The following is a 57,671-nucleotide window of genomic DNA, read 5'->3' on the forward strand; positions in this document are numbered from 1 at the left end:
GAGCGTATCCGCAATCCACGCTATTCAACAGCGATTGGTCTGCTTCAGACGGCCTATGCTGCAGAAGAGGGTGAACAAACCAGCCGAACTGGTGCGATTGCACTGAATGATTCAGGCAAAAAAATGGGTCTGTGGGAAAAAATCCAAAGATTCTTCAGAGACAATTTCTGATAAAAGTTTTCAGGGCAGGTGGTGTAGCAACCGTTTGTCCTGAATATTTAAGTGGAATTAAACGGTTTTAAATAATTGCTAAGTGGATAATTTAAAACTTGTATATTTTCTGTTAAAAAATGTAGTAAAAATATAACGCCGATAGCCGAATGGTGAGAAGATTTTTGCCAGTGTCTGGATACTTCTTATATAATACGGATAATGAGTTATTTTTGAACCGTCCTTAATAAAGCGGGGCGCGGAGGATTATTGAATGGAATTTGTTTACGACGTAGCAGAATCAGCAACGAGCCCTGCTGTTATTAAAGTTATCGGTTTGGGTGGCGGCGGCTGTAATGCCATCAACAACATGGTTGCCAACACTATTCATGGTGTTGAGTTCATCAGTGCCAATACCGATGCGCAATCATTGGCTAAAAACAATGCGGCTAAACGCATTCAATTGGGTACAAACCTGACTCGCGGTTTGGGTGCCGGTGCAAATCCTGAAATCGGCCGCGCCGCTGCCCAAGAAGATCGCGAAGCCATCGAAGATGCCATCCGCGGTGCAAACATGCTGTTCATCACTACCGGTATGGGTGGCGGTACAGGTACCGGCTCTGCTCCTGTTGTGGCTGAAATCGCTAAAGAAATGGGTATCCTGACCGTTGCAGTTGTAACCCGTCCGTTTGCTTACGAAGGTAAACGCGTACATATCGCTCAAGCAGGTTTGGATCAACTCAAAGAGCGTGTCGATTCCCTGATTATTATCCCGAACGATAAATTGATGACTGCCTTGGGCGAAGACGTGACCATGCGTGAAGCTTTCCGTGCAGCCGACAATGTACTGCGTGATGCGGTTGCCGGTATTTCCGAAGTGGTGACTTGCCCTAGCGACATGATCAACTTGGACTTTGCCGACGTGAAAACTGTGATGAGCAATCGTGGTATCGCCATGATGGGTTCAGGTTTTGCACAAGGTATCGACCGTGCCCGTTTGGCTACCGATCAAGCTATCTCCAGCCCGCTCTTGGATAACGTTACTTTGGATGGCGCACGCGGTGTGTTGGTAAACATTACCACTGCCCCTGGCTGCCTGAAAATGTCTGAATTTAACGAGATTATGCGTATCGTCAACCAAAATGCACACCCTGAAGTGGAATGCAAATTTGGTGCTGCCGAAGACGAGAGCATGAGCGAAGATGCTATCCGTATTACCATCATTGCTACCGGCTTGAAAGAAAACGGTACTGACAACCAACTGCGCGCTGCTGCCCGTACCCAACAATTGGTACGCGGTGCGGAAGAAGCGCCTCAAGCTCAAAGCCAAAGCAGTGCTGAAAGCCTGGTTCGTACCAACCGCAATATCCGTTCTATGAATCTGACTGCGGCTGATTTCAGCAACCAGTCTGTACTGGATGACTTTGAAATTCCGGCTATCTTGCGCCGTCAGCAACATACTTCTGAGAAATAATCAGGATCATGTATGAAAAGACCTGCCTTAAAGGCGGGTCTTTTTTATTAGCAAAATAAACTTAAGGCCGTCTGAAAGTTTTCAGACGGCCTTAAGTTTAAATAAAGCAAATAACAAACTTACCCTTTATTTAGGATTTGCTTGTTTTCACCCTCACGACGCAACTCTTTAGGCAAGACAAATACAATGCTTTCTTCTGCACCTTCTCCTTCGCGTATGGTCTCGTGTCCCCAGTTTTGAATGGTTTGCAAGACTTCTCGAACCAAGACTTCGGGCGCAGATGCCCCGGCAGTGACACCGACCTTGGTTTTGTTTTCAAACCATTCTTTCTTCAGATAGGTAGCATTATCGACCATATAGGCATCAACTCCGCGCAATGCAGCTACTTCACGCAAGCGGTTGCTGTTGGAAGAATTGGGCGAGCCGACAACAATTACGAGATCGCATTCTTCGGCTAATTCTTTAACAGCGGTTTGGCGGTTGGTTGTGGCGTAGCAAATGTCTTCTTTATGCGGATTGCGGATATTGGGGAAGCGTTGATTTAAGGCCGCAATAATGTCTTTGGTTTCATCTACCGATAAAGTGGTTTGGCTGACGTAGGCAAGTTTGTCAGGATTTTTGACGTTCAGTCCGGCTACATCTTCCACTGTCTCAACCAGAAACATTTTACCCGGAGGCAATTGTCCCATCGTGCCTTCTACTTCGACGTGGCCTTTGTGGCCGATCATAATGATTTCGTAATCTTGCTCATCGAGGCGGGCTACTTCTTTATGGACTTTGGTTACCAGAGGGCAGGTGGCATCAAAAACGCGGAAACCACGTTGTGCCGCTTCTTCCTGTACAGCTTTGGATACGCCGTGAGCAGAGTAAATCAGCGTTGCGCCCTTTGGGACATCCGCCAAGTCATCGACAAAGACGGCCCCTTTTGCCCGCAGATTGTCCACGACGAATTTGTTGTGAACGACCTCATGGCGGACGTAAATGGGCGCGCCGAACTCTTCGAGTGCACGTTCAACAATGCTGATGGCGCGGTCAACGCCGGCACAGAAGCCGCGGGGATTGGCAAGGATAATGGTTTTTTGAGTCATGTGTGTTCCGTTTTCAGACGGCCTTTGTGTCGTTTGAAGGTGTTTTTTTGTGCAGCAAACCATCTAATACCAAGCAAACTGCGCCAACGCAGATAAAGCTGTCGGCAATGTTAAATGCTGGGTAAAACCAGTTTTGCCAATAGAAAAGCAGAAAATCGACAACGTGGCCGTGAATCAGACGGTCAACCACATTGCCAATCGCGCCGCCGATAATCATGGCCGCCCCCAATTTGCCCCAGCGGCCAAACTCATCACGCCAGATAGCACGGGCCAAATACAGGCTGATGACGACTGCCAGACCTAAAAAGAAGAATTTTTGCCAGCCGCCTTGGTCGGCCAAAAAGCTGAATGCCGCACCTGGATTATAGGCAAGTGTCAGGTCAAAAAAGTCTGGAATGATATTGAGGCGTTCGCCTTCGGTAAAGTGTTTCAAGATTTCCCATTTGCTCAGTTGGTCAAGAATGATGGCAACGAGGGAAAGTAAGAAAAAGGGCGTTTTTGCAGGAGAGGATGAACTCATGTTTTCAGACGGTTTATGTAGTAAAGGGCTTATTTTACCTGAAAGCAGGCTGGAAGTGTTTGCAATGGCAATGATGGGAAGGCCGTCTGAAAATAGAAACGCCGCCACTTGAATGTATCAAAGGGCGGCGTGGTAAGTATGTGCGGGCTTATTGGTTTTTAAGCAATGGGAAGCCCAGTTTCTCGCGGCTTTCAACGAATTTTTGAGCAACGATACGGCTCAGTGCACGAATACGGCCGATGTAGGTTGCGCGTTCGGTAACGGAAATGGCGCCGCGTGCATCCAAGAGGTTGAACGTATGGCCGGCTTTGAGTACAAGCTCGTAAGCAGGCAGGGCAAGACTGGTGTCCTCAACTGCAAGCAGGCGTTTGGCTTGTTCTTCATAGTCGTTGAATTGGCGCAAGAGCCAATCGGCATCGCTGTATTCGAAGTTGTAGGTGGATTGTTCGACTTCGTTTTGATGATAAACATCGCCGTAAGTGACGATGTTGCCATCAAGGGTTTTTGCCCAAACGAGATCGTACACGTTTTCCACGCCTTGAAGATACATAGCGAGACGCTCGATACCGTAGGTGATTTCACCGAGTACGGGAGAGCAGTCGATACCGCCGACTTGTTGGAAATAGGTGAATTGGGTTACTTCCATGCCGTTGAGCCAAACTTCCCAACCCAAGCCCCAAGCACCGAGAGTAGGGTTTTCCCAGTCGTCTTCGACAAAACGGATGTCGTGTACTTTAGGGTCGATACCCAATTCACGCAGGGAGTCGAGGTATAGGTCTTGAATATTGGCGGGAGCTGGTTTGAGCGCAACTTGGAATTGATAGTAGTGTTGCAGGCGGTTGGGGTTGTCGCCATAGCGGCCGTCTTTGGGGCGGCGGCTGGGTTGAACGTAAGCGACAAACCAAGGCTCTGGGCCTAAGGCGCGCAGACAAGTGGCAGGATGGGAAGTACCGGCACCGACTTCCATATCGAAAGGTTGGATAACGGTGCAGCCTTTGTCAGCCCAGTAGTTTTGTAATTTGAAAATAATTTGTTGGAAGGTGAGCATGGTGGATGGAATAGGTTGGAATAAAGAGGGTATTTTACTGTTTTGAGCCTGTTTTGGATAGGCTGAAGGAAGCGACGCAGTTTATTTGCCGTCCAATAGGTCTGAAAAAGGGTCGTCTTCTGAAGAAACAGTGTATTTTTCTTGTGCCCACTCACCTAAATCAATGAGTTTGCACCGTTTGCTGCAGAAAGGGCGGTAGGGGCTGTCAGTGTTCCAAACGACTTCTTTGTGGCAGGTCGGACATTTTACAACAGGAGCGGTCATGCAGTTTCTTTCAGAGTTTGTGCAATGGATTGATAGTATTGATGCAAGCGGGCAACCTTGATTTTTGCTTCTTCCAAGCTATGGGTATTGTCCAATACATCGTTGGCATGAAGCAGTCTGTCAGATCGGGAAGCTTGGGTTGCCATGATTTGACGCGTTTGTTCTTCTGAAAAACCATTGCGTTGGTGTACGCGTTTGATTTGGACGGACTCCGGAACATCTACAACCAAAATGCGGTCGGTCTCCGCTTTAAATGCCGGATTCTCAATCAAAAGCGGTACATCGACAATGCCGTAAGTAGAGGAAGCAAGTTTTTGTTTCTGCTGTTGGATTTTGTTTAAGATTAACGGTAGAAGCAGATTTTCCAGTTGTTTTTTTGATTGAGGCCGTCTGAAAACTTCTTCCCGTAAAGCCATACGATTCAGACGGCCTTCATGATCAAAAACCTCATCGCCGAAAAGCTGGCGGATGGCAGGAAGGGCTTCGCCGTTTTCAGCGGTCAGTGAGCGGCTGATGGCATCGGCATCGATAATGGGTACGCCAAGTTCGGCAAACATTTGGGCGATAGATGATTTGCCGCTACCGATACCGCCGGTCAAGCCTATCCATAATGTCATTATCGGAATCCTGATTGTACGAGCCACCATTGTACCAGTTGGGTAATAGGTGCATTGGCAACCAAAATAATCCATCCTGCCACAGCAAGGCTAGGACCAAAAGCAAAATATTGACCTTTACCGACGCGGGCAATGAGTGCGCCCACCAGTCCGACTAAGGCAGCCATGAAGATCAGAACAGGTAATATCCCTACGCCCAGCCATGCACCGAGTGCGGCCAAAAGTTTGAAGTCGCCATTGCCCATGCCGATTTTACCGGTCAGAAGTTTATAGACGGCGCATAAAGTATAAAGGCTCATATAGCCTGCGATTGCGCCTAAAACGGCTGAATGCAGGGGTACGAATGTATCATTCAGATTAAACAGCAGACCGATCCAAATTAGGGGCTGAGTCAGGCTGTCGGGTAAATATTGAGTATCGGCATCGATAAAGGTCAGCGCAATCAATATGGCAGTCAGAATGAATCCGCCAATAGTTGCCCATGACCAGCCGTATTGCCATGCGACAATACCGAATAAGACACCTGTCAGCAGCTCAATCAGCGGATAGCGTATGCCGATAGCGGTTTTGCAGGAGTGGCATTTCCCGCCCAGGAAAACATAGCTGAGGATGGGGATGTTTTGCCAAAGTTTGACTGGGCTTTTGCATTTGGGGCAGCGTGAATCCGGTTTACGCAGATTAAATGGCTGTTTTTCTTCGTCTGTCAGCTCGATACCCAAATGCTCTTTGGAAAATTGTGTCCATTCGCGTTCCATCATTATCGGCGTGCGATAAATAACAACGTTCAGAAAGCTGCCAATCAGCAATCCCAAAATAACGGCTAAAGGAATAGCGAATGGCGCAAGAACGGAGAGGGCGTCGATGGCAGAGTAAATACTATCAAGCATATCAACCTACGACATTACCCAAGTTAAACAGCGGCAGATACATGGCAATCAGTAAAATACCGATGAGCGAACCCAATACCACCATGATGATAGGTTCCATCAAGGCAGATAAGCGGGAGACGGAGTTATCTACTTCATCTTCGTAGAATTCGGCTGCTTTGTTCAGCATATCATCCAAAGAGCCTGATTCTTCGCCGATGGCCGCCATTTGGATCACCATATTGGGGAACATATCTGTACTTTGCATACTGGATGTCAGCGACAGGCCTTGGGTTACCTTGGCGCGGATGTCTTGAGTGGCTTCTTCATAGAGAATATTGCCGGATGCGCCTGCAACTGAATCTAATACTTCCACCAAAGGAACGCCGGCTGCGAAGAGGGTGGAGGTCGTACGCGCCCAACGGGCGATGGTCGCTTTTCGGACGATGGTGCCAAAAACAGGCAGTCTCAAAATCAAAGCATCGATTCGTTTTTGGAAAGTAGGCGATTTTTCATGGAGTTTGTACAGGCCGAAGGCCGAAACAATCAAAAGGATGATCATAATCCAGCCGTAGTCGACGAATAAATCGGACAAGTTCATGACAAGTTGGGTAAGGCTTGGCAACTCTGCACCCATATTGGCATAAACTTCTTTAAAGGCAGGCAGTACAAACATCATCATGATGAAGATAAGCGCAATCGCCACCACGATAATGGCAATCGGGTAGGTCAGCGCGGTTTTAACCTTTTTCTTAATGGCTTGGGTTTTTTCTTTATAGACAGCCAGTTTGTCCAATAAGCTTTCCAGTACGCCGCCGGACTCGCCTGCGCTGACCAGATTGCAATAGAAGCGGTCGAAATATTTTGGATATTTGGAGAATGATTTACCCAATGCGCTACCTTGTTCGACATCGGAGCGAACCTGCATCAGCATTTCGGTCATGCTCGGATTGGAGTGGCCGCGAGCAACGATTTCAAAAGCCTGCATCAGCGGCAAGCCTGCCTTCATCATCGTTGCCAGTTGGCGCGTAAACACCGTGATGTCTTCTTGTGTAATACGACGTTTGCGTGCGGTTTTGACTTTGCTGATACGTAAAGGACGAATGCCTCTGCGTTGGAGTTTTTTGCGTGCTTCTTCTTCGTCTTTGGCAACTACTTCACCACGGACAAGACGTTCGGTCTCGATGTTTTTTCCTTCAAATGTAAAACGCTTGCCTTTGCTTCTTGAACCGAACAGACTTCTTTTTTGCTCTGCTTGAGCCATGAGTTATCCCTTGTTAGTAAGAAATAAAGCGGACTGTTTCCCCGTGCCGCTTTATTTTAATTTTCGAAAATATGGCAGTTTAGTCATTGGTATGAGCAGTCACTTCTTCCAACGAGGTCAGGCCTTGCATGACTTTCATGAGGCCGGCACGACGCAAATCTACCATGCCTTCCTGATAGGCCATGTTCATGATATCAACTTCCGTACCGTTGTTCATAATGACTTTTTGCATTTCATCGCTGACCGGCATGACTTCATAAATACCGACGCGGCCTTTAAAGCCTTTGCCGCGGCAGCTGTCGCAGCCAACCGGGCGGTAGAGCTTCCAATCTTGAGCCAAGTCCGCATCGGTAAAGCCGGCTTTTTTCAATGCCGGAACCGGCGGGCGCTCAACTTCGCGTTTGCAGTTCGGGCACAGTCTGCGCAACAGCCTTTGCGCCATAATCAGGCTGACCGAGCTGGCGATGTTGAAAGGCGCGACCCCCATGTTTAAAAGGCGGGACAGCGTGGCCGGTGCATTATTGGTATGCAGGGTAGAGAAAACCATGTGGCCGGTTTGGGCGGCTTTAATGGCGATGTCGGCGGTTTCCAAGTCACGAATCTCACCGACCATAATAATATCAGGATCTTGACGTAAGAAGGATCGGAGTGCGGTGGCAAACGTCAGGCCTTGTTTTTCATTGACGTTGACTTGGTTGACGCCCGGCAAGTTAATCTCGGCCGGATCTTCTGCCGTTGAAATGTTCACATCTTCCGTGTTCAAAATACTCAGGCAGGTATAGAGCGAAACGGTTTTGCCCGAACCTGTCGGGCCGGTAACCAACACCATGCCGTAAGGGCGGTTGATAGCTTCAAGCAGCATTTCTTTTTGGAAAGGCTCTAAACCGAGCTGGTCGATATTGAGCGATGTACCATCGGAATTTAGGATACGCATTACCACTTTTTCGCCGAACAATGTCGGCAACGTGCTGACGCGGAAGTCAATCGGACGGCCGTGTTTATGGAAGGCAATTTGAATTCTGCCGTCTTGCGGAATACGTTTTTCGGAAATATCCAAACGCGCCATCACTTTGATGCGCGATGCTAACTGGCCGCGCACGGCGACAGGCGGCTGTACGACTTCGCGCAATTGTCCGTCCACGCGGAAACGGACGCGTGCCATTTGCTCGTAGAATTCAAAGTGGATGTCTGATGCGCCCGCATTCAGGGCATCGGATAAGGTTTTATGGATGAAGCGGGGGATAGGGCCGTCTTCAGCTTCTTCGTTATCGATATAAAGCGATTGAGATTGCTGCGTTGCTTCATGTTCGTCGTTGATTTCTTTCAGAATGGTGGTCGAGCGTTGGCCCAGCCATTCCAGCAATGAGCTGAGCTGGTCGTCGGGAACCACTACCAAGTCGACACTTAAACCTGAAGCAAAAGCGATTTTTTGAAAGTTTTGGATTTGGGTCGGATCGGATACGGCGAAATAAACCTTGCGTCCGCGTTTGAAAATCGGAATGCAACGGTTTTGCACCATTTGCTCTTCCGTCAGAATGTCGCTGACTACATTATTGCGTGGGTAGTAGTGCAAATCCAAAAGGGGATAGCTGAATACGCGCGCGACTAACTCTCCCAAAGCTTTAGGGGAGATGACGCCGTCTGAAAACAGGTTGGGCAGGATTTCTTTGCCTGATTGTAAAAGGTTGTTGTAATGTTCCGCTTGTTGATTTGAAATGGTCTGGCTTTGAACCAAAACACGCAATAATCCGACACTCATTTTATTTTCCGTTTCTTGTGCAGTTTTCCCTTTAATTTAGAGGAAAGCCGTATTATTTTATCATTATTATGATTAAAGCATATATTCAATTATGCAAATCTGCTTAAGTTGCAAAGACATGCTTCTGCTTTAATTGTATTTTTATTTCAGACGGCCATTATAAAGCAAGGAGAATAGGCGTTAAACTCGATATTTTGAGATTATGATGAAAAAACAACAATTTTGTCATATGAATCCAATCAATAACGAAATTATATTTCATGTTGTTATTGCTTGTTTGGAGATGGCAGAAAAGGTTGTTTTGATGGACAGACGGTTGGAATTTGAAATATGAAAAGGCCGTCTGAAACTGAGCAATCAGGTTTCAGACGGCCTTTTAACTATTTAAATCCGATAGGATTGATTAGGCTTTGTTTTTCAGACGGCCATGCAATTCCTGTACGCTGTACACGCCCAAGTGTTCGCGGCTTTTTGCGCCTTCGCTCATGGCTTCGCCGCCGGCGATGGTGGTGTATTGCGGTACGCGTTGGGTGAGGGAGGTGCGGCGGATGCTGTGGCTGTCGGTAACAGATTGTACTGTGCTGCCGACGGTGTTGACCACCAGTGCGATTTCGCCGTTTTTAATTGCGTCCACGATGTGTGGGCGGCCTTCCTGCACTTTGTTGACCGCTTGCACGATGATGCCGTGTTCTTTCAAGTATTCGGCGGTACCGCGAGTGGCGCAGACACCGTAGCCGAGTGCTTGGAAGTTTTGTGCGGTTTTGACGATGAGCGGTTTGTCTTCGTCGCGTACGGCGAGGAACACTTTGCCTGTTGTGCTCAAGCGTTCGCCTGCGCCGAGTTGGGCTTTGAAGTAGGCTTCGCCGAAGCTTGCACCTACGCCCATGACTTCGCCGGTAGAGCGCATTTCAGGGCCGAGAATGGTGTCCACACCCGGGAATTTGATGAATGGGAACACGGCTTCTTTAACGGCGTAGAAGTCTGGAATGACTTCTTTTTCTACGCCTTGCTCTTTCAGCGAAATACCTGCCATCACGCGTGCGCCGACTTTGGCGAGCGGTACACCGGTGGCTTTGGATACGAACGGTACGGTACGGCTGGCGCGTGGGTTCACTTCCAGTACGAAGACCACGCCGTCTTGTACGGCAAACTGTACGTTCATCAAGCCGACCACGCCCAGTGCGTATGCCATGGCTTTGGTTTGACGGCGGATTTCGTCTTGAATTTCTTCGTCCAATGAGTATGGAGGCAATGAACAGCCGGAGTCGCCGGAGTGGATACCTGCTTGTTCGACGTGTTGCATGATGCCGCCGATCACGACATCTTGGCCGTCTGAAACGCAGTCTACGTCCACTTCGATGGCGTTATTCAAGAAGAAGTCGAGCAATACAGGGCTGTCTTCGGAAACTTGTACGGCTTCGCGCATGTATTTTTGCAACTCTTCGGCAGAGTGAACAATCTGCATGGCGCGGCCGCCGAGTACGTAAGAAGGACGGACAACCAACGGATAACCGATTTCTTCGGCTTTAACGAGGGCTTCTTCTTCGTTGTGGGCGATGCGGTTAGGCGGTTGACGCAGGCCGAGGTCGTTCAACACTTTTTGGAAGCGTTCGCGGTCTTCGGCGGCGTCGATGCTGTCGGCAGATGTGCCGATGATGTTCACGCCGTTTGCCACCAAGGCATTGGCCAGTTTGAGCGGAGTTTGGCCGCCGTAATGAACAATCACGCCCCATGGGTTTTCGGTGCGGACGATTTCCAATACGTCTTCCAATGTCAGCGGCTCGAAGTACAGGCGGTCGCTGGTGTCGAAGTCGGTGGACACGGTTTCGGGGTTGCAGTTGACCATGATGGTTTCAAAGCCGGATTCGCGCAGGGCGAGTGCGGCATGAACGCAGCAGTAGTCAAATTCAATACCTTGGCCGATACGGTTTGGACCGCCGCCGAGAATCATCACTTTTTTACGGTCGGAAGGACGGGATTCGCATTCTTCTTCGTAAGTGGAGTAGAGGTAGGCGGTTTCAGTTGCAAACTCGGCGGCGCAGGTATCGACGCGTTTGTAAACCGGATGCAGGTTCAGTGCGTAGCGGTGTTCGCGAACTTCTTTTTCGCTTACGTTCAACAATTGTGCCAAACGTTTGTCAGAGAAGCCTTTGCGTTTCAGACGGCGTAAAGCGGCATAATCCAAGTCTTGTAATTGGCCGTCTGAAACCGATTTTTCTTCTTTCACCAAGTCTTCGATTTGAGCTAAAAACCAAGGATCGATGGCACAGATTTCGTGGATTTCTTCCAGTGTGAAGCCTGCGCGGAACGCATCGGCTACAAACAGCATACGCTCAGGGCCCGGGTTGGCCAGTTCGCGGCGGATTTCCGCTTTGTCTTCGCTGCGTGGGTTGAAGCCGCACAAGCCGGTTTCCAAGCCGCGCAAGGCTTTTTGGAAGCTTTCTTGAATGGTACGGCCCATTGCCATTACTTCGCCCACAGATTTCATTTGCGTGGTCAGGCGGTCGTCTGCGGCAGGGAATTTTTCAAAGGCGAAACGTGGAATTTTGGTCACGACATAGTCGATGGAAGGCTCGAATGATGCAGGAGTGCGACCGCCGGTAATGTCGTTGCGCAACTCGTCCAGCGTAAAGCCGACAGCCAGTTTGGCCGCTACTTTGGCAATCGGGAAGCCCGTTGCTTTAGAGGCCAACGCGGAAGAACGGCTCACGCGCGGGTTCATCTCAATGACAATCATCTCGCCGTTTTCAGGGTTCACCGCAAACTGAACGTTTGAGCCGCCCGTGTCCACGCCGATTTCGCGCAATACTGCCAACGAAGCATTACGCATGATTTGGTATTCTTTGTCCGTGAGCGTTTGCGCCGGGGCAACCGTAATCGAGTCGCCCGTATGCACGCCCATCGGGTCGAAGTTTTCAATCGAGCAGATAATGATACAGTTGTCGTTTTTATCGCGTACAACTTCCATCTCGTACTCTTTCCAACCGAGAACGGACTGCTCAATCAGCAACTCATGCGTAGGAGAAGCATCAAAACCGCGTTCGCAAATTGCCAAGAATTCATCTTTGTTGTAGGCAATACCGCCGCCCGAACCGCCCATCGTGAAAGAAGGACGAATCAGGGTAGGGAAGCCGACCTGTTCTTGCGCTGCCAAAGCTTCGTTCATGGTGTGGCAGACAAAAGATTTCGGGCAAGACAAACCGATTTTTTCCATCGCTTCTTTAAAGCGGCCGCGGTCTTCCGCCTTGTCAATCGCGTCTTCGGTCGCGCCAATCAGCTCGACGTTGTATTTCGCCAATACGCCGTTACGCGCCAAATCCAGAGCACAGTTCAGCGCAGTCTGACCGCCCATGGTAGGTAGAATCGCGTCAGGACGCTCTTTGGCGATAATCTTCTCTACTGTCTGCCACATAATCGGCTCGATGTAGGTAACATCCGCCATTTCAGGGTCGGTCATGATCGTGGCAGGGTTGGAATTCACCAGAATGACTTTATAGCCTTCTTCACGCAAGGCTTTGCAGGCCTGTGCGCCCGAATAGTCAAATTCGCAGGCCTGACCGATAACGATAGGGCCGGCGCCGATGATAAGGATGGATTTTAGGTCGGTACGTTTAGGCATTTTTACTTTCTCACAAGATATTCAGGTTTTTAAATTTCATTATTGAGCAACTATTTCATAACCAAGAGTCTGCTTAACATGTTCAATAAAATTGTCAATACTATCTTTTCTCCATTGGGAACAAACTGATATTTGTTCACCATTTTTTAATTGGATGATTTCTTTATCCTTAATATAAAATCTACCTTCTTTTTGATAATCCTTAAGCTCACTAAATATATTTAATACACCATTTGAGCCTTGTAATTTTTTAGGGAAAATTTGACTCAATTTGGCAAAGTCGGCTTCTGGGTTGTCTTTGCAATATTTTCTAACAACTTCCAAAACCAAACGGCCTTTTGTTAGGTCAGATTTGTCGTTAAATGTGTATTTTGTATAATCTCTGCTGTTAATTTCACGTTTTATTTCTTGGTCTGAATTTTTCTTTTCTTTGATTTTTAGCTGGTATTCTTCGGTCTCTTTGACGGGAATAATAGTATCTACATCCCAAATCAGATCGTTGTTTATTTCATACTGAGTAATCTTGATACATTTGATATCTAAGCCCTGCTCATTTAACCATAATACAGAATTGGTTAATTCTCTAGAGAAATCTTGATTAACCAGAATAATTCTAATGTTATCAAAATCTAATTTGTCGATTTCTTGGTCTAAGAAATCGGTAAAATCTTCCTCTGCATTTCCCTGTGTGTAATCTTGGTAATGCCTTATAACGTCTTGGATACTGAATAGCCTAATCATTGAGGCATAGCGGATGGCTTGTAAGTCCATGTGAAAACCATCGTCATTCCGCTTTAGTTCTATTACAACCAGTTTCCCAGATTTATCCAGTGCTAATAAATCTAACCTTTTTTTAGAATCTTCACATGGAGACAGTTCTTCGCTGATAATAAGTAAATCTTCGCCTAAAATTTTAGGATTGGATTTAATAATATTCTGTACATCCCGCTCTTTTGTGTGATTGTCTTTGAATGCTGTTAAATTCGGTACAGTAGCAGTTTGATCAATTTTATTAATTTGGAAGATGCTCATATCGCTATTTTCGTTTCCCTGTTTTTATGACTTCTATCACGGTAGATGCCCTTTGTTTTTCAATTATTACTTTATTGGCTTGTTTTAGACATATGGTCAAGCATTGCTCTATTATCAGTATTGAAGCATTTATTTTTCAAATATTTGGCTTCAAAGGCCGTCTGAAAATATCGTTGAGCATTTCATATCGAAGCAGGTTGGGTATAAATACCCAACCATACTTTTTTGGGTGTTAAAAACTAGTAATAAACGTAATCAAGCCCAAAATGATGCCTGGGGCGTTTGCCAGCATGACGGGGTAGTCGCGTTTTTCTTTCAAAAAGCCGTAGGCAACCCATAATGTGCAGTTGATGGCGGCGACGAGGGGTTGCAGCGGCGAGCCGGGGTTGCCGGCAAGGTTGTTTTGGATTTGTGGGATATAGGAAACGTACATACCGACGGCGGTTAGGGTGGCGACGACGGAAAGAATGCGCATTTGCTTTTCTGTCATGGTTTTTCCTTTCTGATTAGAGGGTTGGGTTTCAGACTGTGTAGATGTTGAGAGAGTGTGTACCTGAATTTATATTTTTTGAGGTTTGGTTTTCAGACGGCCTGTTGTTGAGTTGAGTGTGGCCGTCTGAAAAAATCAGCTTTATTGTTTTGCTGCTTTGATATTGTCAATGAATTTGTCGAACAGATAACCGACGTCTTGCGGACCCGGGCTGGCTTCGGGGTGGCCTTGGAAGCAGAACACGGGTTTGTCTGTCAGTTCGATGCCTTGCAAAGTGTTGTCGAACAAGGATTTGTGGGTAATGCGTGCGTTGGCGGGCAGGGTGTCGGCATCGACGGCGAAACCGTGGTTTTGGCTGGTAATGACGACTTTGCCGCTGTCCAAATCTTGTACCGGGTGGTTAGCACCGTGATGGCTGAAGCGCATTTTCAGGGTTTTTGCGCCGATGGCGAGGCTGATCAGCTGGTGTCCCAAACAAATGCCGAAAATCGGTTTGCCGCTTTCCATCAGTTTTTGTACGGCTTTGATGGCGTAGTCGCAAGGCTCGGGGTCGCCGGGGCCGTTGGACAGGAATACGCCGTCAGGATTGAGTGCCAACACGTCTTCCGCGCTGGTTTGCGCCGGAACGACAGTCAGGCGGCAGCCGCGTGAGGCAAGCATGCGCAGGATGTTGGTTTTAACGCCGAAATCGTAGGCGACAACGTGGTAAGGCTGTTCGGAAGGGGTAACGAAACCTTTGCCCAATTCCCATTCGCCTTCGGTCCATTCGTAAGTTTCTGTGCAGGAAACTTCTTTTGCTAAGTCTTTGCCGACCATGCTGCCGAATGCAGCAATCAGTTCTTGTGCTTTTTCAACCGTGGCATCTGCACCGGTCAAAATTGCACCGCCTTGTGAGCCTTTTTCACGCAACAGGGTGGTCAGACGGCGGGTATCGATATCGGCGATGGCGACGGTTTGGTTGCGTACCAAATAGTCGTGCAGGCTTTCGGATGCGCGGAAGTTGCTGTACAAGAGCGGCAGGTCGCGGATAATCAGGCCTGCGGCGTAAACGCTGCGGCTTTCTTCATCTTCGGCGTTGGTGCCGGTGTTGCCGATGTGTGGATAGGTGAGGGTAACAATTTGTTTGCAGTAGGAAGGGTCGGTCAGGATTTCCTGATAGCCGGTCATGGAAGTGTTGAACACGACTTCGCCGGAAGTCGAACCTTCGTAACCGATTGATGTGCCGTGAAATACGCTGCCGTCAGCGAGAACGAGAAGAGCCGGAGTGGTCATGATGGAATCCTGTTTGCCTGATGATGGTCGGTTCGAAAAAAATGGGTCAGGCCGTCTGAAAAATAAAAATTGTTTACAAAAAAGACAGCCTTCGGAAATCTCGGCTAAAAAAAAACACGCTCCGCAGCTTTGATTTTGCTGTGTAACGTGCTTTTTCAGACATAGCGGTCTATGCCGTAGAAGCAGTGTATTTTAAGTCAAAGTAATAGGAATTTCAAGCGTAGAGCAAATAATCGATAATTTAAAAACGTTTTATCTTTACGGTACAGTCCCTTGCTTTTGGAATGCTTGATGAATAAGGTTGAACTAAATAATCAGTTAGGCCGTCTGAAAACTGAGCAGGCAGATTGTTTCATTTTTGTTGTGTTTGAAATGCAGGTGTAGGGAAATTCAGCTGAATCAAACATGAAACAGGCTGTTTATGCTAGAATCGTAACCTTATAAAAAATAAAAACAACGTCATTTTTAACTGAGATTATCCGATGAAAAAAGAACACATTATGCAAAACGCTCCATCAGGCCGCCATCGCCTCATTCATGCAAGCGTCGCTTCCGCTTTAGCGCTCATCAGCATTTCCGTTCAGGCAAATACGCAGCAATTTGCCCAAACTCCTTTTTACCTGCAAAACAAAACCGATGTCAGCGGCCAACCCAAAGTCAAACACAATATTATGTTTTTGATTGATGACTCGGGCAGTATGTTGGCTGATGCTAAGGGTGATTATCATGTTCGAGATGAGCATAAAAAAATCAATATTGCAAAATCGGCATTAAAGCAGGTTTTAGCGCAATATAAAGATCAGTTTAACTGGGGTTTGCAGACTTTGCACAATAATCCTCGGTATTGGAAATGGGATGAGAAAAAAAGGAAAGAGAATAATGCTATTTACGCATATGCAGAACTGCCTAGCCCTGACGATACCAAAGGCGATATGAAGGATACTGAAGGCTTTACGGATGGTTCCGCAGGTCGCAACTGGGAATATGTCAGTAAGAAGGTAGACGAGATGTTGGCTTATCAAGGTACGCCGACAACGCGCCGTTATTATGAAGTCGTCAAAAATTTCGTCATCCCCAATATCAAATATCGCTGCCAGAAATCTTATGTTGTTGTGGTATCTGATGGTGATGCCAATATGAGTTGTAGCAATCAGGGTGCCGGTGAGGATCCTCGCTTATCGCGCAATACCAGCTTCAACTACGATCGAGATTATTACTATTCAAACTACTACCGCGCCATCGAACATAGCGCGGATACACCTGCATACCAATATTTCGGGCCGTCTGCAGCGAAGGCTTATGACGATAAATATGGAAAAGGTGAATTTTTCAACGATGGTCGTGGTTTTAGTGGATATTTTGACCTGCCACTTTATCAATATGATGCCCATATCCCACCGCATGAAAAAAAAGTGATGTGCCAATATACCGATTATAAATTCGGGTATAGCAATTATTATCGTAGGAATATGTGGATAGGTAGTGGCGAAATCATTGTTCCTATTTGGGATAGAAACTATGGTAATGAGAAACGCGGTATGCGTTTCTTCAGTCAGACTTTGGCGGAAAAAGATATTAAAACTGCGGCAAAAGATGGTGTAGATGCTGCGGGTAAAAGCTGGGATGGTGATCCAAGCGATCCTAAAGGTGCGGATTATAGTAAGCAATTGGTTCAGACTTTTACTGTGGGCTTTGGTGAGGGAATCTCTAAAGTCGGGAGAGAGTATCTGGAAAAGGGTGCCAGTCGCCCAGACTGGTATTTTAATGCCGCAAAACCTGAAAAGTTGCTCGATGCTTTCAAAACTATCGTCGATAATATTGAAAATGACAGCAAGAATACGAAATTTGAAGGAGTATCCTCTACTGCGCCGGCAACGACCAGTATGGGTATTCCCGATATGGCGGCAACGGTTCATTTGAATACCGGCTCTTGGAGCAGTCAGTTACGGTTTTATAAATTAAACCGCGATGGTACGCCTATCAATACGACAAAGTTTGACCAGCCATCATTTAATAACCGTCTTACTTTGGTTAATGATGGCAGTAAGACCTATTTCATCGATAGAGCTGCAGATAATGCTTCAAACGCCGATTTTGGCATTTCAGACGGCAGTGCGAAAGATAAGTTGGAATGGAAAAATGCATTGCTGAAATGGACTGGCCGAGCAAGTAGTGATGAAACCATCAAAGCGGATGCAGAGACAAAAGGTTATAGCCAGTCTTATCGAATTCGTCCGACAGATTCTGCTGACGCAAGTAAAGATGAGCGCAATTTGGGCGATATTTTGGACGGTTCAGTTGCTTCGATTGGCGATAAGCGCGATAACCGTCAAGAGTTTTTGGTCGCTGCTGCCAATGACGGCATGGTACATATTTTCCGTAATGGTACGCCTAGCAATCCTTATGACTTGAAACTCAGCTATATTCCGGCAGGCATGGAGCGCGAGGACGATCAAGGTCAAGCGACAACTTTGGGCAAGGTTCTGAAAGATATTGCACGCGATGGTTACGGCTCTGGCACGCCGCACCGCTATATGGTCAATGGTGGTTTTGTTCTCCGTCAAACACCTGATAAACAAACCTTTATGTTTGGTGCGATGGGTCAGGGTGGACGCGGTGCGTATGCGTTGAATATTGGTGCTGTGGCGAACAGTGATCGTAGTGGTTGGAATACAACTGTACCTTTGTTTGAAACAGAAAAAGGCTCTGGCAATAAGCTGGGTTATACCATTGGTTCGACACAAATTGGCCGTGTCTCCATTAAACGCAATGCTACTCCGGTTAATCTGGAATCTGACGTGCGTTATGCAGGCTTCTTGGCCAGCGGCTACCGTACTGAAGATGTGAACAGTGCCGATAATGAAACGGCTTTGTATGTCTATGATATGACGGGTAAAGAGGCTGGGACGAAAGGTACGGGAAGCAATGTTTCCGACGCCGGTAAGCTCTTGGCTAAAATTCCTGCGCCGAATGGCAAAGGCGGCCTCTCTACTCCTACTTTGGTAGATACCGATTTTGACGGTATTGTTGATATTGCTTATGCAGGCGACCGTTACGGCAATATGTTCCGCTTTGACTTGAGTGGTGAAATTCCGTCCAAATGGTCTGTGCAAATGATTTTCCAAGGGTCGGGTAATCAACCGATTACGTCTGCGCCTGCGGTATCACGCCGCAGTAAAGATAAGTATGTCGTCATTTTTGGTACGGGTAGCGAGATTTATCAGAATGAATTGACCAATACCAATGGCCAAATTAATGCCGTTTACGGTATTTACGATGATGTATCTACTGATGCAGTTTTGGCGAAAAGTAGTGAGTTGGAACAGCAAACCAGAGAAATTGACGGCGAACACATTTACGTCAGCGACAATAAGGTTGGCGAAGGCAAAAAAGGCTGGAGTCTGAGTTTAGATCCGAATGAACGTGTGACTGTCAAACCGACGATGATTTTGCGTACAGCCGTTGTGACCATCCGCAAGTATGAAACCAAAACAATTCATACTGACTCTTCCAGTACCGATGTTTGTTTGCCGGACAGTACATCCACACAAACGACAGCGAAAACGATTATTCTGGGTGTAAATGCTGAAAATGGCGGTCGTTTGGGCTTGCGTGATGCGCGTATCTCCAGCAAGGATCGTACATTTATCAAACGTGAAAATAATGGTCAGATTTATTACGCCAACGGTATGACTTTTGATGGCGTTATCAACTTTACTTATATGAATTCCAGCAAAGCCGACGATTCTCCGGTAACTGCCGATGGCGATAGCGGCGGCACGGGTACGGATAAGGAGTTGAACGCTACGCCGAGCGTGCCAAACAATAAATGTTTTGCAACCAAAGGCGATCGCAGTCTCTTGTCTAACCAGCTGGTCAGCCTGGAAGTACAAGGCCGTACATGCGGACTCAAACGCATCAGCTGGCGTGAATTGTTCTTTTAATCGGTAAGGCTTGAATATCGAGGCCGTCTGAATTTTTCAGACGGCCTTTTCTGTTGAGTAGTCATAATTGAGAGATGCTGGATTAAAAAATGGAAAATCTTGTTTGTGGACAAAACAAGGTTTGATCAAATTGAAAGCTTGGATAGAGCCAAACGGCAAGCTTGGATAGAGCCAAACGGCAAGCTCTGGCCATTTCTTTTTCTGCTTTCTGTTATTGGGCTGAGAAGTTAAAAGGCCGTCTGAAAATATCTTTTCAGACGGCCTTTGATTTAAAGAGAACGAGTTAAGGAGCGCATTGTTAGATGCTGTTTTTAATGATTTTCCGCAGGGTGGACAGTTGTCGGCGGCTGACGGGCAACGGGGTCGGAATATCGAGAATTTTAGCGCCCCATGTGGATGCATATTCGTCGTTTTCGTCATCGTCCAGTCGAATCAGGCTGTCGAGGGTGTGGCGGAAGACGAGGGCATTGCGATGGATGCGGATGACTTTGTCGCCAAGCAACTCTTCCCAGTAAACTAGGGTCTTCGGTAATTCGTAGCTATGGCCGTCGCCGGTAAACAGATAGACGGTTTTGTGTTCCGCCATCAGGTAACGCGCCTGTTGCCATGGGATTTCAACCATGCGTTCGCGGTTGTACACTTTGAAATGGGTGAAGCTGTCTGCTTTTTCGCGGTTTTTCTCGATGATGCGGTCAAGCGCGGTTTGCAGGCGGGTCATTTTGATCGGTTTGAGCAGATAGTCTGCGGCAGCCAGCTCAAACGCGCGCAGGGCGTGTTCTTCGTAGGCTGTGGTGAATACAATTTCCGGCTGGCGTTTGGCGGTACGCTTAATGCGTTCGACAAACTCGAGACCGTCAATTTCCGGCATGCCGATGTCGGCAAATACGATGTCGACTTCGTGGACACTCAGCCACTCCAATGCTGGCATGGCATGGTGAAAGACGTTGAGCAGTACGACATTGCACTCTTCCAATAATACACGTAAGCGTTCTGCTGCTAATACTTCGTCTTCTACAATAATGGCACTTGGCATAGCGGTATTCTTTTTGTTGTATCGTGGGAGATCTGCCGCGCTTTGTCATCCTCAATAACGCGTCAGCCGTATGTTGTTACAACCTTGAAATTATCAGTTTGTGACAATTTTAGGAAATTTTTGAAATATACATGATTTTTTGCTTCTTGGGCATGGTTTGGGATGAATCGGAAGATTACTTACATAATTTTATGAAATATTGTAATACCTGGAGTAATTTTGTTGTAATCGTGCTAATTCAGTCCGTGATAATGGACGATTTTGGGATTTTGTCTATTTGCCAGTGCGCTACCGCCCAATCGAGCAATTCTTGCGGACGGTTCACAGCAGGTGCATTGGGTAGGTCGAGGTAGGTTAGGACTTGGCGGAGAAGCTGTTCTTTTTGATTCAAATTCAAAGCCGGGGCAAGGGTTTGTTTCGACCATTTTTGCCCTTGATTGTTGGTCAATAGGGGAAGGTGGGCGTAGGCCGGTGTGGGAATGCCGAGGCATTGTTGCAGATAGATTTGGCGTGGCGTGGAAACGAGCAAGTCCTGACCGCGGACAATATGCGTTATTCCTTGGTCGGCATCGTCGGCAACCACGGCAAGCTGATATGCCCAATAGCCGTCGGCACGAAGCAGGACGAAATCGCCGATATCGTGTGCTAGGTTTTGTGCGTAATGTCCGACAATGCCGTCTGAAAAACCGATTACGCGATCGGGCACTTGAATGCGCCATGCCGGCGTTTTGTTTTGCGTGTCGGGTCTTTGCTGAGGATTGCGGCAACGGCCGTTATACACAAATCCGTCTGCGCCATGTGTTGCCTCCGCCTGCCAGTCTTTGCGGCTGCAATAGCAGGGATACACCAGCCCGGCTGCTTTGAGGCGGTCGAGGGTGTCTTGATATAGGTCGTAACGGCGGCTTTGATAGGCGACTTCGCCATCCCACTCAAAGCCGAAAGCTTCAAGCGTGCGCAAAATGTCGGCAGCGGCGCCGGGCATTTCGCGCGGGGGGTCAAGGTCTTCAATGCGGACCAGCCATTTGCCCTGATGAGCGCGCGCATCGGCATAGGAGGCGACGGCGGTCAGTAGGGAGCCGATATGAAGCAGGCCGGTAGGGCTGGGGGCGAAACGTCCTATATACATGGCAGGGTGGTTTTTGTAGGGCAGGGGCAGTATGGCCTGCACGGTATTTAAATCGTGATAGAAAAGGGCGTGCCGTACACGCCCGAATTTGGGTTTCAGACGGCCTGAGACTTTTCAAAATGATTTAAGTTTCAATCGGCCGTCCGTTCAATCCGCTTAAGCCAAGGGAGCAAGCAGTTTGGCGAAAGCGTCTTCAAATTGTTTCAAACCGTCTTCCTGCAAACGAGTTGCCAAAGTTTCGACATCAATGCCGAGTTTCGCGGTTTCGGCAAGCTGCGCTTGGGCTTCGTCCGTGCCTTCGGTCAAAGTGGCTTTGGCGGTGCCGTGGTCGATAAAGGCTTTGAGTGTGGCATCGGGAACGGTGTTGACGGTATGGGCGCCAATCAGGCTGTCAACGTACAACGTGTCAGGATAGGCAGGGTTTTTCACGCCGGTAGATGCCCACAAAAGTTGTACGCGGTTGGCACCTTTTTCGGCAAGTGAGGCAAATTCGCTGCTGCCGAAGTATTGCGCCCAATCTTGATAGGCGGCTTTGGCAAGCGCAATGGCGACTTTGCCTTTGAGGTGGTCGGGCAGGGTAGCGTCCAACGCGGCATCGACACGGGAAATAAAGAAGCTGGCGACAACTTGGATATGGAAAACGTCGTGTCCTGCTTCCAAACGTTTGGCAATGCCGCGCGCGTAGGCCGCATAGGCTTTGAGGGTTTGGGCACGGGAGAAAAGCAGGGTCAGGTTGACGCTGATGCCGTCTGAAACGAGGGTTTCGAGTGCTTCGATGCCTTCGTCGGTTGCCGGTACTTTAATCATGGTATTTTTACGGCCGATGGCGGCGTGCAGGCGGCGCGCTTCTTCAACCGTGCCTTGTGCGTCTTTGGACAATTCAGGCGAAACTTCGAGGCTGACGAAGCCGGTTTTACCGCCGGTAGATTCGTGTTCGGCAAGACACACGTCGCAGGCGGCTTGCACATCGGCAACCGCCATGGTTTCGTAGCGTTGTTTCGGGGTCAGGTCTTGCTGTTTAAGCGCAGCTACTTCATCGGCGTACAGGGCATCTCCGGCAAAGGCTTTTTGGAAAATGGCGGGATTGGAAGTTACGCCACACACACCTTGTTTCAGCATTTCTGCCAATTCGCCGCTTTGTACCAGCGAACGGGAGAGATTGTCCAACCAGATTTGTTGTCCTAATGCTTTAACGTCCGATAAAATAGTCATCTCTGATTCCTTTTACATAATAGGTTTGTTTGTGAAGTGGCGGTAATGCTACGCCGATTCGATGAATTTGAACAGTTTACAGCCGATTAATTTGGGCAAAACAAACCTAAATTCAAGCACGAAAGGTGGCTTTGATGGCGGAAAACACACTTTATCTCGACTGGGCGCGCGATGTATTAGATACGGAAGCCGAAGGTTTGCGTGAAATTGCGGCGGCTTTGGACCATGATTTTGTCCGTGCGGCAGAAGCGTTGTTGCACTGCAAGGGCAGGGTCGTCATTACCGGCATGGGCAAGTCCGGACACATCGGCCGCAAAATGGCGGCGACCATGGCTTCCACCGGCACGCCTGCGTTTTTTGTTCATCCTGCCGAAGCGGCGCACGGCGATTTGGGCATGATTGTGGACCACGATGTCGTGGTTGCTATTTCCAATTCCGGCGAAAGCGATGAAATTGCGGCGATTATTCCGGCGTTGAAACGTAAAAACATCACGCTTATTTGTATTACTGCCCATCCGACTTCGACCATGGCGCGTCATGCCGATATTCATATTACCGCGGCGGTTTCCAAAGAGGCGTGCCCGCTCGGCCTTGCGCCGACTTCCAGTACGACTGCCGTAATGGCCTTGGGCGATGCGTTGGCGGTTGTCCTGCTGCGCGCACGCGCGTTTACGCCCGACGATTTTGCTTTAAGCCATCCGGCCGGTAGCCTGGGCAAACGCCTGCTTCTGCGCGTGGCGGATATTATGCACAAAGACGAAGCTCTGCCTGCCGTTTTGTTGGGTACGCCGTTGAAAGAAGCCATTGTCCGCATGAGTGAAAAAGGCTTGGGCATGTTGGCGGTAACCGATGCCGAAGGCCGTCTGAAAGGCGTATTTACTGATGGCGACTTGCGCCGTCTGTTTCAAGAACGCGACAGCTTTGCCGGGTTGAAAGTGGACGACATCATGCACGCTTCGCCGAAAACCATTTCAGCCGACCGCCTTGCCACCGAAGCTTTGAAAGCCATGCAAAGCGGCCATGTGAACGGTTTGCTGGTGGTCGAAGAAAACGGCGTACTGATTGGCGCGCTGAACATGCACGATTTATTGATGGCACGAATTGTCTGAATCGACGGCAAAAACGTTTTCAGACGGCCTTATGCTAGAATAGGCCGTCTGAAATAAGGAAACCTTATGCAAAACCTCTCTTCCGACCTGCAACAACGCGCTTTAGGTATCAAACTGCTGATACTGGATGTGGACGGCGTTTTGACCGACGGCCGCATTTTTATCCGTGACAACGGCGAAGAAATCAAATCGTTCCACACTTTGGACGGACACGGTTTGAAAATGCTTCAGGCCGGCGGTGTGCAAACTGCAATTATTACCGGCCGCGATGCGCCTTCCGTCGGTATCCGCGTGAAGCAGCTCGGTATCAACTATTACTTCAAAGGCATTCACGATAAACGTGCCGCCTACGCCCAATTGCGCGAACAGGCCGGTGTGGAGGAACATGAGTGCGCCTTTGTCGGCGACGATGTTGTCGATTTGCCTGTGATGGTGCGTTGCGGATTGGCGGTTGCCGTCCCTGAAGCGCATTGGTTTACTTTGCAATACGCCCATTATGTAACCCGACGTTCCGGCGGCGCAGGCGCAGTGCGTGAAGTGTGCGATTTGATTATGCAGGCGCAAGGTACGCTTGAACCTGCTTTGAAAGAGTATGTACGATGAAAATCAGATGGCGTTACGGAATCGCCTTTCCGCTGGTGTTGGCCGTTTCACTCGGCGCATTGGCGGCGTGGCTCGGCCGCATCAGCGAAGTGCAGGTCGAAGAAGTCGTCCTCAATCCGAATGAGCCTCAATATTCGATGAAAGGCATCAACGGCAAACGTTTTGACCAAGAAGGCCGTCTGAAAGAAAACCTGAGCGCGGCCGATGCCGTCCAATATCCGAATAGCGCGGACGTGCATTTGGACAAACCGCATCTTTCGTTTTACCGCGACGGCAGCCTGCTGTACGAAGTCGGCAGCGATAAGGCCGCGTACAATATTCAAAACAAAAAAGTCGTTTTTGAACAAAATGTCGTCTTAAACAAAGCGGCAGATGCCAAGCGTTTGGCCGGCATCGTCAAAACCGAACGTTTGAATGTCGATACCGAAGCGCAATACGCCCATACCGACAGCCCCGTTACTTTCCAATACGGACAGTCTAGCGGTCAGGCAAACGGCATGACTTATGATCACAAAACCGGTTTGCTGAATTTCCCTTCCAAAGTGAAAGCCACAATTTATGATACAAAAAATTTGTAAAACCTTAGCCCTTGTTGCCGTTTTTGCCGCCAGCCCGGCCTTTGCCCTGCAAAGCGACAGCAAGCAGCCGATTCAAATCGAAGCCGACCAAGGCTCGCTTGACCAAAACAACCAAAGCACCACCTTTTCCGGCAATGTCATCATCAAACAAGGCACGCTCAATATCCGTGCTGGCAGCGTAACCGTTTCACGTAACGACAAAAGCGAGCAGTTGATGAAAGCCACCGGCTCGCCCGTCAAATTCAGCCAAGAGTTGGACGGCGGCAAAGGCGTAGTCAACGGCCAAGCCAATACCGTCATGTATTCTTCCGCAGCCAACCTCGTTACTCTGTCCGGCAATGCCAAAGTACAGCGCGGCGGCGATGTGGCCGAAGGTGCGGTCATCACTTACAACACCAAAACCGAGGTTTACACCATCAACGGCAGCGCCAAATCCGGTGTGAAATCCGCCGCCAAATCCGGCCGCGTCAGCGTTGTTATCCAGCCGTCCAGTACGCAGAAAAACAAATAAGAAAACACACAAAAAGGCCGTCTGAAAAAGGTTCAGACGGCCTGAGGTCAATATCGAAAGTCAACAGAATATGAGCGCAAACAACAGCCGTCTTGTGGTTCAAAACCTGCAAAAAAGTTTCAAAAAACGCCAAGTCGTCAAAAGCTTCTCCCTTGAAATCGAAAGCGGCGAAGTCATCGGCCTGCTCGGCCCCAACGGCGCGGGTAAGACCACCAGCTTTTACATGATAGTCGGCCTGATTGCCGCCGATGCAGGCAGCGTAATGTTGGACGGCCAAGAGTTGCGCCACCTGCCCATTCACGAACGCGCCCGCCTCGGCGTCGGCTATCTGCCGCAGGAGGCCTCGATTTTCCGCAAAATGACCGTGGAACAAAATATCCGCGCCATTTTGGAAATCAGCATGAAAGACAAAAGCCGCATTGATGCCGAACTTGAAAAACTGTTGGCCGATTTGAACATTGAACGCCTGCGCAACAACCCTGCGCCGTCTTTGTCCGGTGGCGAACGCCGCCGTGTCGAAATCGCGCGCGTGTTGGCCATGCAGCCGCGTTTCATTTTGTTGGACGAACCTTTTGCCGGCGTTGACCCGATTGCCGTCATCGATATTCAGAAAATCATCGAGTTCCTCAAATCACGCGGTATCGGCGTATTGATTACCGACCACAACGTGCGCGAAACCCTCAGCATCTGCGACCGTGCCTACATCATCAGTGATGGTACGGTATTGGCTTCAGGCAAGCCGGATGATTTGGTCAACAATGAACAAGTCCGTTCGGTTTATTTGGGTGAAAACTTCAAATATTGAGTTTAGGCCGTCTGAAAAGGTGTATCTGTGTTGAAACGAATTTTTTTGTCTTCCTTTGCCGTTTTGGCAGCTACTGCCGTGCATGCCATGCCCGAACAGTCATGGCAGGATATGGGTGTGCGCTAAGGCGTGATAGATAAAAATGGCAAGCCGATAACCGGTATCGTAACGGCGACAGCTATCGTGGATAAAGAAGGTAAGCTGGGAAAAAGCCTCCATTGGGAAGTGGATGCGCTGGAATTGTTGAAACTTGCTCAAGAAGTAGGTTTGCCAAAACAAGTCGAGCCTTATAAAGAGTGTACTTATAATCAGAAAACCCAACAAACGGATTGTAAGACACTGGAAAGCCTTAAAAAATTCAGATTCTTTTATACTGTGCCAAATGGATTCAAAGAAGAGATAAAGACGAAACCTGTCCAAGTTGCTCCCCCACCTTATCCACAGCTTTCTACAGAGAATGGCGAGGAAGGGACTGTAGTATTAAATGTCTTTATCAATATAGATGGCAAAGCATTTGTATGGATACAAAAGAGTAGTGGGTCCCCGCGTTTAGATGCGGCAGGACGAAAAGCAGTTTTGAAGACAAAATTTCAACCCGCTACCTATCGCGGGAAGCCTGTTGCCATGGTTTTTGTTCTGCCTATTACGTTTGCTTTACCGTTAGAAACCATCTCTACTGTTGAATAATTCATTTATCGGTTGATAAAAGAATAATATATTGAAATAATCATCCAATATATAAACAATATATTTGATACTTTCAGACGGCCTGTATCTGACGGGCCGTCTGAAATCCATAAAGCACATTTACTATCAAACATTATGTCTTCACTCGTCCTTAAACTCAAACAGACCCAGCAGCTCAACCAGCGGCTGCAGCAGTCTTTGCGCATCTTGCAGATGTCGGGTCTTGAGCTTGAGCGCGAAGTGGAAGACTGGTTGTTGGACAATCCTCTGCTTGAGCGTCCGGAAACCGATGAGTTTGCCGATAGCGGGCTCAACCGTGCCGTCACCATGCCGCGTGCAGGTCAGCAGTTGAGCGGCGACGATGCCGAAGATATTTGGAGCAACATCGCCGAAGAAGAGGATTTCAAACACTATCTGCATGCCCAAGTGTGCGAGCATCCGCTCTCGCAAGTGGAAGCGGCCTATGTTCACGTCTTGATTGATTTTCTGAACGAACAAGGCTACCTCACCGACAGTCTCGAAGAAATCATCGACCACACGCCGTTAGAATGGATGCTGGACGAAGAGGTCCTGCAAAACGCGCTGGATGTATTGCAAACCTTTGATCCGCCCGGCGTGGCTGCGGCCGACTTGACCGAGTCGCTCATGCTGCAATTAATGCGTTTGCCGGCTTCTCCGGCTAGACAAATGGCCGCGCATTTGGTGCAAAGTTCGCTTCAAGACTTAGGCAAAAACCGCAAACAAAACGTTTTGCGTTTCCGCAAACTCTATCCCGATACCGACAGCGAAACCATAGAAGCCGCGCTCGATATGATTGCCGGGCTCAATCCCTATCCGGCCTACGGCTTTGCCTCCGCTACGCCCACGCCTTATATTCAGCCTGACGTTTGGGTCAAAGAGGGCAAGGACGGCTGGGAAGTCATCAGCAATGAGGCGGCTTGGCCGAAGCTGCGGCTGAATCAGGAGTATTGCGATCTGATGAAATCAGCGGAAGAGGGCGCACCGGAGTGGAAGGAAAAAATCAACGAGGCTAAGCAGCGCATTGATTCTTTGGAGCTGCGCAAAAGCACAGTCCTCCGCCTTGCCGAGTATATTGTCAAAAATCAGGAAGATTTTTTCATCTTCGGCGAAATTGGCCTGTCGCCCATGCTGATGAAAGATGCCGCCGCCGAATTGGGTTTGGCGGAAAGCACCATTTCGCGCGCCGCCAACCAGAAATATTTGTCTTGCCCGCGCGGCCTGTTTGCGTTACGCTATTTCTTCACACAGGCAGTCAATGCCGACGATGATGGCGAAGGGTTCAGCCAAGGCGCAATCAAAGCCGTATTAAGCCAGCTGATTGAAAGTGAAGACAGCAGCAAACCCTATTCGGACGAGGCCCTCGTCAAATTATTAAAACAACGCGGCATTGAAATTGCCAGACGTACAGTTGCTAAATATAGAGAATCATTAGACATCCCGCCGGCACACAAACGAAAATTTACCGAGTAGATATATTCCGATCCGTTTTGACGGACTAATCAACCGAAGGAGCTGTATCATGAATCTGAAAATCACCGGTCTGAATTTTGATGTTACCGAAGCCATCAAAAACTACGTTTCCGACAAGTTGGCACGAATCAGTCGCCACGCCGACAACATCATTTCCGTGACCATCACGCTCTCGGTGGAAAAAGTCAGCCAGAAAGCTGAAGCCGATGTGCATTTGGCAGGCAAAGATTTGCACGTTGAAGCGATTGAACAGGATATGTATGCCGCGATTGATGTTTTGATGGACAAGCTCGACCGTGCTGTTTTGAAACATAAAGAAAAAAGCGGCGATGTCCGCAGTACTGTCAAACCTGCTGCCGAATAAAGCTTTTGTATGATAAAGGCCGTCTGAACATTCAGACGGCCTTTTGTTTTTAAGGATTTAAAGAAGAGTTTAATTGTTTGCTTTTTCGCCACTCCACGGTGCCACTTTAAACAGCAACAACATACCCGGTATGCCCAAAGCGAAACACAGCCAGTAGAAATTGAAGTAACCCATCGCTTCAATCAGATAGCCTGCCGAAGCATTGATAAATGTACGGGGAACAGCTGACAGGCTGGTAAAGAGGGCCAATTGTGTGGCCGTGAAAGCAGGATTGGTTTCACGGGCCATATAGGCGACAAATGCCGCCGTACCCAAGCCTACACCTGCTGCTTCCGCACCAATCACGGCGGCAAGCATCATTTGTTCCGTCAGGGTAATGGTTTCAAATTTACCGAAACCCGCCAGCCAGGCAAAGCCTAGAATCGTTACCCATTGGGCTACGCCGAAAACCCACAAAGCCCTGTTGATACCGAGCTTTATCATCCAAATACCGCCTACAATACCGGCAATGACAGCAGGCCACAGGCCGGCATTTTTGGCAATGAGGCCGATGTCGGTTTTGCTGAAGCCCATGTCCAGATAAAACGGCGTTGCCAGGGAAGTCGCCATGCTGTCGCCCAGTTTGTAGAGAAAGATAAACAGCAATACCAATATGGCCTGTTTGATTCCTTTGCGGGAGAAGAACTCACTAAAAGGGTCGGAAACCGTTTGGGCAAATGTACGCGACACAGATGGTGGAATGTCAGGCTCTTTAGCTAAAAACAGGGTCATCAGCAGACCGGGCAGCATAAATAGTGCAGTAATGATGAATACGTTGTGCCAAGGCATCAAGTCGGCCAAAATCAAGCTGAGCGAACCAGGTACCAAAGCGGCGATACGGTAGGCATTGACGTGGATAGAGTTGCCCAAGCCTAATTCTTCATCTGACAAAATTTCGCGGCGAAATGCATCCAATACAATATCTTGGCTGGCAGAAAAAAAGGCGACCACCAACGATAAGCCCATAATTACATATAAATGCTGAGCAGGATTTAGGAAGGCGTAAATGAGCAAGGTCAGCAGCAAACCAATTTGCGTAACCAGCATCCAACCGCGTCGCCGTCCTAAAAAAGGTAATCTGACCAAATCAATGACGGGAGACCAGATAAATTTCCAAGTGAAAGGCAGCCCGATAAGTGCCATCAGGCCGATGGTTTTCAAATCAACATGTTCGCTGCGTAACCATGCTGGAATCAGGTTGATCAGAAAATAAAGCGGCAACCCCGAAGTGAAGCCTGTGAAAATGCAGATCAGCATTTTGCGCGAGAAAATTCGCTGCATAGTGCTGGTTTGGGGTGCGGTGGTCATAGTGGAATCAATAAAAAAGAAAAGGGATATTGTAGCAAAGATGGGGGATATGGCGAATGAACTTCTGTTATTTTTATAGAATAACAAGAGGCCGTCTGAAACTGAATGGATAAAGTTTCAGACGGCCTTTTGTTGGAACAAGCTGATAGGTTTTTGAAATGTCCGTAAGACAGGCAGATATGTTTGTTTTACGGATATTTTATTTTCGGACTGCCTTCGATGCTGCGTTGCAGTTGCGGTAGAAGGCAATCAGACCGTTGGTGGAGCTGTCGTGTGCCGGCGTGCCGCGTTCGAGTTCGGGTTCGATGGTTTTGGCCAGCTCTTTACCGTATTCCACGCCCCATTGGTCGAAGGGATTGATACGCCAAATCACACCCTGAACGAAGGTGCGATGTTCGTAGGCCGCCATCAGCATGCCGAGGTTGAAAGGCGTCAGGCTGTCGATAAGCAGGCTGTTGCTCGGGCGGTTGCCTGGGAATTCTTTTTGCGGTGCAAGACGGTCGCGTTCGTCTTGGGGCAGGGTGGCCAATTCGATTTGTACTTCGTCTAAGGTCTTGCCTTTCATCAGCGCTTCGGCTTGGGCGAAGGCATTGGCAACGGTAAAGCGGTGTTGGCGGTGGTTGCCGTAGATTGTGGTCATGGGGACGATGAAATCAACGGGAATCAGACGCGTACCTTGGTGTAGAAGCTGGAAGTAGGCATGTTGGCAGTTGACACCTTCATCACCAAAGACAATGCCGCCGGTGGTGCAGGAAACGGGTTGGCCGTCTGAAGTACGCTGTTTGCCGAGGCTTTCCATATCGAGCTGGTTGAGCCACGGGGTAAAGAGGCGCATGTTGTGGCTGTATGGGACAACGGTTTGGCCGTCTGAATGTTGGAAGTTGTTGTACCAAACGTTGATGAGCGCCATCAGGACGGGAATGTTGCGGCGGAATGGTGTCTCGAAGAAATGGGTATCCATCGCGTGCGCGCCGGCCAGCATTTTGCGGAACGCTTTTTCGCCGACGGCAACCATCAGTGGCAGGCCGATGGGCGACCAGACGGAATAGCGGCCGCCGACCCAGTCGGACATGGCGAAAACTTTGTCGGGGGAGATACCGAAGTTTTGGGCTGCGGCCACATCGGCGGAAATGGCGCAGAAGTGGCGGTAGATGCCGGAATCAGGCAAACCTGCATCACGGTACCAAGTACGCGCCGCATAGGCATTGAGCAGGGTTTCCGGTGTGCGGAATGATTTACTGGCAATGCTGAATACGGTGGTTTCGGGGTTGAGGCCGAGAAGGGTTTGGGTCAGGTCGGCATCATCGGAGTTGCTGACAAAGTGGACGCGGATGTTTTGCCAATAAGGCTGCAGCGCCTGTGTGGCCATGCGCGGGCCTAAATCGGAGCCGCCGATGCCGATGTGAACCAAATCGGTAATGGGTTTGCCGGTAATGCCTGCGTGGGTGCCGTCTAAAAGTTGGCGTGCGAATTCGAGGGTGCGGTTGAGTTCGTGATGAACTTTGGACACGATGTTTTCGCCGTCGACGTAAACAGGTTTGGCATTGGCAGGCAGACGTAGGGCAGTGTGGAGGACAGCACGGTGTTCGCTGGTGTTGATTTTTTCACCGCTGCTCATGGCCTGCATATATTGTGGCAAATCGGCCGCTTCGGCCAGTTGGCACAATAAATCAAGGGTGTTTTCATCTAGGCGGTTTTTGCTGTAATCAAATAACAAACCGTGCAGAATTTCGTGCATATTGTTGAAACGTTCGGCATCTGCGGCGAAGCGTTCGCGCAGGGTAACGTGTTGAGTATCGGCATGATGGGCTTCCAAAGCCTGCCATGCGTCTGAGTATATGGACATCTCGTTTCCTTAGTATGTAACGGTAAAATAAGCAGGATAGATAGGTATTTCCTGCTTTTTTGTAGTGGCTTGTAGTTTAACAAATTTGAACAGGTTTTGGGAGATGGCGTGGGCGGTTTTGTTTAAGAAATGTATGCAAAATGCAATAGAAACGGTTGATTATCATCAAGTTTCTGTAAAAAAGGGGGTATGACACCGATGTCTGCTGTGTTATCCTATGTAACATTATTGAAATCTTGTCGGGACGGTTCCGTAAGATGGCTACAATTTATGATGTCGCTGCTTATGCCGGGGTATCTCCCAAGACGGTCAGCCGGGTGATTAACGGCGATGCGCCGGTCAGTGATAAAACCCGTTCCAAAGTAGAAACAGCGATTGCTGCTTTGGGCTATATCCCGTCTTCTGCGGCGCGGATTATGCGGTCACACCGTTCCGGATTGGTCGGTCTGATTACCGGCGCTATTTCGCGGACGGGCGAGAATACGGGCGGGCACGGCATACCGGATATGTTCTTGATTAAGGGCATTCAGCAGAAGATTCGCGCACAAGGCAAGATTTTGATGATTGCTGACATCGACAATAAGCCAGGTCAGCCCGGTCAGATGGAGCCGCTGATCCGTACCTTTATGGAGCATCGTGCCGAGGGGATTTTATATGTGGCAGGTTTCCATCAGGAAGTATTGCTGCCGGAAGTGCCCAACCGTTGCCCGATGGTGTTGGTCAACTGTTTTGATTTGGCAGGTACGCCGTCGGTTTTGCCGGATGACGAAGCAGGGCAGTATGGCTTGGTGCGCCGGATTATCCAAAGCGGACACAAACGGATTGCTTATGTGACTTTGCAGCCGGGCGTGGAAGCGACGAGATTGAGATTGGCCGGATACCGCCGTGCTTTGGCTGATGCGGATATTGTCTTCGATCCTGATTTGGTGCAAACTGGCTATCCTGACTTCAGCAACGACAGCGGGTCTTTGATTTCGGCTATTTTGAAGCTGCTGTCTTTGCCGCTTCCGCCGACGGTAATTTGTTGCGGTAATGATGAAATGGCAGTGCGCGTGTACGGGATTTTGAGGACGCGCGGCGTACGGGTTCCCGAGCAAGTCTCCGTTGCCGGCTACGATAATCACAGTGCGATTGCGGAAACGCTGTTTCCGCCGTTGACCAGCACCGAGCTGCCGTATCTGCGTATGGGTGCGATGGCGGCGGATTTGCTGTTTCGACATATTGAACACCCGGCCGGTGCGGTTCAGCCAGTCAAGGTCGTTGGGGAAACCATCTGGCGTCAGTCTGTGATTAATAAATAGTTTCAGACGGCCTGAAAATAATAAGCTTTAAACAACACAAACACACATCAAAATAAGATTCATGTAAACGGTCAAAATAAAGGCCGTCTGAAAACGGAGTTGCTTCAGTAAAAAGGGCAGCCCAAATACAATAAAAGCGTCATACCGCTGAAATTGGAGTTTGTTGTTTCCATAGTTTATTACCCAGGAGTAGCCTTCCTATGAAAATCTCCCCACAAGTGGCGATGACACTTCGCCAGATTATGCTGATGAACTTCGGTTTCTTCGGTATTCAATATAGCTTCGGGTTGCAGCAAACTGCGATTAATCCGATTTTCAGCTTTCTTCATGCCGACCCGAGCCAGTTGCCGATTTTGAATATGGCAGGTCCGATTACCGGTTTGCTGGTGCAGCCGATGATTGGTGCGATGAGTGACCGCACTTGGGTGCCGGGATTAGGTCGCCGCCGCCCGTATTTCTTGATTGGCGCCATCGGTTGCAGCCTCTGTCTCTTTATCTATCCGCACGTTACCGCATTATGGGTGGCTGTATTGCTGCTGTGGCTCTTGGACATCAGCAACAACACGGCAATGGAACCTTTCCGTGCCTTTATTGCCGATACCGTTCCTGAACACCAGCAATCCACCGGTTTCTTGATGCAGTCTGTGTTTACCGGTTTGGGTATTACCCTGGCCAACGTTTCCCTCTACATCTTCCAACAAATCGGCTGGTTGCAACAAACTTCCGAAGCGGGCATTCCGTATTGGGTATTCGGTTCGTTTTATATTGGTGCGGTCTGCTCCATCGGTTCGGTTTTGGTTACCGTTTTATCAACGGCCGAACGCGAGCCCAGCCCTGAAGAAATGGCGGCCATTAAAGCCCAGCCGAGCGGTCCGGCCCATGCCGTTAAAGATATTATCGTTGCTGTCCGCGAAATGCCGACTGCCCTATGGCAACTGGCCTTGGTGTATCTCTTCCAATGGTACGCACTCTTCATCTACTGGCAATATATTTCCCACAGTATCGTCCAATCCGTTTGGGATTCGACTGTTGAAAATACCGAAGCATATAGTCAAGCGGTTGCATGGACCGGTTTGGTAAACGGTTTTTACAACGTGGTAACCTTTATCTCCGCCTTCGGCCTGATGTGGATGGCGCGCAAATACGCCGCCAAATATGTTCACGCCTTTGCCGTAACCCTTGCCGCGCTGGCCTTGCTCACCATTCCTCATATCGGCAATAAATACCTGATGTTTGCGCCGATGATTGGTTTCGGTGTCGGTTGGGCAAGTATGATGGGCGTGCCGTTTATGATTGTGGTCGGTTCTATTCCGAAAGAACGTTACGGCGTGTACATGGGTATTGTGAACATGATGATTGTGATTCCAATGTTGATTGAAACCGTATCTTTCGGCTGGGTGTACAAAACCTTCTTGAGTTCAAACCCTGCCAACGCGATGACTTTTGCCGGTGTTTCCCTGGCCATTGCCGCCGCGTTGACCTTAACCATTAAAACTGCGGCCAAACCGGCTACTGCAGAATAACGAAGTTTTGATTTAAAACCAAAATGAAAAGGCCGTCTGAAACATGAAATGGTTTCAGATGGCCTTTTTTGTCGAAACGGATTTCATTTGCAGACCTGATTCGGTAAGCCTTATTGTCGTTGCACTACCGTTCATCACTCAAATTGGCTATGACTACCGATTTTGCTTTACAATATCCTTCTTTAATTTATTTCGTTTTACCATCCTGATGACAGAACACATTTCCGCTCCAAGCCCATCTCCTGTCGGCGAAGACTACCTGCTGTTAGGTCAATATGCCGAACGCGCCTATCTCGAATACGCCATGAGCGTGGTCAAAGGCCGCGCGCTGCCTGAAGTTTCAGACGGCCAAAAGCCTGTACAACGACGTATTTTGTTTGCCATGCGCGATATGGGTTTGACGGCGGGAGCGAAGCCGGTGAAATCGGCGCGCGTGGTTGGCGAGATTTTGGGTAAATACCACCCGCATGGCGACAGTTCTGCCTATGAAGCGATGGTCCGCATGGCGCAGGATTTTACCTTGCGCTATCCCTTAATCGACGGCATCGGCAACTTTGGTTCGCGTGACGGCGACGGGGCGGCGGCGATGCGTTACACCGAAGCGCGGCTGACGCCGATTGCGGAATTGCTGTTGTCCGAAATCAATCAGGGGACGGTGGATTTCGTTCCTAACTACGACGGCGCGTTTGACGAACCGCTGCACCTGCCCGCCCGCCTGCCTATGGTGTTGCTCAACGGCGCGTCGGGCATCGCGGTGGGTATGGCGACCGAGATTCCGTCGCACAATTTGAACGAAGTCACGCAGGCGGCGATTGCACTGTTGAAGAAACCGACGCTGGAAACCGCCGACCTGATGCAATATATTCCCGCCCCCGACTTTGCAGGTGGTGGTCAAATCATCACGCCGGCGGACGAATTGCGCCGGATTTACGAAACCGGCAAGGGCAGCGTGCGCGTGCGTGCGCGTTATGAAATCGAGAAATTGGCGCGCGGACAATGGCGCGTGATTGTGACCGAGCTGCCGCCGAACGCCAACTCCGCCAAAATCCTTGCCGAAATCGAAGAACAAACCAACCCGAAACCGAAAGCGGGCAAAAAGCAGCTCAACCAAGACCAGCTCAATACCAAAAAGCTGATGTTGGATTTAATCGACCGCGTGCGCGACGAGTCCGACGGCGAACATCCCGTGCGTCTGGTGTTCGAGCCGAAATCCAGCCGCATCGATACCGATACCTTCATCAACACGCTGATGGCGCAGACTTCTCTGGAAGGCAATGTGTCCATGAACTTGGTAATGATGGGTTTGGACAACCGCCCTGCGCAGAAAAACCTGAAAACGATTTTGCAGGAATGGTTGGATTTCCGCGTCGTGACCGTAACACGCCGTCTGAAATTCCGTTTGAACCAAGTGGAAAAACGTCTGCACATCCTTGAAGGCCGTCTGAAAGTCTTTCTGCACATTGACGAAGTGATTAAAGTCATTCGTGAATCAGACGACCCGAAGGCCGATTTGATGGCGGCGTTCGGGCTGACCGAAATCCAAGCCGAAGACATTTTGGAAATCCGCCTGCGTCAGTTGGCGCGTTTGGAAGGGTTTAAACTCGAAAAAGAATTGAACGAGTTGCGCGAAGAACAAGGTCGTCTGAATATCCTTTTGGGTGACGAAAACGAAAAACGCAAGCTGATTATCAAAGAGATGCAGGCGGACATGAAGCAGTTTGGCGATGCGCGTCGCACGCTGGTGGAAGAAGCCGGACGTGCCGTGCTGACGCAAACTACCGCCGATGAGCCGATCACGCTGATTCTGTCGGAAAAAGGCTGGATACGCAGCCGTGCTGGACACAACCTTGATTTGAGCCAAACCGCGTTCAAAGAAGGCGACCGTCTCAAACAAACCCTCGAAGGCCGCACGGTTTTGCCCGTCGTCATCCTGGATTCATTGGGCAGAACCTATACGCTTGATGCCGCCGAAATCCCTGGCGGACGCGGCGACGGCGTGCCGGTTTCATCCTTAATCGAGTTACAAAACGGCGCGAAACCCGTCGCCATGCTCACCGGCCAGCCAGAACAGCATTACTTGCTCTCAGGCAACGGCGGCTACGGTTTTATCACCAAGTTGGCCGATATGGTCGGACGCGTGAAAGCGGGTAAATTGGTCATGACCGTGGACAGTGGCGAAACCGTCCTGCCTCCGGTTGCCGTCTATGCTTCTTCACTGATCAATCCCGACTGCAAAGTCGTACTGGCCAGCAGCGACCACCGTCTCTTGGCGTTTTCCATCGGCGAACTCAAAGTCATGCCTAAAGGCCGCGGTTTGCAGCTGATGTCGTTGGCTGAGGGTGCATCTTTGGAACACATTATGGTGACGACCTCTCCTGAGTTTACCGTTGTATCGGTCGGCCGACGCGGTGCAGAACATCAGGAAAAACTGCGTATTGCCGATATTGACGGCAAACGCGGTAAAAAAGGCAAAGTATTGGAAATCTCAGGCCGTCTGAAAAGTTTGTCCTGAAACAAGAACAAATATATCTAAATAAATTAAATTTATACGACATTGCATGATAATAAAAAAAGGTTCACTTATGAACAGAGCCAATCTTCAAGAACTGGGTAATCTGAGGGAGCGGATTCCCGGTGTAATCAACATTGCCCGAATAGCCATCGTCTTACCGCTTTTGGTTTTGCACGCTTTCGGCAGCTACACGGGCGGCAACCTGATTGGCGTTTCGTTGCCGGACGTTGAGTTTTATATCTGGGTAACGCTGTATTTCTTCCTGATTATGCTCTCCGTGTTCCGCCCGGGCTGGCAGTGGCAGTCTTTGGATTTGCCCAATGCCAGCGCCGTGGTCGACATCACCATGATGATGGTTTTGGTGTATATCTCCGGCGGTACGGCTTCCGGTTTCGGGATTTTGGTTTTGCCGTTTGTCGCCACGTCGTGTCTGCTCAGTTATGGCCATTACCCCATGCTGTATGCAGGTTATACGGCAATGTTGTTTATTTTGAACCTGTTTTTAGACGGCAGCATGCGTTTCGATTCGTTTAATTGGGACGCGAAATCAATGGTGAATTCTTTGATGCTGATCGGTGCAGGCTATCTGGTGGCGATGCTGACATCGTTTGCCGCCCGTTATTTGGAGCAGGCCACAGAGTCCGCCAGCCGCCATCAACTTGCCTACCGCCGTATCAGCGGCTTGAACCATTTGGTTTTGAACCGCGTACAGGAAGCGGTTGTGGTGATTGATGCGACCCAACGCGTGTGGCTGTTTAACAAACAGGCAAAAATCTATTTCCCCAGCCTGATTATCGATCAGCAGGAAATCGTGTTTGGCGAACTGGTGGCACGCTGGCAGCGCCAACCCGACAAACCTTTTGAAACCGATATCCATATTTTCCAACACGCCATGCACGTCCGTGCCGTTCCGCTGATTCAGGAGCAGACCGAGCTGCTGATGTTGTACGTCCGCTCATTGCGTGAAGTGGCTGCGGAGGCCATGTCCACCAAGCTGACTTCGCTCGGACAGTTGACTGCCAACCTTGCCCACGAAATCCGCAACCCGATGTCTGCCATCCGCCATGCCAGCGATTTGTTGCAAGAGGGCGATGAGGCAGATCCGCTCAAGGCCAAGCTCTATAACATCATCGATAGCAATATCCAACGCATCGACAAGATGTTGGAAGACGTATCCCTGCTTAACAAACGAGACAACATCAGCCGCCAGCCGATTAATCTGATGAAATTCTGGTTGGAGTTCAAGCAGGAATTTACCTTGAACAATCCCGATGCCATCGGCTGTCTGCGCATGAATATGGACGGCAACAACCTGACCGTATTGGTCGACCCCATGCACTTGCAGCAAGTGATGTGGAACTTGTGCAACAATGCTTGGCGACACAGCCGTCAGGACGAAAACGCCATTACCGTCCTGATCCGCCCCAGCGGCAGGATGCATATTTCCATCGTCGTGGCGGACAACGGCAAAGGCGTGCCGCCGGATGTGCGAAACCATCTGTTCGAGCCGTTTTACACCACCGAAAAACAAGGCACCGGCTTGGGGCTTTACGTCGCACGCGAGTTGGCGCACGCCAATATGGGGCAGCTGCATTATCACCCTGAAATGAACGGGTTTGAACTGATTTTACCGAAGGAGCAAGCGCAGGATGAATAAATTGCAAGAGCCGGTTTTGGTTGTCGATGACGAGGCAGACATCCGCGACCTGATGGAAATGACCCTGATGAAAATGGGTCTGCGCGTCGATACTGCGGCTGGTGTTGAAGAAGCCAAAGACAAGCTGGACAACAACGATTATTCGCTGGTGTTGACTGATATGCGTATGCCCGACGGCTCCGGCCTCGAGGTGGTCCAATACATCGACGAGTTGATGCTCGACACGCCCGTCGCCGTGATTACGGCTTTCGGCAATGCCGACCAAGCCGTTGAAGCCTTGAAAGCAGGGGCGTTTGATTATCTGCAAAAACCGATTACGCTGTCGCAGTTGCGTTCATTGGTTAAATCGGCAGTATCGGTTTCAGACAATACTGCCGAACCCACGCCGTCTGAAAAAGTCAAATCGCAGCCTGCGCCTGTTTCTGCCGCCTTGTATAAACCTGAACCTCAACCGGCCAAGCCTGTCGTTACGCCTCCTAAGAGCGTACAGAGCGAATTTAACCGGCCTTTGACTGTTCCGGAAGGGCTCAATTCCTTAAAAGAGCGTTTTTCGGCTGGCAGCATCAATCCCGCTCTGCAACAAGACGCACCTATATTGGAAGGCGAGGACGATATGCCGCGCCTGTTGGGTACCTCGCCGCAAATGGTCGAAGTACGCCACCTGATTCGCAGATTGGCCCACAGCCTTGTTCCTGTTTATATTTCCGGCGAGTCCGGTACGGGTAAAGAGCAGGCGGCACGTACGATTCATGAGCTGTCCGACCGCGCAGACAAACCGTTTATTGCCGTCAACTGCGGTGCCATTCCTGAAAACCTGATGGAAAGCGAATTTTTCGGCTACAAAAAAGGCAGCTTTACCGGTGCGGATCAAGACCGTTTAGGTTTTTTCCAACACGCTGACGGCGGCACTTTGTTCCTTGACGAAGTTGCCGATTTGCCGCTTGCCATGCAGGTTAAACTCCTGCGCGCCATTCAAGAAAAAGCCGTGCGCCGTATCGGCGATGCGCGGGAAACCTCTGTGGATGTGCGCATTATTTGTGCAACCCATAAAAACCTCGAAGCTTTGGTTGAAAGCGGCGCATTCCGTCAGGACTTGTATTACCGCCTCAACGTAGTCTCCCTGCATATGCCGCCTTTGCGCGAAATGCGCGAAGACTTGGGCGCGTTGATTTTGTATCTGCTGTACAAACACCGTCACGGCAATCAAACTTATAAACTCAGCCCCAAAGCCCAAGAAGCCCTCTTACATTACAGCTATCCCGGCAACTTCCGCGAGTTGGAGAATATCCTCGAACGCGCCGTCGCACTGACGGTCGGCCAAGTGATACAAGTGGACGACTTGCAGATTCAAAACGCCCCACAGGTTAAGGCTGAACGCAGCGGCTTCTCCTTTGACGATATTGCCGAACCTGACGCACGCGAAACTACGCTCAATCACAGCCCCATTCCGCCGTTTGATCCGCGTACCATGCAGATACAGGATTACCTCGACCAAGTGGAACGCAGCATCATCGAGCAGGCCTTGCAGCAAACCCGTTACAACCGTACCCAAGCCGCCAAGCTTTTGGGCATCAGCTTCCGCTCTATGCGCTACCGCATGGAACGCTTGGACATCAATTAAAACGTTCAGACGGCCTGAGTTTTCAAGGCCGTCTGAAACATGGGCATCATGTACAAGATTTATTTTGACGAAACCGCATCTGCCGAACTTCGCAGCCTTGCCGAGCCGTTCGGGCTGACCGTTATCGACCGGCAGCCTGAAGAAGACAGTTTCCTTATCGCTGACGAAAGCGGCATCAGCTTGTGCCGCGCAGGTGAAAAAGGCCGTGTCCGCGTTGATTTTGATGGCGGTGCCTCCCATTACCGGCGTACTAAAGGCGGAGGTGAGTTGATTGCCAAAGCCGTCAACCATACTGCGCAACCGACTGTCTGGGACGCTACCGGTGGACTGGGACGCGACAGCTTCGTGCTTGCCTCGTTGGGCTTGAATGTACAAACTTTTGAACAAAATCCTGCTGTTGCCTGTCTACTTTCAGACGGCCTCAACAGGGCAGGACAAAGTGAAGAGACACGGGAGATTGCCCAGCGAATTACTTTGCACTTCGGCAATGCCGTTGATTTAATGCAGAAATTGGCCGCGCAAAAAGGCAGACCCGATGTGGTGTACCTCGACCCGATGTACCCGGAACGCCGCAAAACCGCCGCCGTGAAAAAAGAAATGGCCTATTTCCACGACTTGGTCGGCGCGGCACAAGACGAAGCCGAGTTGTTGGACGCAGCGTTGAATACCGCCAAAAAGCGCATTGTCGTCAAACGCCCACGCTTGGGCGAATTTCTTGACGGGCGCAAACCTGCTTATCAATACACAGGCAAAAGCACGCGTTTTGACGTTTACCTTCCGACAAGGCCGTCTGAAGACTAGAAGCAAATTTGCAACATATCAAAAGAAACCGCCGACGTTATCAGCGCGGCGGCAAAGTGTGCTATAAATACCTTTTCCCAAACTTCATTGGAGCAAACAATCATGGAATTAGTATTCATCCGTCACGGACAAAGCGAATGGAACGCGAAAAACCTTTTCACCGGCTGGCGCGACGTCAAGCTGAGCGAGCAAGGTTTGGCAGAAGCCGCAGCAGCAGGTAAAAAGCTGAAAGAAAAAGGCTATGAATTCGACATTGCCTTTACCTCCGTTCTGACCCGTGCCATCAAAACCTGTAACATCGTTTTGGAAGAATCCGACCAACTGTTTGTTCCACAAATCAAATCATGGCGTTTGAACGAGCGCCACTACGGCCAGCTGCAAGGTATGGATAAAAAACAAACTGCAGAAAAATACGGCGACGAGCAAGTCCACATCTGGCGCCGCAGCTACGACACCCTGCCTCCGCTGCTCGATCCTAAAGACCCTAACTCCGCCCACAACGACCGCCGCTATGCCAACTTGCCTAGCGATGTCGTACCTGATGGCGAAAACCTCAAAGTTACCCTCGAGCGCGTCCTGCCTTTCTGGGAAGACCAAATCGCTCCGGCCATCTTGAGCGGCAAACGTGTATTGGTTGCGGCACACGGCAACTCCCTGCGCGCGTTGGCCAAACACATCGAAGGCATTTCCGACGAAGACATCATGGGTTTGGAAATCCCAACCGGTCAGCCGCTGGTGTACAAATTGGATGAAAACCTGAAAGTGATTGAAAAATTCTACCTGTAAGGTAAAGGGAAAAAAGGACGTGTTGGACACGTCCTTTTTTGTACTTGTCAGTATCGAGGCCGTCTGAAAGCAGTTGATGGCGGGCGACATGAAAAAAGGACGCGTAAAGCGTCCTTTATGGAGATTAAACCCTGTATTACTGGTTTTTCTCGATGATTTCTTTGAGGTGAGGCATAGGGCTGTAACCGCTTTGGCTGCGGCCGTTAGGGAAGACCACGGTCGGTGTGCCGTTGAAGCCGAATTGTTCGCCCAATGAAGTGGTTTCCGCAACAGGGTTTTCGCAGTTTGCTTTTCCGCTTGGGAGCTTGCCTTTGCGCATCCAGTCGATCCATGCCTGAGTCGGATTAGGCTGACACCACAACAGCTCGGCTTTGCGTGCGGCATCAGGGTGCAGACTTGGAATCGGCATCATGAAGGTATAAATCGTGATGTCGGTCATTTTTTCAAACTCATGCTCCAAGCGTTTGCAGTACGGGCAGTCCGGATCGGAGAAAACGGCGACTTTCAGTTTGCCGTTGCCGCGAACTTCTTTGATGGCTTTGTCCAAAGGCAGGGAAGCGAAGTCGATTTTGTTTAAATCGGCGGCGCGTTCTTCAGTCAGGCTTTGGCGCGTGTTGACATTGATGAGGTCGCCAACGAGCATATAGTCGCCTTTGGCATCGGTATAGATGATTTGTTTGCCGCTGACGACAACTTCGTAAATGCCTTTAATCGGTGTTTCATTGACGCTCAAAACTTTCAAATCTTGGGTGGCATAGACTTTTTCCAGACGCGCTTTCAAAGAAACGGCAACGGATTTGTCGGCAGGCGCTTCCGCTTTGGCAGCCGGTGCAGGTGCCGCGTTGGCATTGGATACGGCAGGTTGACCGCATGCCAACAAAGGAAGGACGGCAAACGGTGTTAAGATTTTGATTAACTTGGTTTTCATGCGAGAGACTTGCGTGTGTTGAAATAAGGCATTGTATCAAACCTCCGTCATGTCTGCATTGTACTAAGGCTCAAATTATCGTCTGAAAATAGCTTTCGGCTGTTAAAATACGAAAAAATGATTTGATTGTTTGTATGTTCTACCACCGTATTGCCGTAAACGTGCCGCTTTCAGACGGCCTTTTGACTTATTCCCATTCCGAGCCGCTTCCTCCGGGAACGCGGGTGCTTGTGCCTTTCCGCAATAAAACCGTTGTCGGGATTGTGTGGGAAACGGATATCGCGCCCGATATGGATGCGGCGCGGATTTTGAGCGTTCAGACGGCCTTTATGGAAGAAAAGCCGTTGCCTCAAAGCTGGCGTGATTTGTTGGCATTTACGTCGCGTTATTACCACTATCCGACTGGGCAGGCAGTGTTTGCCGCACTGCCGCAGGGTTTGAAGGAAACGCGCGCGGTGGAAATGCCGCAGCCGCCGCTGTTTTACGCGCTGAACGAAGCGGGCAGGGCGCAAACGCCGCCGCCGACTCGGTTCAACAAAAAAGCGGCTTTGTGGGACGCGCTGCTGTCGGGCGGGATGACGATGGCGGCGTTGAAGCAGGTGAACGCGCAGGCGGCGAAATTAATCGAAGATTGGGCGGAACAGGGTTGGATTGAAACTGCGGAAGCGGCAAATTCCGTTTTAGAGTCGTGCAATGGACAGGCTTCGCACTCTGAATTTGTATTAAATGCCGACCAGCAGAAAGCTTCCGATGAAATTCAGACAGCCTTTGGTAAATTTCAGCCGTTTTTGCTGTACGGCATTACCGGCAGTGGCAAGACCGAAGTGTATTTTGATGCGATGGCGAAAGTGTTGGCGCAGGGGCGGCAGGTGTTGTTTCTGTTGCCTGAAATCAACCTCACGCCGCAGCTTTTGAAGCGGGTGGAAAACCGTTTTGCCGACGTGCCGACCGCCGTGTTGCACAGCCAGATGGCTGCAGGCAAGCGCACGCAGGATTATCTTCGCGCGATGTTGGGGCAGGCGAAGCTGGTGATTGGCACGCGGTTGGCGGTGTTCACGCCGACGGGTAATGTCGGGCTGATTGTGGTCGATGAGGAACACGACGGCTCGTTCAAACAGGACAACGAATTGCGCTACCACGCCCGCGATTTGGCGGTGTGGCGGGCAAAGCAGAGCGGCTGTCCCATCATATTGGGCAGTGCTACGCCCAGCTTGGAGAGTTGGCACAAGGCGCAAAGCGGCGCCTACCGCCTGTTGCAACTGACCGAACGCGCCCATGCTTCCGCGCAACTGCCGCAAGTGGAAATCCTCAATGTAGGCCGTCTGAAACTCGACAACGGCTTCTCGCCGCAAGCCTTGCAGCTTTTGAAACAGAATTTTGAGGCGGGCGGCATGTCGCTGGTGTACCTCAACCGGCGCGGCTTCGCACCCGCATTATTTTGCAGCGACTGCGGCCATACTTTCGGCTGTCCGAACTGCTCCGCTAAAATGGTGTTGCACCAACGCGCCCGTCAACTGCGCTGCCACCACTGCGACCACCGCGAACCCATCCCGTACAAATGCCCCGACTGCGGCAACCAAGATCTGACCGCCGTCGGCCACGGCACACAGCGCGTCGAAGAAACCCTGCGCGCCTTCCTGCCCAAGGCTGCCGTCGTCCGTGTTGACAGGGACAGCACTGCGCACAAAAACGACTGGGCGGATTTGTACCGCCGCATCGCCGACAACGAAATCGACATTCTGGTCGGTACGCAGATGCTCGCCAAAGGCCATGATTTCGCGCGGCTTAACCTCGTTATCGTATTGAACGCCGACGGCAGCCTGTACAGCGCGGACTTTCGCGCGCCGGAAAGGCTGTTTGCCGAGCTGATGCAGGTGTCCGGCAGGGCGGGGCGCGCCGACAAACCCGGCAAGGTGCTGATACAGACCCAACTGCCCGAACATCCCGTTTTCGCTGCTGTCAAAGCGCAGGACTACGCCGTGTTTGCCGAAAACGAATTGAACGAGCGGCAAATGTTCGCCATGCCGCCTTTCGGTTTTCAGACGGCCGTCCGTGCCGATGCGCCGCGTGTTGCTGATGCGATGGAATTTCTCAACGCCGCCAAAGAAACCCTTGCCCCGCTTTTGCCCGAAAGCGTCTCCCAGTTTGGTGCCGCCCCCATGCTGATGGTGCGCCTCGCCGAACGCGAACGTGCGCAAATTTTTCTTGAATCGACATCCCGACAAGATTTGCACCGCGCCGTGAGTTTGTGGGTGCAGGTGTTGCAGCAAAACCGCGATGGTAAAATCAGATGGTCGGTGGACGTTGATGTGCAAGAGGCTTGATTGAAATGATTCAATCAATAAGGAAATAAAAGACCGTCTGAAAATCTGTTTTTCAGACGGTCTTAAGTTTTGAAATCAGTTTAGAAGAATTTTGCAGCGATATAGCCGAGTGCAAGCAGGCTCAAAACGGCGAATACGATAGCCATTGTAAGCAGAAACTGTGTTTTCTTCCTCGCTGCAAGTGCGACCAGCTCAGGATTTTGGCCTAACTCTTCGCGTAATTGGGATTCCAATTCGGCACGGATTTTTTTGCGCAGCTTTTTCTCTTCCTGCTCACGTTCGTATTTGAGCTTGTGGGCAATTTCGGTTTGTTTTTTATGCTCGAAAGAGATTTTTTCCTGCCATTCAATGCGTTTGCGCTGGATGGCCAGCTCATTTTTTTCTGTTAAATCAAAGTGGCAGGTTTTACATTCCTGTGCGTCGAGTTCGTCGATAATCGTCATGCAGACAGGGCATTGGATAGGGTCGGGCGTGTTGACTGCCGACACAGTCTCTTCTTCAACCGCTTCCAATTCCATAGCCTGACGGACGATCACGTCCAAACCCAAATAGCTGAAGTAATGCTGCGCATTTTCGCGCTCGTCTTGGGTACATTTCTCGGCCACAATGGCTTGCGGACGCTCGACCAAGGCTTGAATCAGGCTCTCGGCTTCATTTTCGGGCAGGTTGTCATACAGGCAGGCATGGATGCGCTCCTTATCCGTGTTCGGCGGATAGGAAACGTATACGTCGAAAAATTTTTCTTGTTTGCTCATTGATATCCCATGAGTATTTCGACTGCGTCAACCAAATGGGTTTAGCCTAAGGTTTTGTTATTGTGTTTGAGCTGTCTTGGCTTATGATACGAGCCAGAACAGAGGCTGCAGTCTCAGACAGACCAAGTACGGTTTGCCTTTGTGTCGTTAATCGGCTGGACAATAATTTTTTATTTATATGGAAATATGCATGTCCAATGTTATGTCTATTGTAGAGTAAATATTCACGCCCGATATTATTATTATAAGGTAAATCTAATATTGTTTAAAATAAATTCACACAAAAGGCCGTCTGAAGATACAGACGGCCTGTTTTTTGTGGCAAAAACGGATTGTTTATACGGAGAAGGACGAACCGCAACCGCAAGTTGTCTCTGCATTTGGATTGCGGATGACGAATTGAGAACCTTGCAGGCTTTCGGTGTAGTCGATTTCTGCACCAACCAGATATTGGTAGCTCATCGGGTCAACCAAGAACGTCAGGCCGTTTTTCTGGATTTCAAAATCGTCGTCGTTTTTGATTTCATCAAAGGTAAAACCATATTGGAAGCCGGAGCAACCGCCGCCGTTGACGAATACGCGCAATTTCAAATCGGGATTGTTCTCTTCGGCGATCAGGTCGGCAACTTTGGTGCAGCAGCTGTCAGTAAAGATAATAGGGCTTTCGTCTGACATGATGTGATTCCTTTTATATGAATATTTTTACTATTGTCGCGCAAACCGTTAGTCAAGGCAAGTTTGTGCAGACAGGGTCTGCCAGCTTACATGGAGGGCATGGCAGAAATTTCAAGCACCAGTATGTCAGATTTAGATGCTTCTGCCAAACCATTCTACACGGCCGATGATGGCAACGTCGTCGGTCGGGTTTTTCAAGTCGATTTCAAAAGTAGGGTAGGCTTCGTTGGCAGAAATGACGTTGACGATGCCGCCGGGTATCAGTTGCAGGCGTTTGACCAAAAGGTTTTCGTTGAGGCGCAAAACATAGAGGCCGTCGCGCGGCGTGGTTTGGCCGTGGTTGATGAGGATGGTGTCGCCATCATTCAGCACGCCTTCCATCGAGTCGCCTTTGACTGAGATAACGGAAAGGTTTTTGATGTCACGCGTTACATAATTTTCAATCCAATAGCGTCGGAACGCCATAGCGAACATGGGCTGTTCATCGCCGACGAGCTGACCGTGTCCGGCCGCAGCTTGGATGTCGTAACGCGGTACGAAGACAAATTCGTCTATATCGACTGGATTGCCCAGTGTGTCGGTTGCTGTGGCTTTTGGGGCTTCGGAATCAGGGAAGGGGGAACCTTCTCCTGTCAAAAGCCAGTCTATGCTGCAGCCTTTAAGCTGTTTGATTTTTTTTAGCGTTTCCGATTTCGGCAGGCCGCCTTCGTTCCAAATACGGCTGAATCCGGCGATGGTCATATCGATGTCGGCGGCGATTTTAGCTTGGCGGGCTTCATCTTTCCATAAGAAAGCCAGGCGGTCTTTAAAGGTATCCATGTTTATGCCTTTATGGAGGTATGTTTTTTATATGGTTTGGATGATTTGAGTGTATTTTACCTTAGTTTTTATAAAATTGTAAGAAAAAAATTACTTCATCTAAGAAAAAGTATTGCATATTCTATTTTTTCTTAGTATTATTCGTTTTGTCTTAGATAAATCGATATTTCTAATTTTCTATTCGATTTTTCTTAGTTTAATTTTATTTGGTTTAGTTTTTCTGATTTAAACCTGTTATATGATTATGATGAGAGGTGTGAAATGACTCGTTCGCGTAAAAATACTTTTTGGGTGCTGCTGGCGTTGGTACTGGGTTTTTTTGCTCTGCCTTTCGGATCTTCGGAAGCGCATGAGGCAGACGGTAATCTGACGGCTTCGGAATGCGAACGCTTGGGCAGCTTGAGTCTGGATCAGATGGACGGCAGGCTGCTGGCGTTTGCCAAAGAATGCGATATGGTGGAAGCTACCCACGATTGGGAGCAACAGTACGGCAACTTGAATGAAGAAGAAATGCTTGCCGGCGTGGTGTATGAGTGATGTTTGTGAATGAATTGATAAAGGCCGTCTGAACAATCAAAGTTTCAGACGGCCTTGTGTTTTTAATAAGGATGGCTTAAGGCATCAATGGTGCATTAGTCAGGCCGGTGGTTTCGGGTAGGCCGAACATGATGTTCATATTCTGCACGGCTTGACCGGCTGCGCCTTTAACCAAGTTGTCGATGATGGAAAGAACAATCCACACATCATTTTGATCGGGCGCTCTTTGAACGCTGATACGGCAGAGGTTGGCGCCGCGCACGCTGTGGGTTTCAGGTGTCGAACCTGAAGGCAGGATATCGACAAAAGGACTCTCGCTGTAGTATTTGCGCAGCAAGGCTTCAGGATCGGTATGTTCTTGCAGGTGCAGATACAGGGTGGCGTGCATACCGCGTATCATTGGAACAAGGTGTGGCACGAAAATCAGGCCGTCTGAAACATGGTCTTGCAGTCCGGACAGGGTTTGTCGGATTTCAGGCAAATGGCGGTGGCCGCCGACGCCGTAGGCTTTGAAGTTGTCGCCTGCTTCGCACAATAGGGCGTGGGTGCTGGCTTTGCGGCCTGCACCGGAAACACCGGATTTACAGTCGGCAATCAGCGGCGCATTGGCTTTCAGACGGCCTGCTTGAAGCAGCGGCAATAAGGGCAGGGAAACGCAGGTAGGGTAGCAGCCCGGATTAGCCACCAGCATGGCTTTGGCGATGTCGTCTTTGTAAAGTTCGCACAAACCGTACACTGCTTGGGAAACGAGTTGCGGCGCTGTATGGGTCATTTTGTACCATTGTTCCCATGTGGGGATGTCGAGGATGCGGAAGTCGGCAGACAGGTCAATCACGCGTACGCCTTTTTCGATAAGTGATGGTGCTTCTTTCATGGCTACGCCGTTGGGCGTGGCAAAGAACACGAGGTCGCAATGGTCAAATCCGGCATCTTCGGGCGTTTGGAATGCAAGGTCGTAAATGCCGCGCAGGCTGGGGAAGTAGTCGGCAACCGCAATACCGGCTTCGCTTCGGCTGGTAACAGCGGTAACTTCTGCGTTGGGGTGGCCGCTGAGCAGGCGCAACAATTCGACGCCTGTGTATCCGGTTGCACCGACGATACCAATTTTAATTTTTGTGGTCATGGTGTGGCTCCTTTGTAGGGGTAACAATGCGTTTGATTATATAGTAATTAATTGCCGTCGGTCAGCGGTGCTTGTGCCAAGCTTTGCAATAGAGGGTTAAACAGGCCGTCTGAAATATGGGATTAACGATATTGGAGAGAGGATTTCAGACGGCCTGAGCGTTTGGAAAACGCAGTTTGTGGTTCGATTTGTCTGTTGATTTGTGGTGGGTGTTTCGTCTTTATCCTATCCATACGAACACAAAATAAAAATGTAAAAAAATGCCCCCGGGTTGGAGAACCGGAGGCAAGTATCCAAGGAGTAGCTCTCATCAATAAGAACTAGTTACTTGGTACTATATCCCTTGTTAGGATTGAAAGCAAGCGTTTTGCACATTTTAACATTTAAATAATTTTTTCATTCAAATTCAGGGAACTATCAAACAGGGCTTGAATTTTGGGTTGATGGCTGATGCCGATGACCAAAGTATCGGGCAAATGTCGCTTGAGGGTCTGCATCAACATCAGGGCGGATTCGTCATCGAGCTGGTTGGTGGCTTCATCTAGGAACAGGATTTGCGGTTTGTGCAGCAGTGCGCGTGCAAGGCTGAGGCGTTGTTGTTCGCCGCCGGAGAGGATGCCGTGCCATTCGTATGAAGTGTCCAAATCGTTCATCAACGTGTGCAGCCTACCCGTGGGGCTGCTTAAGCCGACTTGTTCCAAAACGGTTTGAATCAAATGGTCGTCTTGGCAGGCTGAATAAGGGTAGCTGACGGTTTGACGCAGGGTATCGGTAGGCAGGTAAGGGCGTTGCGGGAAGAACAGGCGGCTGCCTTCAAGGGAAAAACTGCCGTGATAATACGGCCATAAACCGGCAAGCACGCGAAGCAGCGTGGATTTTCCGATGCCGCTTTTGCCTTCGAGCAATAGCCATTCAGGGGCATGGGCTTCAAGGCTGATGCCGGAGAGCAGGGGGGTGCCGGTTTGGGTGTGGATGGTAAGGTTTTGCAGGACTGCCTTGCCGCGATGATGCGGTAAATCTGTTTGGTGTGACTGAAGGGAGGGGCTTTTTTGCTCTGCTTGTTCCAAGGCCGTCTGAAAACCGGAAAGCCGTTCGATGACTGCCGCCCATTCAATCAGGCGGCGGTATGCGTCAGTAAACCAGCCGAAACTGTCTTGAACGCGGGCAAACGATGTGCGCGTCTGCATCATGTCGCCGAAGGTCATGGTTTTGGTGAGGTACATGGGCAGGGTGGCGAGGATGGGGATGAAGATGCTGATGCGCACATAGGTCGCCCAGAAGGTTTCTTGGCGGAATTCGCAGTTGGTCAGCCGTCGCCAGTTGTCGCGGATGCGTAGATAACGCTGTTTCAGACGGCCTGTTTCGGCTTCGCCGCCGTTGTAGAAGGCGATTTGTTCGGCATGGTCGCGTACACGTAAAAGGGCTGCGCGGTAGTCGGCTTCGCGGTGCTGGCGGTCGATATTGAGGTTTTTCAGTTTGCGGCCGACAAGGTGGGCGATGACGGTGCTGAAGATGGAATAAATCAGTGCAACCCAAACAAGATAGCCGTAAACGGTAATGCTGTATCCGCCGATGTTGAAAGTCTGTACGCCGGAGAGCGTCCACAGTACGGCGACAAACGCGCTGAATTTGGCAATATTATTGATGAAGGAGCGAAAGAGGCTGATGCTTTTGTCGGCGAGGAGGTAGATGTCTTCGGCGATACGTTGGTCGGGGTTGTCCGGTTCGCCTGTCAGGCGCAGACGGTAGTGTTTGTGGCCTTCGAGCCAGTTTTTTTGAAATTGCTCGGTCAGATGGGTGCGCCAACGGAAGATGAGGCGTTTTTGCAGCCAGTCGGCACAAACGATACAGCCGATAACCATCGCCATATAGCCGAGGTATTCGACAATGAGCGAAGGCATGGATGCGCCGTCAAATGCAGCCAGTGCGTCGTAGAAGCGTTTGTCCCATGCGGCAATCCAAACACTGATGGTAATAGAGAATAGGGTGAACCCTATCAAAACGGTGAGCATCAGCCATTGGAGGCGACTGTGTGCCCCTGACCAAAAAGGGCGGGCAAGGTAAAAGAATTTTTTGAGTGTTTTCATAATGCTTGTGAATGCATGCGAATGGCCGTCTGAAAGTGAAATTGTACTTTCAGACGGCCTTTTTATCAGCAATAGTTGGTTTTTATATGCTTTTGAAGAGTGGGGGTAATCCACTCTCGGTTTGCCGCTACTTACATCTTCCACTTCAGGCTGAACACGGCATTGCGCGGTTCGCCGTAGAAGTTGCCACTGTTTAAGCCGCGGCTGTATTGGTTTTCGTAGTAGCGTTTGTCGGTCAGGTTGTTGACCGCCAGCCCCAGTTGCAGGTTTTTGCTCGGGCGGTATTGGACGTTGGTGTTCCAAATGGTGTAGCCGCCTTGCTTGAGTGAGCCGGAAGAATTAGCGGTTTTGCTGCTGCTCTTCAAGCCAAGACCGACTGTCCATTTGCCGTCATCCACCGGCAGGATATAGCTGGTGTAGAGGCGGAACATATGCTTCGGCGTATGGCTGCTGAAGTTGTAGCCTTTTTGGCGCGATTCAACATTGCCGGTAACGCTGCTGCGGTTGGTGCTGCGGTTGAAGGTGTAGCCTGCGTAAACTTGCCAACGGTCGGTCAGGCTGCCGGAGATTTCGGCGTCCAAGCCGCGGCTGCTTTGGTCGAGCGGTTCCCAGTAGGCGTGCGGTTTGGCATTGACGCGTTGATTGTTGTTGTCTTTGTCGGTGCGGTAGAGGGCGACCGAGGTGTTTAAACGGCCTTCGTTCCATTCGCCTTTCCAGCCGAGTTCGTAGTTGCGTCCCATAATCGGCGGCAGCAGGTTATCGTTGTAGTCGCGGTTCATTGTTTGTTTAAAGATGGACGTATAGGTGGCGTAAATACTTTGTTTAGGCGTGATATCGTAAGTGATGCCGGCATAAGGAACGAAGCGGTTGCGTTTGAGCGAGTCTGATGAACCTGCTACCCCGTCTTTGAGGTCGCGATCCCAATAGTAGTCGCGTTTCCAGCTGGTATAGCGTCCGCCTGCGATGATGTGCAGTTTGTCGGTAGGATTGATGCGCGCGCCCAGACCGAAGGCATGGGTAGTATAACGGCCGTCGCCGCCACGGGCTTTGGCTGTGGCAGAATCCCAATCGGGTTTGGCTTTCTCGCTGCCGTTAAAGGCATCTGCGTCATAGGTGCTGCTGTCGTTGAGCCAGCGGTTGCTTGAGTTCACGTTCTCTTTGGAATAGCTGTGCATGAAGAAGAGGTCGTGATTTTGGCCGAAAGCGAAGATGCGGCCGGTCAGGTTGTTTTGGAAAGTGAACTGGCGGTTGCCTGCATCGTAACGGTCGAAGCTGTATGTGGTCCCCAGGCCGTCTGTACCGATGCCGTTACCTGTGCCGCCCAGCGTGTAATATTCTTTTGAACTGGTGTTCTTGCGCCAGTCCAGTTTGCTGTTCAGTTTCCAGTTGTCGTTGAAATAATGTTCAAATTCGGTAAAAAGATTGTATTTTTTCAGGCGGGCTTCGTTCCAATCCGCACCAAGGTAGCGGCTGCGTTTCCACTCTTTGCCGTCTGCACGCATAGGCAGGCCGTCCGGATCGGGCGTTTCGGTTTGGTTGAGATAGCTTGCACCCCAAGTAAGTTTGCTGTTGTCGCCGATGTCTTTGTCCATTACGCCATACAGAAGGATGTCGCGGCCGCCGGATTGGTCTTTGAAGGTTTTGTTGCTGCCTACCGAGCCGACAAAGCGTCCGCGCAGGCCGTGCTCTTGGCTTAAGGTATCGGATGCATCAAAGACGCTGTTTATTTTGCCCCATGAGTTTGCCATCAAATCGGCGGAAAGCTGGCGTTTTGCAGTCGGCTTTTTGCGGACGGCGTTTACCGTGCCGCCGGGTTCGTTGTTTGCCTGTGTCAAACCTGCCGCACCGCGTACCACTTCAATGTGGTCGTACATTGCCATATCGGTTGCACTGGTCGGGTCGCCGGCCGGGCCGCCTAAGCCGAATCCGCCGGGAGAGCCGAGTTGCGTGGCAATGCCGTCTTCTTCAAACTGTTCGATAAAATAGCCGCGCGACATGAAATGCGTGCGTCCGCCGCTTTTGAAAACATTGATGCCCGTAGCGTTTTGCAAGGCACCTTCTAAGTCGGTAATGCCTTGGTCTTCAATTTGTTTTTTAGTAATGACGCTGACAGATTGGGGGATTTCCCGCGGAGAGAGGACCAGCCCCGTGGTTGAGCGCAGGGCGGATACTGTGTAGCTGTTTTGACTTTCAGTGCGCAAGCTTTTGTTTTTGCCGACAACGGTAACTTGTTCCACTTCAGCCTGCCGTACCTCTTTGGCAGCTTGTGCGGCTTGGGGCAATGCGGCAAGGCAGAGAGCAAGTGTGCTCAGTTTGAATAGTTTTTTAGAATGATGCATTTGATGAGGTCCTTGATAAAGAAAGATCTGTTTGTTTTTAAATATTGGCGGCAATATCTGTTTAAATTGAGCGGTTATTTTTTATAATCCGTTTTGTTTTAAAAATTAAATTTAAATCTCCGAATCATTTTATTTGATTCAATTTCGATTTTGCCAAACCATCGGGTCAAAAAAAGGTTGCCGCCGGAAAGGGAGCCGTTGGCAACGAATGGAGATGGTAATGCAATGAAAGCTAGATACAAAGGGTAGTATCAAACTAGCTATAAATAACTATATCGAAACGGTGAAAAAAATCAACAGGAATTTTTTTCGGTTGAGAAAATTTTTTAGACTGTTTGCTTTATATCAAGATTTAAAAAAAGGTTTGATTGGAAAAGGCCGTCTGAAAACGGAAAGAATCGGTTTCAGACGGCCTTTGAATCAAGTGGGATTAGAACTTGTAATCGACTTTGAACATGACGTTGCGCGGTTGGCCGTAAATATTGTTAATGCCCATTGTGCGAATACGGTGGTTTTCATAGTAGCGGCGGTTGCCCAAATTGCTGCCGATCAAACTGAGGTTGAGATTTTTGGTCGGTGTGTAATGAACATCGGCATTCCAAAGCAGGTAGCCGCCTTGGCCTACATTCCACAAACTGTTGGTTTTGCTTTGTACGGTCATGCCGCCGCCGATGGTCCATTTACGGTCGGTAAAGGGGAGGCGGTAGCTGGTGTACAGGCGGAACATATGTTTGGGCGTATGTTTGCTGAAGTTTGTGCCGATGGGGTAACGCGCCCCTTCACTTTCTTTATATTTGCTCATATTGAAAGCGTAGTTTGCCGATATTTTCCAATCTTCGGTGAGGTCGCCGGAGAGTTCGGCTTCAAAGCCGCGGCTTTGAACTTTGCCAATGGCCTGATATGCCCATTCGCCCATAGCGTTGCGTTTATCTAAATCATACGGACGGTTTTTTTGAATGATTTGGTAGAGGGCAAACGAGCTGTTGAGCCTGCCGTTGCCGAACCAGTCGGATTTGAAGCCGATTTCGGTATTGGTACCGGTAATCGGGTTCAGGAGGTTGTTGTCCATATCGCGGTTGGTCTGCGGTTTTTTGATTTGGGTGTAGTTGGCATAGATGCTGTGGTTTTTGTCGACATCGAATGTAATGCCCAAGTAAGGGACAAGGCTGGATTTTCGGTATTCGGACAGTTTGCCTGTTTTGCGGTTGTCGAAGTCGTATGCCCAGTGTGTATAACGCAATGCGCCCAAAATGTGGAGTTTGTTCCAAGGGGTAAAGAGAACGCCTGTCGATACGGCATGGTTGGTGATAGTACGTTCGGTATCGGTATAGTTGGCGTTGCCGCTTGTCCAATCGGTGCGCGCCACGCTCTTCCAGTCGTAATCGAAAATATTGTATTCGTTAGAGGTACGGGCTTTCCATAGGTTGTAGGAGCTGTTGTTTTCCCGTGAATAAGTGTAGTTGGCAAATGCCTGCTGTTCGTTGCCTAAGGCTTGGAATTTGCCGGATACGCCGGTTTGGAAAGCAAATTGTTTGCCGGTATTGTCGTATTTTTGGATGTTGTCGGTTGCACCGGTAAAGATGCCGTTCTGTCCGATGCCGGCGAACCTGCCGCCTGTATTGGCTGCGGTGGCGAAGTTTTGGGCGGATGAAGAACGGTTGTAGTTGAGCTTGCTGCTCCATTTCCAATTGTCGTTGATTTGATGGTCGAATTCGGCAAAGACATTGCGTTTGTACCAGCGAATTTGATTCCATTCCGCGCCCAGATAGGTATCTCTCGGAAGGTTAAGGTCAAAGCCATTGCCCATCGGTACGCCGTAAAAATCGGGTGTTTCTTCGGTGCGTTGGTACAGGCCGCCAAGTGTGGCTTTGCTGTTCTCGCCTATATCGGCCTCTAAAATCCCGTACAGCATTTGACCTTTGGTTGGGTTTTTGTCTTGGAAAGTTTTATTGCGTGTCAGGCTGGAAACCAAACGGCCGCGGACGCTGTGACTGCTGTTTAAACTGCCCGATACGTCGCCGATCAGGCCTGCTGCGCCGAAACGGTCGGCCATAAAACTTAAGGTTGCCTGCGTATTGGCGGTCGGACGTTTGCGTACGGCATTGATTGTGCCGCCGGGTTCGCTGTTGGATTGGGTCAGGCCGGTCGGGCCGCGGACAACTTCGATATGGTCGTAGATGGCCAAATTGCTCATGCTTTGAGGGTCGTTGTACGGGTTGCCGGACGAACCTGCAACGGTAGTGGATAAGCCGTCTTCTTCAATTTGATCGATGTAAAAGCCGCGCGACTGATAACGCCAACGGCCGGAATCGGGAATCACGTTGATGCCGGTTGTGGTTTTTAAGGCTTGTTCCATATTGGTCATGCCTTGGTTATCCAGCTGCGTTTTGGTAATTACGCTTACCGACTGCGGCGTTTCTTTCGGAGACAAGGCAAGCCCGGTGGTGGTACGCATGGCTGAAGTTGTGTAGGAGTCGCGGTTTTCGGTGCGGGTGGAACGGTTTTTGCCGGTTACGTTGACGGTTTGCAGCTCGGCAGTTTGTTCGGGCCGGGGTGTTGCCGTGTTTTCTGCTAAGGCTGCATAAGGCAGAGTGGCAATAATGAGTGCTAATGTTTTAAGGGTTGGGGCGTTCATGAACGTCTTTCTATAATTGAAATTTAATTGAACTAAAATAAGAATAATTATATTTTACGATAATTTTGTTGTTTTGTAATTTAAGAACAAGATTTTGAGGGTTTTTAGCGGATTTATGTTGTTTTTATGGTTTTTGAAGGTGTTTTTGAAATTAAACTAGCTAAGGGAATCAAGCGACAGGCCGTCTGAAAATTTTCGGGGTTGTTCGGCTATAATGCTGTTTTGGTTTTTTAAGGCTTTTGCAAAAATACGGTTTCGGGGTTTTAGGCTGAATGTGTACCCGATATGTTTGCAAAGGTTTTGGGGCATGAGGAGAATGAGATGAAGAAAGTTTTGGTGTTGCAACATGGGGATTTGGGCGCTTGCGACTGGTCGGCATTTGGCGGTTTGGTGTCTGCACCATTAGGAAAGTCGGTATTGCGTCTGCCGGTTGATGATGATTTTGAATTGACGGACGAGATGCGGGCTGCGTTGATTGCGCAGCAGATAGATGGCGCGGTGTTACCGGATGTGGCTTTTGCTGATTTGGGACTGATTGTCAGCGATATGGATTCGACGCTGATTACGATTGAGTGCGTGGATGAGATTGCGGCCGGTGTTGGGCTGAAGGATGAGGTGGCTGCAATTACGGAGCAGTCGATGCGTGGCGAGCTGGACTTTGAGCAGTCTTTGCGTAAGCGTGTGGCTTTGCTGTCCGGTTTGGACGAACGCGTGTTGGAAGAGGTGTACGAGAATGTGTTGCAGCTCTCGCCGGGCGCGGAATTTTTGTTGGAAGAGTGCAAACGGAATGATGTGAAGTTTATGCTGGTGTCAGGCGGATTTACGTTCTTTACGGAACGTCTGCAACGGCGTTTGGGCTTGGATTTCCATTTTGCGAATGTGTTGGAAGTGGAAAACGGCAAGCTGACAGGCCGTCTGAAAGGGCGGATTATCGATGCGCAGGCTAAGGCGGATTTGTTGCGCGAATACCGTAAGCGTCTGGCTTTGGTTCCGTGGCAGGTGGTGGCGATGGGTGATGGTGCGAATGATATTCCAATGATACGGGAAGCTGGATTCGGCATTGCCTATCGGGCAAAACCGAAAACTGAAGCGAATGCGGATGCGTGTGTGCGCTTTGGTGGTTTGGAGC

The 57,671-nt window shown here is 49.7% G+C and carries 46 protein-coding genes (2 of these 46 running past the window's edge); 21 read left to right on the forward strand and 25 right to left on the reverse strand.

Annotated features, from left to right (window positions below; all coding sequences use genetic code 11):
- Together ftsA and ftsZ are read left to right on the forward strand one after the other, a co-directional pair.
- Positions 1–171 carry the 3' portion of a cell division protein FtsA gene (gene ftsA / locus ACTHTY_RS05025; protein ID WP_003682483.1) on the forward strand. 1,083 nt of this gene lie to the left of the window's left edge, so only the last 171 of its 1,254 coding nucleotides appear in the window; the start codon falls outside the window, past its left edge; its stop codon occupies positions 169–171.
- Between the two features lie 253 nt (positions 172–424).
- Positions 425–1,624 carry a cell division protein FtsZ gene (gene ftsZ / locus ACTHTY_RS05030; protein WP_003682480.1) on the forward strand — a complete coding sequence of 400 codons (1,200 nt, stop codon included), beginning with the start codon at positions 425–427 and terminating at the stop codon, positions 1,622–1,624.
- 119 nt (positions 1,625–1,743) lie between these two features.
- Here ftsZ and ispH read toward each other — a convergent pair whose 3' ends face one another.
- The 12 genes from ispH to carA form a co-directional block, all read right to left on the reverse strand.
- Positions 1,744–2,712 carry a 4-hydroxy-3-methylbut-2-enyl diphosphate reductase gene (gene ispH / locus ACTHTY_RS05035; protein ID WP_440366640.1) on the reverse strand — a complete coding sequence of 323 codons (969 nt, stop codon included), beginning with the start codon at positions 2,710–2,712 and terminating at the stop codon, positions 1,744–1,746.
- 13 nt (positions 2,713–2,725) lie between these two features.
- Positions 2,726–3,232 carry a signal peptidase II gene (gene lspA / locus ACTHTY_RS05040; RefSeq protein WP_167382871.1) on the reverse strand — a complete coding sequence of 169 codons (507 nt, stop codon included), beginning with the start codon at positions 3,230–3,232 and terminating at the stop codon, positions 2,726–2,728.
- Positions 3,233–3,380: 148 nt separating this feature from the next.
- On the reverse strand, positions 3,381–4,280 hold the full coding sequence (glyQ, locus tag ACTHTY_RS05045) for a glycine--tRNA ligase subunit alpha (RefSeq protein ID WP_440366641.1): 900 nt from the start codon (positions 4,278–4,280) through the stop codon (positions 3,381–3,383).
- A gap of 81 nt (positions 4,281–4,361) precedes the next feature.
- Positions 4,362–4,544 carry a DNA gyrase inhibitor YacG gene (yacG, locus tag ACTHTY_RS05050; RefSeq protein WP_003682475.1) on the reverse strand — a complete coding sequence of 61 codons (183 nt, stop codon included), beginning with the start codon at positions 4,542–4,544 and terminating at the stop codon, positions 4,362–4,364.
- Positions 4,541–5,161, reverse strand: a complete 621-nt coding sequence (coaE, locus tag ACTHTY_RS05055) for a dephospho-CoA kinase (RefSeq protein ID WP_440366642.1) — start codon at positions 5,159–5,161, stop codon at positions 4,541–4,543. The genes yacG and coaE overlap by 4 nt, the downstream gene beginning before the upstream one ends.
- Positions 5,161–6,048, reverse strand: coding sequence for a prepilin peptidase (locus tag ACTHTY_RS05060; protein WP_440366643.1), 888 nt, complete (start codon positions 6,046–6,048; stop codon positions 5,161–5,163). The genes coaE and ACTHTY_RS05060 overlap by 1 nt, the downstream gene beginning before the upstream one ends.
- A 1-nt stretch (position 6,049) precedes the next feature.
- Positions 6,050–7,291: a type II secretion system F family protein gene (locus ACTHTY_RS05065; protein WP_371492695.1), complete on the reverse strand. Its 1,242-nt coding sequence runs from the start codon at positions 7,289–7,291 to the stop codon at positions 6,050–6,052.
- A 79-nt stretch (positions 7,292–7,370) separates the two neighbouring features.
- Entirely contained in the window at positions 7,371–9,050 is a 1,680-nt protein-coding gene (gene pilB / locus ACTHTY_RS05070; RefSeq protein WP_440366644.1) for a type IV-A pilus assembly ATPase PilB, read from the reverse strand.
- A gap of 403 nt (positions 9,051–9,453) precedes the next feature.
- Positions 9,454–12,669, reverse strand: a complete 3,216-nt coding sequence (gene carB, locus ACTHTY_RS05075) for a carbamoyl-phosphate synthase large subunit (protein ID WP_070824178.1) — start codon at positions 12,667–12,669, stop codon at positions 9,454–9,456.
- A 39-nt stretch (positions 12,670–12,708) separates the two neighbouring features.
- Positions 12,709–13,701, reverse strand: coding sequence for a hypothetical protein (locus ACTHTY_RS05080; RefSeq protein WP_440366645.1), 993 nt, complete (start codon positions 13,699–13,701; stop codon positions 12,709–12,711).
- A gap of 232 nt (positions 13,702–13,933) precedes the next feature.
- Positions 13,934–14,191 (reverse strand): SemiSWEET family transporter, encoded by a 258-nt coding sequence (locus ACTHTY_RS05085; RefSeq protein WP_016687622.1) that lies wholly within the window; start codon positions 14,189–14,191, stop codon positions 13,934–13,936.
- A gap of 141 nt (positions 14,192–14,332) precedes the next feature.
- Positions 14,333–15,463 (reverse strand): glutamine-hydrolyzing carbamoyl-phosphate synthase small subunit, encoded by a 1,131-nt coding sequence (carA, locus tag ACTHTY_RS05090; RefSeq protein WP_440366646.1) that lies wholly within the window; start codon positions 15,461–15,463, stop codon positions 14,333–14,335.
- A gap of 482 nt (positions 15,464–15,945) precedes the next feature.
- Between carA and pilC the strand changes: the two genes are divergently transcribed.
- Positions 15,946–19,407: a PilC family type IV pilus tip adhesin gene (gene pilC / locus ACTHTY_RS05095; protein WP_440366647.1), complete on the forward strand. Its 3,462-nt coding sequence runs from the start codon at positions 15,946–15,948 to the stop codon at positions 19,405–19,407.
- A 298-nt stretch (positions 19,408–19,705) separates the two neighbouring features.
- Here the strand turns inward: pilC and ACTHTY_RS05100 are convergent, their stop codons facing one another.
- The 3 genes from ACTHTY_RS05100 to tal form a co-directional block, all read right to left on the reverse strand.
- The gene (locus ACTHTY_RS05100; RefSeq protein WP_003686784.1) at positions 19,706–20,440 is read right to left on the reverse strand and encodes a LytR/AlgR family response regulator transcription factor; all 735 of its coding nucleotides are present in this window, start codon (positions 20,438–20,440) and stop codon (positions 19,706–19,708) included.
- Positions 20,441–20,678: 238 nt separating this feature from the next.
- A complete protein-coding gene (gene gluQRS, locus ACTHTY_RS05105) occupies positions 20,679–21,566 on the reverse strand; it encodes a tRNA glutamyl-Q(34) synthetase GluQRS (RefSeq protein ID WP_440366689.1) in 888 nt (295 codons plus the stop codon).
- Positions 21,567–21,722: 156 nt separating this feature from the next.
- The gene (tal, locus tag ACTHTY_RS05110) at positions 21,723–22,778 is read right to left on the reverse strand and encodes a transaldolase (RefSeq protein WP_440366648.1); all 1,056 of its coding nucleotides are present in this window, start codon (positions 22,776–22,778) and stop codon (positions 21,723–21,725) included.
- 134 nt (positions 22,779–22,912) lie between these two features.
- Here tal and ACTHTY_RS05115 point away from each other — a divergent pair, with 134 nt between their 5' ends.
- From ACTHTY_RS05115 to hpf, 8 genes are all read left to right on the forward strand, one after another.
- On the forward strand, positions 22,913–23,887 hold the full coding sequence (locus ACTHTY_RS05115) for a KpsF/GutQ family sugar-phosphate isomerase (protein WP_308882104.1): 975 nt from the start codon (positions 22,913–22,915) through the stop codon (positions 23,885–23,887).
- 66 nt (positions 23,888–23,953) lie between these two features.
- Positions 23,954–24,490, forward strand: a complete 537-nt coding sequence (locus tag ACTHTY_RS05120; RefSeq protein WP_063069321.1) for a KdsC family phosphatase — start codon at positions 23,954–23,956, stop codon at positions 24,488–24,490.
- Positions 24,487–25,068 carry an LPS export ABC transporter periplasmic protein LptC gene (gene lptC / locus ACTHTY_RS05125; protein ID WP_440366649.1) on the forward strand — a complete coding sequence of 194 codons (582 nt, stop codon included), beginning with the start codon at positions 24,487–24,489 and terminating at the stop codon, positions 25,066–25,068. Before ACTHTY_RS05120 ends, lptC begins: the two co-directional genes overlap by 4 nt.
- Positions 25,049–25,579: a lipopolysaccharide transport periplasmic protein LptA gene (gene lptA, locus ACTHTY_RS05130; protein WP_004518852.1), complete on the forward strand. Its 531-nt coding sequence runs from the start codon at positions 25,049–25,051 to the stop codon at positions 25,577–25,579. The genes lptC and lptA overlap by 20 nt, the downstream gene beginning before the upstream one ends.
- Before the next feature lie 70 nt (positions 25,580–25,649).
- The gene (gene lptB, locus ACTHTY_RS05135; protein WP_003679854.1) at positions 25,650–26,384 is read left to right on the forward strand and encodes an LPS export ABC transporter ATP-binding protein; all 735 of its coding nucleotides are present in this window, start codon (positions 25,650–25,652) and stop codon (positions 26,382–26,384) included.
- Positions 26,385–26,567: 183 nt separating this feature from the next.
- Positions 26,568–27,071, forward strand: a complete 504-nt coding sequence (locus tag ACTHTY_RS05140; protein WP_440366650.1) for an energy transducer TonB — start codon at positions 26,568–26,570, stop codon at positions 27,069–27,071.
- 135 nt (positions 27,072–27,206) lie between these two features.
- Entirely contained in the window at positions 27,207–28,562 is a 1,356-nt protein-coding gene (gene rpoN, locus ACTHTY_RS05145) for an RNA polymerase factor sigma-54 (protein ID WP_440366651.1), read from the forward strand.
- Positions 28,563–28,611: 49 nt separating this feature from the next.
- Complete coding sequence (hpf, locus tag ACTHTY_RS05150; protein ID WP_004518850.1) at positions 28,612–28,926, forward strand: ribosome hibernation-promoting factor, HPF/YfiA family; 315 nt, start codon at positions 28,612–28,614, stop codon at positions 28,924–28,926.
- Positions 28,927–28,995: 69 nt separating this feature from the next.
- Here hpf and ACTHTY_RS05155 read toward each other — a convergent pair whose 3' ends face one another.
- Both ACTHTY_RS05155 and pgi read right to left on the reverse strand, forming a co-directional pair.
- Positions 28,996–30,246, reverse strand: coding sequence for an AmpG family muropeptide MFS transporter (locus tag ACTHTY_RS05155; protein WP_440366690.1), 1,251 nt, complete (start codon positions 30,244–30,246; stop codon positions 28,996–28,998).
- Positions 30,247–30,472: 226 nt separating this feature from the next.
- Positions 30,473–32,119, reverse strand: coding sequence for a glucose-6-phosphate isomerase (gene pgi, locus ACTHTY_RS05160; protein ID WP_440366652.1), 1,647 nt, complete (start codon positions 32,117–32,119; stop codon positions 30,473–30,475).
- Between the two features lie 257 nt (positions 32,120–32,376).
- Between pgi and ACTHTY_RS05165 the strand changes: the two genes are divergently transcribed.
- The 7 genes from ACTHTY_RS05165 (at position 32,377) to ACTHTY_RS05195 (ending at position 42,320) form a co-directional block, all read left to right on the forward strand.
- On the forward strand, positions 32,377–33,420 hold the full coding sequence (locus ACTHTY_RS05165) for a LacI family DNA-binding transcriptional regulator (RefSeq protein ID WP_440366653.1): 1,044 nt from the start codon (positions 32,377–32,379) through the stop codon (positions 33,418–33,420).
- A gap of 200 nt (positions 33,421–33,620) precedes the next feature.
- Entirely contained in the window at positions 33,621–34,943 is a 1,323-nt protein-coding gene (locus ACTHTY_RS05170) for an MFS transporter (protein WP_440366654.1), read from the forward strand.
- A gap of 208 nt (positions 34,944–35,151) precedes the next feature.
- Positions 35,152–37,455 carry a DNA topoisomerase IV subunit A gene (gene parC, locus ACTHTY_RS05175; RefSeq protein ID WP_440366655.1) on the forward strand — a complete coding sequence of 768 codons (2,304 nt, stop codon included), beginning with the start codon at positions 35,152–35,154 and terminating at the stop codon, positions 37,453–37,455.
- Positions 37,456–37,525: 70 nt separating this feature from the next.
- Positions 37,526–39,112, forward strand: a complete 1,587-nt coding sequence (locus tag ACTHTY_RS05180; protein WP_440366656.1) for a two-component system sensor histidine kinase NtrB — start codon at positions 37,526–37,528, stop codon at positions 39,110–39,112.
- On the forward strand, positions 39,105–40,733 hold the full coding sequence (locus tag ACTHTY_RS05185; protein WP_440366657.1) for a sigma-54-dependent transcriptional regulator: 1,629 nt from the start codon (positions 39,105–39,107) through the stop codon (positions 40,731–40,733). Before ACTHTY_RS05180 ends, ACTHTY_RS05185 begins: the two co-directional genes overlap by 8 nt.
- Before the next feature lie 48 nt (positions 40,734–40,781).
- Positions 40,782–41,534, forward strand: coding sequence for a class I SAM-dependent methyltransferase (locus tag ACTHTY_RS05190; RefSeq protein WP_440366691.1), 753 nt, complete (start codon positions 40,782–40,784; stop codon positions 41,532–41,534).
- Positions 41,535–41,636: 102 nt separating this feature from the next.
- Complete coding sequence (locus ACTHTY_RS05195; protein WP_049337039.1) at positions 41,637–42,320, forward strand: 2,3-diphosphoglycerate-dependent phosphoglycerate mutase; 684 nt, start codon at positions 41,637–41,639, stop codon at positions 42,318–42,320.
- A gap of 136 nt (positions 42,321–42,456) precedes the next feature.
- Here the strand turns inward: ACTHTY_RS05195 and ACTHTY_RS05200 are convergent, their stop codons facing one another.
- A complete protein-coding gene (locus ACTHTY_RS05200) occupies positions 42,457–43,248 on the reverse strand; it encodes a DsbC family protein (protein ID WP_440366658.1) in 792 nt (263 codons plus the stop codon).
- A 134-nt stretch (positions 43,249–43,382) separates the two neighbouring features.
- On the opposite strand from ACTHTY_RS05200, the gene ACTHTY_RS05205 reads away from it, so the two are divergent.
- Positions 43,383–45,572, forward strand: coding sequence for a primosomal protein N' (locus ACTHTY_RS05205; RefSeq protein ID WP_440366659.1), 2,190 nt, complete (start codon positions 43,383–43,385; stop codon positions 45,570–45,572).
- An 80-nt stretch (positions 45,573–45,652) separates the two neighbouring features.
- Here the strand turns inward: ACTHTY_RS05205 and ACTHTY_RS05210 are convergent, their stop codons facing one another.
- The 3 genes from ACTHTY_RS05210 to ACTHTY_RS05220 all read right to left on the reverse strand — a co-directional run bounded on the left by ACTHTY_RS05210 (position 45,653) and on the right by ACTHTY_RS05220 (position 47,821).
- Positions 45,653–46,327 carry a hypothetical protein gene (locus tag ACTHTY_RS05210; protein WP_440366660.1) on the reverse strand — a complete coding sequence of 225 codons (675 nt, stop codon included), beginning with the start codon at positions 46,325–46,327 and terminating at the stop codon, positions 45,653–45,655.
- A 336-nt stretch (positions 46,328–46,663) separates the two neighbouring features.
- A complete protein-coding gene (gene erpA, locus ACTHTY_RS05215) occupies positions 46,664–47,002 on the reverse strand; it encodes an iron-sulfur cluster insertion protein ErpA (RefSeq protein ID WP_003680162.1) in 339 nt (112 codons plus the stop codon).
- Between the two features lie 132 nt (positions 47,003–47,134).
- Positions 47,135–47,821, reverse strand: coding sequence for a S24 family peptidase (locus tag ACTHTY_RS05220; RefSeq protein WP_003680158.1), 687 nt, complete (start codon positions 47,819–47,821; stop codon positions 47,135–47,137).
- A gap of 261 nt (positions 47,822–48,082) precedes the next feature.
- On the opposite strand from ACTHTY_RS05220, the gene ACTHTY_RS05225 reads away from it, so the two are divergent.
- Complete coding sequence (locus ACTHTY_RS05225; RefSeq protein ID WP_003680156.1) at positions 48,083–48,358, forward strand: hypothetical protein; 276 nt, start codon at positions 48,083–48,085, stop codon at positions 48,356–48,358.
- Between the two features lie 76 nt (positions 48,359–48,434).
- Here the strand turns inward: ACTHTY_RS05225 and argC are convergent, their stop codons facing one another.
- From argC to ACTHTY_RS05245, 4 genes are all read right to left on the reverse strand, one after another.
- The gene (argC, locus tag ACTHTY_RS05230; RefSeq protein ID WP_440366661.1) at positions 48,435–49,481 is read right to left on the reverse strand and encodes an N-acetyl-gamma-glutamyl-phosphate reductase; all 1,047 of its coding nucleotides are present in this window, start codon (positions 49,479–49,481) and stop codon (positions 48,435–48,437) included.
- Between the two features lie 383 nt (positions 49,482–49,864).
- Positions 49,865–51,568 (reverse strand): ABC transporter ATP-binding protein/permease, encoded by a 1,704-nt coding sequence (locus tag ACTHTY_RS05235; RefSeq protein ID WP_440366662.1) that lies wholly within the window; start codon positions 51,566–51,568, stop codon positions 49,865–49,867.
- Between the two features lie 131 nt (positions 51,569–51,699).
- Positions 51,700–53,907 carry a TonB-dependent siderophore receptor gene (locus tag ACTHTY_RS05240; RefSeq protein ID WP_440366663.1) on the reverse strand — a complete coding sequence of 736 codons (2,208 nt, stop codon included), beginning with the start codon at positions 53,905–53,907 and terminating at the stop codon, positions 51,700–51,702.
- Positions 53,908–54,337: 430 nt separating this feature from the next.
- Positions 54,338–56,542, reverse strand: coding sequence for a TonB-dependent siderophore receptor (locus ACTHTY_RS05245; RefSeq protein WP_440366664.1), 2,205 nt, complete (start codon positions 56,540–56,542; stop codon positions 54,338–54,340).
- A gap of 321 nt (positions 56,543–56,863) precedes the next feature.
- Between ACTHTY_RS05245 and serB the strand changes: the two genes are divergently transcribed.
- Positions 56,864–57,671 carry the 5' portion of a phosphoserine phosphatase SerB gene (gene serB / locus ACTHTY_RS05250; RefSeq protein ID WP_440366665.1) on the forward strand. 23 nt of this gene lie beyond the right edge of the window, so the window shows 808 of its 831 coding nt (coding positions 1–808); it begins with the start codon at positions 56,864–56,866; its stop codon lies off the right edge, out of view.

Origin of the sequence: Neisseria sp. P0019.S002 (assembly GCF_051957155.1) — a bacterium.
Classification (GTDB): Bacteria; Pseudomonadota; Gammaproteobacteria; order Burkholderiales; family Neisseriaceae; genus Neisseria; species Neisseria perflava.

What these genes read in the sequence shown, in the direction of transcription:
- ftsZ (WP_003682480.1), top strand. Translation starts at nt 425, where the DNA reads ATGGAATTTGTTTACGACGTAGCAGAATCAGCAACGAGCCCTGCTGTT.
- ispH (WP_440366640.1), bottom strand. Translation starts at nt 2,712, where the DNA reads ATGACTCAAAAAACCATTATCCTTGCCAATCCCCGCGGCTTCTGTGCC.
- lspA (WP_167382871.1), bottom strand. Translation starts at nt 3,232, where the DNA reads ATGAGTTCATCCTCTCCTGCAAAAACGCCCTTTTTCTTACTTTCCCTC.
- glyQ (WP_440366641.1), bottom strand. Translation starts at nt 4,280, where the DNA reads ATGCTCACCTTCCAACAAATTATTTTCAAATTACAAAACTACTGGGCT.
- yacG (WP_003682475.1), bottom strand. Translation starts at nt 4,544, where the DNA reads ATGACCGCTCCTGTTGTAAAATGTCCGACCTGCCACAAAGAAGTCGTT.
- coaE (WP_440366642.1), bottom strand. Translation starts at nt 5,161, where the DNA reads ATGACATTATGGATAGGCTTGACCGGCGGTATCGGTAGCGGCAAATCA.
- ACTHTY_RS05060 (WP_440366643.1), bottom strand. Translation starts at nt 6,048, where the DNA reads ATGCTTGATAGTATTTACTCTGCCATCGACGCCCTCTCCGTTCTTGCG.
- ACTHTY_RS05065 (WP_371492695.1), bottom strand. Translation starts at nt 7,291, where the DNA reads ATGGCTCAAGCAGAGCAAAAAAGAAGTCTGTTCGGTTCAAGAAGCAAA.
- pilB (WP_440366644.1), bottom strand. Translation starts at nt 9,050, where the DNA reads ATGAGTGTCGGATTATTGCGTGTTTTGGTTCAAAGCCAGACCATTTCA.
- carB (WP_070824178.1), bottom strand. Translation starts at nt 12,669, where the DNA reads ATGCCTAAACGTACCGACCTAAAATCCATCCTTATCATCGGCGCCGGC.
- ACTHTY_RS05080 (WP_440366645.1), bottom strand. Translation starts at nt 13,701, where the DNA reads ATGAGCATCTTCCAAATTAATAAAATTGATCAAACTGCTACTGTACCG.
- ACTHTY_RS05085 (WP_016687622.1), bottom strand. Translation starts at nt 14,191, where the DNA reads ATGACAGAAAAGCAAATGCGCATTCTTTCCGTCGTCGCCACCCTAACC.
- carA (WP_440366646.1), bottom strand. Translation starts at nt 15,463, where the DNA reads ATGACCACTCCGGCTCTTCTCGTTCTCGCTGACGGCAGCGTATTTCAC.
- pilC (WP_440366647.1), top strand. Translation starts at nt 15,946, where the DNA reads ATGAAAAAAGAACACATTATGCAAAACGCTCCATCAGGCCGCCATCGC.
- ACTHTY_RS05100 (WP_003686784.1), bottom strand. Translation starts at nt 20,440, where the DNA reads ATGCCAAGTGCCATTATTGTAGAAGACGAAGTATTAGCAGCAGAACGC.
- gluQRS (WP_440366689.1), bottom strand. Translation starts at nt 21,566, where the DNA reads ATGTATATAGGACGTTTCGCCCCCAGCCCTACCGGCCTGCTTCATATC.
- tal (WP_440366648.1), bottom strand. Translation starts at nt 22,778, where the DNA reads ATGACTATTTTATCGGACGTTAAAGCATTAGGACAACAAATCTGGTTG.
- ACTHTY_RS05115 (WP_308882104.1), top strand. Translation starts at nt 22,913, where the DNA reads ATGGCGGAAAACACACTTTATCTCGACTGGGCGCGCGATGTATTAGAT.
- ACTHTY_RS05120 (WP_063069321.1), top strand. Translation starts at nt 23,954, where the DNA reads ATGCAAAACCTCTCTTCCGACCTGCAACAACGCGCTTTAGGTATCAAA.
- lptC (WP_440366649.1), top strand. Translation starts at nt 24,487, where the DNA reads ATGAAAATCAGATGGCGTTACGGAATCGCCTTTCCGCTGGTGTTGGCC.
- lptA (WP_004518852.1), top strand. Translation starts at nt 25,049, where the DNA reads ATGATACAAAAAATTTGTAAAACCTTAGCCCTTGTTGCCGTTTTTGCC.
- lptB (WP_003679854.1), top strand. Translation starts at nt 25,650, where the DNA reads ATGAGCGCAAACAACAGCCGTCTTGTGGTTCAAAACCTGCAAAAAAGT.
- rpoN (WP_440366651.1), top strand. Translation starts at nt 27,207, where the DNA reads ATGTCTTCACTCGTCCTTAAACTCAAACAGACCCAGCAGCTCAACCAG.
- hpf (WP_004518850.1), top strand. Translation starts at nt 28,612, where the DNA reads ATGAATCTGAAAATCACCGGTCTGAATTTTGATGTTACCGAAGCCATC.
- ACTHTY_RS05155 (WP_440366690.1), bottom strand. Translation starts at nt 30,246, where the DNA reads ATGCAGCGAATTTTCTCGCGCAAAATGCTGATCTGCATTTTCACAGGC.
- pgi (WP_440366652.1), bottom strand. Translation starts at nt 32,119, where the DNA reads ATGTCCATATACTCAGACGCATGGCAGGCTTTGGAAGCCCATCATGCC.
- ACTHTY_RS05165 (WP_440366653.1), top strand. Translation starts at nt 32,377, where the DNA reads ATGGCTACAATTTATGATGTCGCTGCTTATGCCGGGGTATCTCCCAAG.
- ACTHTY_RS05170 (WP_440366654.1), top strand. Translation starts at nt 33,621, where the DNA reads ATGAAAATCTCCCCACAAGTGGCGATGACACTTCGCCAGATTATGCTG.
- parC (WP_440366655.1), top strand. Translation starts at nt 35,152, where the DNA reads ATGACAGAACACATTTCCGCTCCAAGCCCATCTCCTGTCGGCGAAGAC.
- ACTHTY_RS05180 (WP_440366656.1), top strand. Translation starts at nt 37,526, where the DNA reads ATGAACAGAGCCAATCTTCAAGAACTGGGTAATCTGAGGGAGCGGATT.
- ACTHTY_RS05185 (WP_440366657.1), top strand. Translation starts at nt 39,105, where the DNA reads ATGAATAAATTGCAAGAGCCGGTTTTGGTTGTCGATGACGAGGCAGAC.
- ACTHTY_RS05190 (WP_440366691.1), top strand. Translation starts at nt 40,782, where the DNA reads ATGTACAAGATTTATTTTGACGAAACCGCATCTGCCGAACTTCGCAGC.
- ACTHTY_RS05195 (WP_049337039.1), top strand. Translation starts at nt 41,637, where the DNA reads ATGGAATTAGTATTCATCCGTCACGGACAAAGCGAATGGAACGCGAAA.
- ACTHTY_RS05200 (WP_440366658.1), bottom strand. Translation starts at nt 43,248, where the DNA reads ATGAAAACCAAGTTAATCAAAATCTTAACACCGTTTGCCGTCCTTCCT.
- ACTHTY_RS05205 (WP_440366659.1), top strand. Translation starts at nt 43,383, where the DNA reads ATGTTCTACCACCGTATTGCCGTAAACGTGCCGCTTTCAGACGGCCTT.
- ACTHTY_RS05210 (WP_440366660.1), bottom strand. Translation starts at nt 46,327, where the DNA reads ATGAGCAAACAAGAAAAATTTTTCGACGTATACGTTTCCTATCCGCCG.
- erpA (WP_003680162.1), bottom strand. Translation starts at nt 47,002, where the DNA reads ATGTCAGACGAAAGCCCTATTATCTTTACTGACAGCTGCTGCACCAAA.
- ACTHTY_RS05220 (WP_003680158.1), bottom strand. Translation starts at nt 47,821, where the DNA reads ATGGATACCTTTAAAGACCGCCTGGCTTTCTTATGGAAAGATGAAGCC.
- ACTHTY_RS05225 (WP_003680156.1), top strand. Translation starts at nt 48,083, where the DNA reads ATGACTCGTTCGCGTAAAAATACTTTTTGGGTGCTGCTGGCGTTGGTA.
- argC (WP_440366661.1), bottom strand. Translation starts at nt 49,481, where the DNA reads ATGACCACAAAAATTAAAATTGGTATCGTCGGTGCAACCGGATACACA.
- ACTHTY_RS05235 (WP_440366662.1), bottom strand. Translation starts at nt 51,568, where the DNA reads ATGAAAACACTCAAAAAATTCTTTTACCTTGCCCGCCCTTTTTGGTCA.
- ACTHTY_RS05240 (WP_440366663.1), bottom strand. Translation starts at nt 53,907, where the DNA reads ATGCATCATTCTAAAAAACTATTCAAACTGAGCACACTTGCTCTCTGC.
- ACTHTY_RS05245 (WP_440366664.1), bottom strand. Translation starts at nt 56,542, where the DNA reads ATGAACGCCCCAACCCTTAAAACATTAGCACTCATTATTGCCACTCTG.